At 61.7% G+C, this 45,137-nt stretch carries 45 protein-coding genes and 5 pseudogenes; 27 read left to right on the forward strand and 23 right to left on the reverse strand.

What is annotated here, in order from left to right:
• The 6 genes and pseudogenes from tnpB to CI41S_RS10075 all read right to left on the reverse strand — a co-directional run.
• On the reverse strand, positions 1-241 hold a 241-nt coding region (tnpB, locus tag CI41S_RS10050), incomplete at its 3' end, for an IS66 family insertion sequence element accessory protein TnpB (protein WP_139858810.1).
• Positions 242-270: 29 nt separating this feature from the next.
• A complete protein-coding gene (gene tnpA / locus CI41S_RS10055) occupies positions 271-693 on the reverse strand; it encodes an IS66-like element accessory protein TnpA (protein ID WP_139481344.1) in 423 nt (140 codons plus the stop codon).
• Between the two features lie 542 nt (positions 694-1,235).
• Positions 1,236-1,697, reverse strand: coding sequence for a hypothetical protein (locus CI41S_RS10060; protein WP_139858811.1), 462 nt, complete (start codon positions 1,695-1,697; stop codon positions 1,236-1,238).
• 77 nt (positions 1,698-1,774) lie between these two features.
• On the reverse strand, positions 1,775-2,215 hold the full coding sequence (locus CI41S_RS44180; RefSeq protein WP_139858812.1) for a DUF5658 family protein: 441 nt from the start codon (positions 2,213-2,215) through the stop codon (positions 1,775-1,777).
• A 488-nt stretch (positions 2,216-2,703) separates the two neighbouring features.
• Positions 2,704-2,978, reverse strand: a pseudogene (locus CI41S_RS44185) (hypothetical protein); the annotation flags it as partial.
• Between the two features lie 434 nt (positions 2,979-3,412).
• On the reverse strand, positions 3,413-3,883 hold the full coding sequence (locus CI41S_RS10075; protein ID WP_139858813.1) for a hypothetical protein: 471 nt from the start codon (positions 3,881-3,883) through the stop codon (positions 3,413-3,415).
• A gap of 403 nt (positions 3,884-4,286) precedes the next feature.
• Here CI41S_RS10075 and CI41S_RS45135 point away from each other — a divergent pair, with 403 nt between their 5' ends.
• A complete protein-coding gene (locus tag CI41S_RS45135) occupies positions 4,287-4,583 on the forward strand; it encodes a hypothetical protein (RefSeq protein WP_172627978.1) in 297 nt (98 codons plus the stop codon).
• Positions 4,584-4,743: 160 nt separating this feature from the next.
• Here the strand turns inward: CI41S_RS45135 and CI41S_RS10085 are convergent, their stop codons facing one another.
• From CI41S_RS10085 to CI41S_RS10100, 4 genes and pseudogenes are all read right to left on the reverse strand, one after another.
• The gene (locus tag CI41S_RS10085) at positions 4,744-4,965 is read right to left on the reverse strand and encodes a LuxR C-terminal-related transcriptional regulator (RefSeq protein ID WP_139858815.1); all 222 of its coding nucleotides are present in this window, start codon (positions 4,963-4,965) and stop codon (positions 4,744-4,746) included.
• Positions 4,959-5,384: a hypothetical protein gene (locus CI41S_RS10090; RefSeq protein ID WP_139858852.1), complete on the reverse strand. Its 426-nt coding sequence runs from the start codon at positions 5,382-5,384 to the stop codon at positions 4,959-4,961. The genes CI41S_RS10085 and CI41S_RS10090 overlap by 7 nt, the downstream gene beginning before the upstream one ends.
• 161 nt (positions 5,385-5,545) lie before the next feature.
• Complete coding sequence (locus CI41S_RS10095; RefSeq protein ID WP_139858816.1) at positions 5,546-5,809, reverse strand: alpha/beta hydrolase family protein; 264 nt, start codon at positions 5,807-5,809, stop codon at positions 5,546-5,548.
• A 323-nt stretch (positions 5,810-6,132) separates the two neighbouring features.
• Positions 6,133-6,318 (reverse strand): annotated as a pseudogene (locus CI41S_RS10100) (SDR family oxidoreductase); the annotation flags it as partial.
• 122 nt (positions 6,319-6,440) lie between these two features.
• Between CI41S_RS10100 and istA the strand changes: the two are divergent.
• Positions 6,441-7,931 (forward strand): annotated as a pseudogene (gene istA / locus CI41S_RS10105) (IS21 family transposase); the annotation flags it as partial.
• Between the two features lie 8 nt (positions 7,932-7,939).
• Positions 7,940-8,803: an IS21-like element helper ATPase IstB gene (istB, locus tag CI41S_RS10110; protein ID WP_139858818.1), complete on the forward strand. Its 864-nt coding sequence runs from the start codon at positions 7,940-7,942 to the stop codon at positions 8,801-8,803.
• 244 nt (positions 8,804-9,047) lie between these two features.
• Here istB and CI41S_RS10115 read toward each other — a convergent pair whose 3' ends face one another.
• Positions 9,048-9,644 carry a MarR family winged helix-turn-helix transcriptional regulator gene (locus CI41S_RS10115; RefSeq protein WP_139858819.1) on the reverse strand — a complete coding sequence of 199 codons (597 nt, stop codon included), beginning with the start codon at positions 9,642-9,644 and terminating at the stop codon, positions 9,048-9,050.
• A 142-nt stretch (positions 9,645-9,786) separates the two neighbouring features.
• Between CI41S_RS10115 and CI41S_RS10120 the strand changes: the two genes are divergently transcribed.
• The 12 genes from CI41S_RS10120 (at position 9,787) to CI41S_RS10175 (ending at position 21,302) form a co-directional block, all read left to right on the forward strand.
• Positions 9,787-10,305, forward strand: coding sequence for a flavin reductase family protein (locus CI41S_RS10120; RefSeq protein ID WP_139858820.1), 519 nt, complete (start codon positions 9,787-9,789; stop codon positions 10,303-10,305).
• Positions 10,306-10,326: 21 nt separating this feature from the next.
• Positions 10,327-11,796 carry a 4-hydroxyphenylacetate 3-hydroxylase family protein gene (locus CI41S_RS10125; RefSeq protein ID WP_139858821.1) on the forward strand — a complete coding sequence of 490 codons (1,470 nt, stop codon included), beginning with the start codon at positions 10,327-10,329 and terminating at the stop codon, positions 11,794-11,796.
• 15 nt (positions 11,797-11,811) lie between these two features.
• Positions 11,812-12,192, forward strand: coding sequence for a cupin domain-containing protein (locus tag CI41S_RS10130; RefSeq protein WP_139858822.1), 381 nt, complete (start codon positions 11,812-11,814; stop codon positions 12,190-12,192).
• Between the two features lie 155 nt (positions 12,193-12,347).
• Positions 12,348-13,634 carry an ABC transporter substrate-binding protein gene (locus CI41S_RS10135; protein ID WP_139858823.1) on the forward strand — a complete coding sequence of 429 codons (1,287 nt, stop codon included), beginning with the start codon at positions 12,348-12,350 and terminating at the stop codon, positions 13,632-13,634.
• Positions 13,635-13,678: 44 nt separating this feature from the next.
• Positions 13,679-14,578, forward strand: a complete 900-nt coding sequence (locus tag CI41S_RS10140) for a branched-chain amino acid ABC transporter permease (protein WP_139858824.1) — start codon at positions 13,679-13,681, stop codon at positions 14,576-14,578.
• Positions 14,578-15,501 (forward strand): branched-chain amino acid ABC transporter permease, encoded by a 924-nt coding sequence (locus tag CI41S_RS10145; protein ID WP_139858825.1) that lies wholly within the window; start codon positions 14,578-14,580, stop codon positions 15,499-15,501. The genes CI41S_RS10140 and CI41S_RS10145 overlap by 1 nt, the downstream gene beginning before the upstream one ends.
• Positions 15,498-16,244: an ABC transporter ATP-binding protein gene (locus CI41S_RS10150; RefSeq protein WP_139858826.1), complete on the forward strand. Its 747-nt coding sequence runs from the start codon at positions 15,498-15,500 to the stop codon at positions 16,242-16,244. The genes CI41S_RS10145 and CI41S_RS10150 overlap by 4 nt, the downstream gene beginning before the upstream one ends.
• On the forward strand, positions 16,244-16,936 hold the full coding sequence (locus CI41S_RS10155; RefSeq protein ID WP_139858827.1) for an ABC transporter ATP-binding protein: 693 nt from the start codon (positions 16,244-16,246) through the stop codon (positions 16,934-16,936). The genes CI41S_RS10150 and CI41S_RS10155 overlap by 1 nt, the downstream gene beginning before the upstream one ends.
• Complete coding sequence (locus CI41S_RS10160) at positions 16,920-17,603, forward strand: DUF2848 domain-containing protein (protein WP_139858828.1); 684 nt, start codon at positions 16,920-16,922, stop codon at positions 17,601-17,603. The genes CI41S_RS10155 and CI41S_RS10160 overlap by 17 nt, the downstream gene beginning before the upstream one ends.
• Positions 17,604-17,609: 6 nt before the next feature.
• Positions 17,610-18,938 carry an amidase family protein gene (locus CI41S_RS10165; protein WP_139858829.1) on the forward strand — a complete coding sequence of 443 codons (1,329 nt, stop codon included), beginning with the start codon at positions 17,610-17,612 and terminating at the stop codon, positions 18,936-18,938.
• 1,156 nt (positions 18,939-20,094) lie between these two features.
• A complete protein-coding gene (locus CI41S_RS10170) occupies positions 20,095-20,847 on the forward strand; it encodes an SDR family oxidoreductase (protein WP_139858830.1) in 753 nt (250 codons plus the stop codon).
• Positions 20,848-20,912: 65 nt separating this feature from the next.
• Positions 20,913-21,302 carry a cupin domain-containing protein gene (locus tag CI41S_RS10175; RefSeq protein ID WP_139858831.1) on the forward strand — a complete coding sequence of 130 codons (390 nt, stop codon included), beginning with the start codon at positions 20,913-20,915 and terminating at the stop codon, positions 21,300-21,302.
• 151 nt (positions 21,303-21,453) lie between these two features.
• Here the strand turns inward: CI41S_RS10175 and CI41S_RS10180 are convergent, their stop codons facing one another.
• From CI41S_RS10180 to CI41S_RS10190, 3 genes are all read right to left on the reverse strand, one after another.
• Entirely contained in the window at positions 21,454-21,930 is a 477-nt protein-coding gene (locus CI41S_RS10180; protein WP_139858832.1) for a tautomerase family protein, read from the reverse strand.
• 80 nt (positions 21,931-22,010) lie between these two features.
• Positions 22,011-22,976: a DMT family transporter gene (locus CI41S_RS10185; RefSeq protein ID WP_139858833.1), complete on the reverse strand. Its 966-nt coding sequence runs from the start codon at positions 22,974-22,976 to the stop codon at positions 22,011-22,013.
• A gap of 86 nt (positions 22,977-23,062) precedes the next feature.
• Positions 23,063-23,914: a helix-turn-helix domain-containing protein gene (locus tag CI41S_RS10190; protein ID WP_139858834.1), complete on the reverse strand. Its 852-nt coding sequence runs from the start codon at positions 23,912-23,914 to the stop codon at positions 23,063-23,065.
• A gap of 186 nt (positions 23,915-24,100) precedes the next feature.
• On the opposite strand from CI41S_RS10190, the gene CI41S_RS10195 reads away from it, so the two are divergent.
• From CI41S_RS10195 to CI41S_RS10205, 3 genes are all read left to right on the forward strand, one after another.
• Positions 24,101-24,865, forward strand: coding sequence for a DUF6875 domain-containing protein (locus tag CI41S_RS10195; RefSeq protein ID WP_139858835.1), 765 nt, complete (start codon positions 24,101-24,103; stop codon positions 24,863-24,865).
• 65 nt (positions 24,866-24,930) lie between these two features.
• A complete protein-coding gene (locus CI41S_RS10200) occupies positions 24,931-25,407 on the forward strand; it encodes a DUF6130 family protein (RefSeq protein ID WP_139858836.1) in 477 nt (158 codons plus the stop codon).
• 66 nt (positions 25,408-25,473) lie between these two features.
• Positions 25,474-26,235 (forward strand): SDR family oxidoreductase, encoded by a 762-nt coding sequence (locus CI41S_RS10205; protein WP_139858837.1) that lies wholly within the window; start codon positions 25,474-25,476, stop codon positions 26,233-26,235.
• Between the two features lie 147 nt (positions 26,236-26,382).
• Here CI41S_RS10205 and CI41S_RS10210 read toward each other — a convergent pair whose 3' ends face one another.
• Positions 26,383-27,270, reverse strand: a complete 888-nt coding sequence (locus CI41S_RS10210; protein ID WP_139858838.1) for a LysR family transcriptional regulator — start codon at positions 27,268-27,270, stop codon at positions 26,383-26,385.
• 136 nt (positions 27,271-27,406) lie between these two features.
• Between CI41S_RS10210 and CI41S_RS10215 the strand changes: the two genes are divergently transcribed.
• The 3 genes from CI41S_RS10215 to CI41S_RS10225 are packed head-to-tail and all read left to right on the forward strand — an operon-like array spanning position 27,407 to position 30,291.
• Positions 27,407-28,738 carry an epoxide hydrolase family protein gene (locus CI41S_RS10215; protein ID WP_139858839.1) on the forward strand — a complete coding sequence of 444 codons (1,332 nt, stop codon included), beginning with the start codon at positions 27,407-27,409 and terminating at the stop codon, positions 28,736-28,738.
• Between the two features lie 36 nt (positions 28,739-28,774).
• The gene (locus CI41S_RS10220; RefSeq protein ID WP_139858840.1) at positions 28,775-29,503 is read left to right on the forward strand and encodes a DUF6875 domain-containing protein; all 729 of its coding nucleotides are present in this window, start codon (positions 28,775-28,777) and stop codon (positions 29,501-29,503) included.
• 26 nt (positions 29,504-29,529) lie between these two features.
• The gene (locus CI41S_RS10225) at positions 29,530-30,291 is read left to right on the forward strand and encodes an SDR family oxidoreductase (RefSeq protein ID WP_139858841.1); all 762 of its coding nucleotides are present in this window, start codon (positions 29,530-29,532) and stop codon (positions 30,289-30,291) included.
• 335 nt (positions 30,292-30,626) lie between these two features.
• On the opposite strand, the pseudogene CI41S_RS10230 reads toward CI41S_RS10225, so the two are convergent.
• The 5 genes and pseudogenes from CI41S_RS10230 to CI41S_RS10250 all read right to left on the reverse strand — a co-directional run bounded on the left by CI41S_RS10230 (position 30,627) and on the right by CI41S_RS10250 (position 34,420).
• Positions 30,627-31,045, reverse strand: a pseudogene (locus CI41S_RS10230) (cysteine hydrolase family protein).
• A 31-nt stretch (positions 31,046-31,076) separates the two neighbouring features.
• The gene (locus tag CI41S_RS10235) at positions 31,077-31,619 is read right to left on the reverse strand and encodes a cytochrome P460 family protein (protein ID WP_139858842.1); all 543 of its coding nucleotides are present in this window, start codon (positions 31,617-31,619) and stop codon (positions 31,077-31,079) included.
• Between the two features lie 102 nt (positions 31,620-31,721).
• The gene (locus CI41S_RS10240; RefSeq protein ID WP_210242637.1) at positions 31,722-32,525 is read right to left on the reverse strand and encodes an alpha/beta hydrolase; all 804 of its coding nucleotides are present in this window, start codon (positions 32,523-32,525) and stop codon (positions 31,722-31,724) included.
• Between the two features lie 90 nt (positions 32,526-32,615).
• Positions 32,616-33,272 (reverse strand): enoyl-CoA hydratase/isomerase family protein, encoded by a 657-nt coding sequence (locus CI41S_RS10245; RefSeq protein ID WP_172627979.1) that lies wholly within the window; start codon positions 33,270-33,272, stop codon positions 32,616-32,618.
• A 110-nt stretch (positions 33,273-33,382) separates the two neighbouring features.
• The gene (locus CI41S_RS10250; RefSeq protein ID WP_244626463.1) at positions 33,383-34,420 is read right to left on the reverse strand and encodes an alpha/beta fold hydrolase; all 1,038 of its coding nucleotides are present in this window, start codon (positions 34,418-34,420) and stop codon (positions 33,383-33,385) included.
• 121 nt (positions 34,421-34,541) lie between these two features.
• On the opposite strand from CI41S_RS10250, the pseudogene CI41S_RS10255 reads away from it, so the two are divergent.
• A pseudogene (locus CI41S_RS10255) lies at positions 34,542-35,057 on the forward strand (aminotransferase class I/II-fold pyridoxal phosphate-dependent enzyme); the annotation flags it as partial.
• A 702-nt stretch (positions 35,058-35,759) separates the two neighbouring features.
• Here CI41S_RS10255 and CI41S_RS10260 read toward each other — a convergent pair.
• Complete coding sequence (locus tag CI41S_RS10260) at positions 35,760-36,788, reverse strand: helix-turn-helix domain-containing protein (RefSeq protein ID WP_172627980.1); 1,029 nt, start codon at positions 36,786-36,788, stop codon at positions 35,760-35,762.
• A 259-nt stretch (positions 36,789-37,047) separates the two neighbouring features.
• Between CI41S_RS10260 and CI41S_RS10265 the strand changes: the two genes are divergently transcribed.
• From CI41S_RS10265 to CI41S_RS10285, 5 genes are all read left to right on the forward strand, one after another.
• Complete coding sequence (locus CI41S_RS10265) at positions 37,048-37,986, forward strand: alpha/beta fold hydrolase (protein WP_244626464.1); 939 nt, start codon at positions 37,048-37,050, stop codon at positions 37,984-37,986.
• Positions 37,987-38,101: 115 nt separating this feature from the next.
• On the forward strand, positions 38,102-39,331 hold the full coding sequence (locus CI41S_RS10270; protein ID WP_139858846.1) for an ABC transporter substrate-binding protein: 1,230 nt from the start codon (positions 38,102-38,104) through the stop codon (positions 39,329-39,331).
• A 30-nt stretch (positions 39,332-39,361) separates the two neighbouring features.
• A complete protein-coding gene (locus tag CI41S_RS10275) occupies positions 39,362-40,156 on the forward strand; it encodes an SDR family NAD(P)-dependent oxidoreductase (RefSeq protein WP_139858847.1) in 795 nt (264 codons plus the stop codon).
• A gap of 29 nt (positions 40,157-40,185) precedes the next feature.
• On the forward strand, positions 40,186-41,415 hold the full coding sequence (locus CI41S_RS10280) for a thiolase family protein (RefSeq protein ID WP_139858848.1): 1,230 nt from the start codon (positions 40,186-40,188) through the stop codon (positions 41,413-41,415).
• Positions 41,416-41,436: 21 nt separating this feature from the next.
• The gene (locus tag CI41S_RS10285) at positions 41,437-43,017 is read left to right on the forward strand and encodes a class I adenylate-forming enzyme family protein (RefSeq protein WP_139858849.1); all 1,581 of its coding nucleotides are present in this window, start codon (positions 41,437-41,439) and stop codon (positions 43,015-43,017) included.
• 196 nt (positions 43,018-43,213) lie between these two features.
• Here the strand turns inward: CI41S_RS10285 and CI41S_RS10290 are convergent, their stop codons facing one another.
• Together CI41S_RS10290 and CI41S_RS10295 are read right to left on the reverse strand one after the other, a co-directional pair.
• Positions 43,214-43,471 (reverse strand): hypothetical protein, encoded by a 258-nt coding sequence (locus tag CI41S_RS10290; protein ID WP_139858850.1) that lies wholly within the window; start codon positions 43,469-43,471, stop codon positions 43,214-43,216.
• Positions 43,472-43,591: 120 nt separating this feature from the next.
• Entirely contained in the window at positions 43,592-45,112 is a 1,521-nt protein-coding gene (locus CI41S_RS10295; protein WP_430650013.1) for an AMP-binding protein, read from the reverse strand.
• Positions 45,113-45,137 lie beyond the last annotated feature (25 nt).

The raw sequence follows: 45,137 nt of genomic DNA on the forward strand, positions 1-45,137 counted from the left end.
TCGCCGGCGACATGCGCATCACGCCGTCCGCGATCGTTGGCCAAACGAACTTGCAACCTTCGAGGCGTTTGTGCACCAACACCAGGCCCGTTCGGTCCCAGACCAAAATCTTGATCCGGTCCGCTCGTTTTGATCGGAACACGAAGGCCGCGCCGCTGAACGGATCGAGACCAAGCATCTCCTGCACCTTCGCCGCAAGCCCGTCGTGTCCACAGCGGAAGTCGATCGGCCGCGTGGCCACGTAAATCTTCAGATCAGCACCGGCCGCGATTATCGTGACGCTCGCACCGCACGGATCACCCGGGATAGCTGGTCAGCATCAATGGCCGTATCCGTCCGCAGCACGACATCGCCGATCGCGATCTCAAGCTTGATCGCCGGAACCTGACGCTCCTCCGACGCATCTTCCACAACCAGCGGCGCAAACGTCGGTGGAGACGCCTCGCACGGCGGCAACATACCTCGTTGTCGAAGCCGCCGTCGCCAATCGTAGACCTGCCAGCGCGTCGCTCCGTGCTTGCGCGCCACCTCGGATACCTGGGCGCCGGGTAACAGACTCTCGGCGGCGATCCGAGCTCTCTCAGCTTCCGACCGCACACGACGTCCTGACGGCCCTTCAAGGATCTCCAGCCGGCTCACCGACCCCGCCGATGAGCCGTCCAAATGGACGTCCTTTTTGCTGTCCAATCCCATCCCAAACCTCCGTACAAGCCGGAGGCTTCTTCGCATAGCTACCCAGATCCCGAAGCAAGGGTTCCGGCTAAGCGCTTACGACGCCCCTTCGGATAATGAAGCTAAGAAGCGCCTATAAGGCAGGAATCACGCCAAAGCAAAGCACCTTTAGCTTGGTTCGACCTCGGCCGGACGGCGGCATGAGGCCGCATCAGGGATGGGACTTGGCCGCTGCAATAGGAACGGAGGTATATGCAATCAACGAGCCGTGGGATCGCCACGGGGGCCACGATCCAGCTACGAACTCAGGTGGCATTGACGTCTCAGAACTGTTTCCCGGCCAGCAGGCGTTTCCATTTTTCGCCAGCGGCATCGCGACAGTCGCTCAGGTAGCGGCCAACTTCGGCGCATCGGCATTCGCTCACGATGTGCCGTTCGGGTTTGTCGCTTGGGACGTTGTCGAATGAACGCGTAGCGCGCTGCGTGAGCAAGATCGAGGTTCATGCCTGATGCCGACGCCGCGCGACAAACATTGGGCGGCGTTCTCAATCACCGGGGCCAGATTACCAAGGCGGCCGAGCGCCATGAGGAGGGCGCTCGGGTACGGGCCCTGCAACCTTGGAAAGTAAGTCTTGGCGGAGCGATGATGGCATCCCGAGCACCCCTGACATTTGTCTCAAGAAATCTGCCGGGAACAAGGTCGTGCTTTCGAGCTTCTCCCAGCGTTTGTTACGATACGCAAAGGTGGTCACGACAATCGTGCTGCTCGCGAGATTTGGCTGCAGGTAACTGACGAAAATTCCAGGATAGGTTATCCCTCCGATAGTTCCTTTCGGCCAAATTAGAAAAGTCGAGGGATTGGGTTTGGTGATCCAACGTTGTGTCGCCCTGAGCTCGTCAAGCGCGCTAACGATGCTTTCGAGAAGCACCTTTGGGGCTCGGCGCGCATCAAGCCCGGATTTGATGACCGAACTGGCGAAATACCCAACGGCACCGAGTAGAACGAAGGCCAATAACGGGTTCATTTCTACCTCCCTGTTGGTATAGCGAAATCAACGATCCCGATCGGACAGGTGGCGAGCTTTTAGAGGACCAAAAAGAATCAACTCGTGCCAGCGATGATGAGAAGGTTGTTCAGTACTGGCGTACAGCAGAACGCCGCCACGATAGCGATGTTGTAAGGGTTGTTGCTGCGCCAAAGCAGAAACATCATAAAATAGGTCAAACCGAGCTTGGGGATCAGCCACCAAGGGCCGAGCCATGTCTGAGCGACGTGCATGAACGGGTTCAGCTCGCCGAGGCCGAGATTGAGGATCGTGTTCGTGGTGTAGAGGTCGGCGACTCCGAGGAGCAGGACGGCCAGCACCAGGAATGTCTTAGCGACGTAACGCGGCCCGAGAATGATCTCGTAAGCGAATGCGACGCCCTCGGGGTCGTTTTTCTTAAACCAAACTTGCGCGGTATGGTTGGTTGCAAAGACCCTCAAGTGTTCTGGGTCGCCAACGATTTTGCTTGTGTCGGTATAGATCCAAATTTTAGCCATGCGGCTTTCCGCCCCTCTCGTCGAGTGCGTTGTCGGCTATGCTGCCCTCCGCCATGGCCTCTACAGCGTCAATAAGGCGCTGCCGCGTTGCCCGAGCTTTGATCGAGCGAAATGCTCGCAGCAGTCGGAAAAGATCTGCGGCGTCTTGAGCGAGCTGCTCCTTCGTCAAAACAAGCCCCGAAACAAAATGAAACAATAGGGCAAATCTACCGATGGCCAGCTGCGTTGCAATTGGGAGATGGGCCACCCGTGGTTCTACGGGGCTCGAAACCCGCGTTGGATGTCAGCGCGGCCCGCTTATCGAAGCTGTTGGGAGTGGCGGGCAGCGAGGCCCCGTGGGGTTTTGTGGGCTTCGGAGCCTCGCCTTACGCCGGATCTCGAACCCTTGGAGGGTGCCGAGAGGAGGAATTGAAGAGACTTCCTGCGTGGCCGTCTTTAACCTGCGTTAGCTCTGAAGCGAAGTGTGCTCCATCAAGCCTGCGCGGCGCTTATCGCTCTCCCGGCCACCAGGTCGACGGCGGGTTCATGGTGGAAATCTTGGTTGTCCGCAGTGCCACCAGATGGCTGCGCTTGAACGGATGGCCGTGCTGGCGCGAGCAGTCCTTGCAGCGCATGTAGCGCTCCAGTTCATGGATCGGCGTCCACTTCGGCCGTCTGACGATGTCGAGGGCGACCGTCTGGTGAGTCTCGCACCCTGGCACTTCACTTCGAGATAGCGGTAACCGGCGTTCAGGGCGTCGCCCAGAGCGGGGGACGCCGCTGCGGACGTCATCGAGCAACTCGATCAGCCCCTCTCGGCGTTCGATGCGAAGGCCACTGCGGCCTTCGTCCGCGTAGGTGCGAACGATCACGAGATCGCGTTGCGCGGCATAGACCGCGATGGCGGCAGCCTGGTTCTGCGTCGAGTAGCGCTAATGGTCGGTCGACATCCGGACGTATTGAGCGGCGCGGCCGACGCGCGTCGGCGACAGCAGATCGGACCGCGGGCGTGCGATCAATGCGTTGGCCATGGGATTGCCCCAAAAGACCGCGGCTGCTTTGAGCCGGAATGCGAGAGTTTTAGCAGGACACTCAGTTCGGGCCAGCAATCAAGGTCCACATTCCTTTGAGATGGCTGTCTCGAGTGCCGGCACCCAGGCCTTGTAACCTTTGGCGTTGAAATGCTTGCCGTCGGTCATCTTGGATCCCGATGGCAGTTCAGGATCGACAAATTGAACGCCGCGGGCGGTTGCGGCTGCCCCCGATCGCAGCGTTGGTACGCGCGTCGGCGACGGCGGCGACCACTGGTGGCCGCGTCGACAGCGGTTTGACCATGTCGATAAGCTCAGCGAAATCGCGTTGCACCGTGGCCGATCCTACATCATTCGCCCCGACGGTCAGGGCGACCAGGAATGCGCCTTTTGGGCCAAGCAGGCGCGTGGCCAATCGTCGCCACAGCTCTCTCGGCAGTGGGGCCATCTCGGTTATGCTATCGCCGAGGACGACGATGGGAGCCGCGGCATCCGCGAGCGCGGCGCGTATCATGAATTCGCGCACGTCGGCGTGATCGTGAAAGGTGCGCTGAGACACCTCGCCAAAGCGTTTGCGCATCCTCTGTAATTCAGTGAAGGAGGCGACAAAACCGACCAGAAAAACGACAGTCAGTATCCAGGGGAGCGCGCGGTGCATGGCGCTCAGCTACCATTGGCTGGAGAGCCTTAGCAAGATTCAGCGACGTGATGCGGCTGCGCTAATTAGTCTTAGTTACCCCTGCGGTATGCGCAGAAAGCCGCCTCCGCCGTTTGGCTACTGGCCGCTGGGTGCAGGTGAGCGGATTATGCGCGAGCTTCGGGGACAAAAGCTTAACGCAAGTTATAGTTCCGCTCGCGAAACTCAGATCGCGATTGTCAACGTCTTGATCCAAATCAAAACTGCTCGGTGTGAGAGGCAAAAGCTCTGAGTGGGGCGCCCTTTCTCAGTGGGCACGCCTCACGGAATGGGCACCCCAAACTTTAGGGAGGAAATGCCATGCTCCGATGCCTTCTCGCTGTCTTAGCAGCGCTCGTTCTTATCACTGTGAGTCTCATCCCCGATGAAGCCTTCGCTCGCCGTGGCGGAGGTGGAGGGTTCCGTGGCGGCGGTGGATTTCACGGCGGTGGTATGCGTGCCGGTGGCTTCCACGGCGGCGGGATGCGAGCTGCCCACGTTCGCGGTGGCGGATACCGAGTGGCGGGCGGCCGCTATGGTGTTGCCGGCCGCGGCTATGGATATCGACCGATACCGGGTCGCCCCGTCGCGCGAACGGCAGTTCGACGAGGGGCCTACCGGAATGCCGCTTATCGCGGGGCTTACAGAGGAGCGGCGTATGGTGTGGGTGCCGCAGCTGTAGGCGCCGCCGCAGCCGGAGCCTACGGCTATTACAACAGCGGCTGCTATTACGACGCCTATGGCAGTTATGTCTGCCCAGGCCAGTATCCCTACTCAGGATATAGGTACTGATCGAAACTGAGTGAGACGGCGGTCGCCACTGAAGCTGCTGCCGTCATCACTCAAAATTTGCTCCGCCCGCGTAGATCCGGCCAAGCCGCTTGTTCTTCGGCGATGGTCCTGAGCTGATGCTGCGACCGAATTTGCAAGCTGTCCATCAGCCTTTGTCGCTGCAAAGCAATTTGATCTTCTCTGCCACCGATCTCAACAGCGATTTGCCCGTCCGTTTTTCCTTGCGCCAAGCGCCTAAGCAATTTCTTTTCACGTGGGGATAGGATCAGCATGGGCGATACATCGCCTTCAAAACCTTTCCCGGAAGAATTATCGTTCGGGATGTCAGACCACCGCGATCGGCGATCCACTGCTGCACAGGCTTTGGATACAAAGAGTAGAGCTTCTGGGTCGCCTGAAGGTTGGTGACAGGACGTCCACGTGGGCCGAAATCCCAGGCCGCGTGGAAGGCGAGTTTCGCCTGCGGCGTCACGCAGATCTGGTTCCAAGGGATGGTCAGCACAATCGTGCAAGCCGATGCACACAATCCATCGATGATGACAGATTGGCCTGACTCTCGCACCACGTCGTACTTGTGCAAATATTTCTCAATCAGCCCGCCGCGATCATTCTTAATCCATACCGCGGCATCGCTCGCGTTTGATCCGATCAGCAAGAATGCAGCGATAGTCAGCTCTAAAGAGCATCTCATGCTGCACCTCAACTCAATAGCCTCCGAGCCCGCCAGCATCAAACCTCTGGGTGTGTTTCCACCGCTTGATCTGGATCAAATTGCGAGTCCACGGCAGCGACCTTCCGTCCAAACAGGAGGGGGGGCCCGTGCACGCCCAGTGTTTTGGACTCCCCGGTGGCTCAGGCGAACAAGTCGGCGCCGGCCTGCTTGATCCGCACGTAGGTTCCGCTTTCGTGAAGCTCGAGCCAGCCGCGCTCGATCGCGAGCTTCAGACCGGCGCTGTACTCCGCCGGCGTGCCCTTGTCCTCGAACAGGAAGGGGCCGTTGATCTTCTCGATGTAGATGCGGGCGTCCTGGATGGGCTCAAAGGCGCGGGCGTGCTCCATCAGGCGACGGGCGGCTTTTTCGGGATCGGCATAGGGGCGGTCGGTCACAGATTTCATCGGGTGTTGCCTGGCGCGCTGTTTGCGCAGGACGGAGCTAACCGAAAAGCCAAGCCAAAGCTTCCCAGAAAAGCCATCCCAAAAAATAAATCCACAGGCCGTTCGCCAACATCAGACATGCTAGGAAGCTCGTCGCCAGCAGTCTTTCTCCAGCAACTCTAAGCCGCCCCCGCGAGCCCCAAAACCTGAACTGCGCTGCGGACGGAGCTGAAAGGTTCTTTTGAGGCTGAAAGCCTTCTCGATCCTCGTCATCGGCACAAGTCGCTGAAACCGCAGCAAATGCGAACGCCCTCCTCCGAGCGCACTATAAACCCACGCTGCGCTCAAAACGTGCCGGGGTAGGCGCCGCCGTCTATGAGGATGTTCTGGCCCGTGACGTAGCCGGCTCGCGCCGAGCAAAGGAAGGCGCACGTCGCCCCGAACTCGTCGAGATGGCCAAATCTTTTGGTCGGATTGGCGGTCCTAACCTCCTCAGTGACCTCTGCGACGCCGCGCGACGAGCTTTTCGCGAGTGAGGTGTCATTCGGCCTGCAATATTGACCCCCTAAGCCGGGGGATCGGCGTCCAAAATTGACCCCCTACAGATTGGTCTGTTGCGCTGCCTGCTTTGGAACGAAGCAGGTGGTGGGGGATGCTGATCGTGGAGACGATTGCCCGGATCCGGCGCGAGCACTTCATCAAGGGCAAGACGATCAAGGAGATCGCCCGTGACCTGAAGGTGTCGCGGAACACGGTTCGGAAGGTGCTGAGGTCGGGAGAGACCTCCTTCGAGTACGAGCGGCAGGTGCAGCCGCGGCCAAAGCTGGGACGATGGGCAGTAGAGCTTGACGGACTGCTGGCGGCGAACGCGGCTAAATCGGCTCGTGAACAGCTGACGTTGATCCGCATCTTCGAAGAGCTGCGCGGTCGCGGCTATGACGGCGGTTACGATGCGGTGCGGCGTTACGCCAGGCGGTGGAGCAAAGAACGCGGGCAATCGACCGCGGCCGCTTATGTTCCGCTGAGCTTTGCGCCCGGCGAAGCCTACCAGTTCGACTGGAGCCACGAGGTGGTCTTGCTGAGCGGCACCACGGTGATGGTGAAGGCCGCCCATGTCCGGCTCTGTCACAGCCGCATGCTGTTCGTGCGGGCCTATCCGCGGGAGACGCAGGAGATGGTGTTCGACGCCCACGACCGGGCGTTCGCCCTGTTCAAAGGCACCTGCACCCGCGGCATCTACGACAACATGAAGACCGCCGTAGAGACGATCTTCGTCGGTAAAGGGCGTCTCTACAATCGCCGCTTCCTGCAGATGTGCAGCCACTATCTGGTCGATCCGGTCGCCTGCACGCCGGCGTCGGGCTGGGAGAAGGGGCAGGTCGAGAACCAGGTCGGGCTGGTCCGAGAGCGCTTCTTCACGCCGCGGCTACGGTTCAAAAACCTCGACGAGTTAAACGCCTGGCTGCTCGACAAATGCATCGCCTACGCCAAGGCTCATCGCCATCCGGAGCTGGTCGATCAGACGATCTGGGAAGTGTTCGAAGCCGAACGCCCCAAACTCGTTCCCTATGCCGGCCGCTTCGACGGCTTCCATGCGGTGACGGCATCGGTCTCGAAGACCTGTCTGGTGCGCTTCGACAACAACAAGTACTCGGTCGCAGCCAGCGCAGTCGGACGACCGGTCGAGGTTCAAGCCTATGCCGATCGCATCGTGATCCGTCAGGATGGACGCATCGTTGCCGAGCACCCGCGATCCTTCGGCCGCGGCGATACCGTCTACGACCCCTGGCATTATGTGCCGGTGCTCGCCCGCAAACCCGGCGCCTTGCGCAACGGCGCTCCCTTCAAAGACTGGGTGCTGCCGGCCGCGATCGAGCGGATCCGGCGCAAGCTTGCCAGCACCGACGATGGCAATCGGCAGATGGTCGACATCCTCAACGCGGTGCTGACGGACGGTCTGCCCGCGGTAGAAGCCGCCTGTGCCGAAGCGCTCGGTCATGGCGTCCATTCCGCCGATGTCGTGCTCAATATCCTGGCCCGTCAACGCGAACCCGCCCCACCGGCCAACATCATGACGCCGGCCGCACTGACGCTCCGTCATGCGCCGATCGCCGACTGTGCCCGCTACGACAACCTCCGGAGGACCATCTGATGGAACGAACCCAAATCTTCGACCTCATGGGCGAACTCAAGCTCTACGGCATGAAGGCTGCCTTCGACGAGATCATGGCAACTGCCGTCAAACGCCAGCACGAACCTCAGCGCATTGTCGGCGACCTGCTCAACGCCGAGATCAACGAGAAGCAAGCCAGGTCGATCAAATACCAGCTCACCATTGCCAAGCTGCCGCTTGCCAAGGACATCGCCGACTTCCAGTTCGACGGCACGCCGATCAATCAGACTCTCGTCAATGATCTCGCCGGCGGCGGCTTCATTGCCCAACAACGCAACGTCGTGCTGGTTGGCGGCACCGGCACAGGCAAAACCCACCTGGCCATTGCCATCGCCAGAAGCTGCATCCGATCCGGGGCCCGCGGCCGCTTCTTCAACGTAGTCGACCTCGTCAATCGCCTCGAGACCGAGACCCGCAACGGACGGCAAGGACGGCTCGCCGAGCATCTGACCCGGATGGACTTCATCGTGCTAGATGAACTCGGCTATTTGCCCTTCGCCCAGTCCGGTGGCCAGCTTCTCTTCCACCTCGTCAGCCGGCTCTATGAGCGCGCCTCTGTCATCGTGACCACCAATCTCGCCTTCGGCGAATGGCCGAGCGTGTTCGGCGACGCCAAAATGACAACCGCGCTGCTCGACCGGTTGACCCATCACTGCGACATTGTCGAGACCGGCAACGATAGCTGGCGGTTCAAGAGCCGAGACGACGATCACGCCACCCGCGCTCGTCTCGCCTCCGCTATCCCGGCCAGCTCCGACGAGACGAGCGCTACCAGCAAAGCCCGCCGCGCAAAGGGGTCAAAATTGGACGCCGATGAGGGGTCAAATTTGCAAGCCGATTGACAGAGCAAGTAAGCTACTGACATTCTTGGTGGGCCCGGCAGGACTCGAACCTGCAACCAGACCGTTATGAGCGACGGGACAACGATCTGGTCGGTTGATTTCCCTTGGCTTTTGTTTGTCTTCGTTCGCGTTTGTGGTCGTTTGATCAATTCGTTTCTGGTGCGAAACTGGTGCGGCTAGTCTGATCTTCCAGCTTCTGCTTTCTGTATCTTCCGTCTTCGAATTTGAGCTGCGGGACGAGGTGTTATCGACGGCGCCCTTTCTTGCGGGAGTCCGGCCGACTCGCTGCGGAGGCTCGCTGATCCTCCTGCGACTTGAGCGTAGCCTGCACATGTACGGCCAGCTTCAACGCGCTATCAGCGTTTGACGCAAGCCGTGACAGCAGCTGAGCCAGCATCTTGAACTCCTCGCGCGTCAGCATGCCAAACAGCGCGTCGTTGACCGGTCGCTGCAAGGCGGCAAGGCGGATCAATAGGCTCATTCCGTGCTGGGTGAGGGCAAGTTGCACCCGCCGTCCGTCTTCGGGATGAGGGCTTTTCTCGAGCAGGCCGTCCGACACCAGTTTGTTGATCTCATTGGTGACGAAGGCGCCGCTTAAGTACAGCCGCTCGGCGACCTGATTCACGCCCATCGGTTCTTCCGCAGTCGAATTCTTGATCGCGATCAGGATCAGATACTGGGTAGGCGACAGGTCGACGAAGCCTGCGAATATTTCACGGCAGGCCTCCAGGCTGCGTCCGAACGCGAAATAGTCGTAGAGCAGGCCGCGGAGTGTGCGGTCTCCCTCCTTGTCGAGCAACTCAGGCTTCGAGGCCGTCAGCAGCGCATCGGACACGGGCATTCTCTCCGCAAAATCATAGCGTTGGACTCTGCCTAAAGAGCACGCACGCGCTCGGTCAGCAAGGGTATTGACATTTCCAAGTAGCTTTGCCAGAAAGCTATCTGAGAATTATAAATCAGGGCCGGGCGACGAGGCAGTGTCCATGGAGGATCGTGCATTCAGGCGTGCTCTCGGCGAATTCGCCACCGGGGTTGCGGTGGTGACCGCGCGCGGGAAGGGCAAAGAGCTTATCGGCATGACCATGAGTTCGTTCAATTCCGTCTCGCTCGATCCGCCGCTCGTTCTTTTCAGCGTCGACCGCAAGGCGCGCAGCCTGCCTGCGATGCTCGAAGCCAAGGGTTTCGCCGTGAACATCCTGGCGCGTGACCAGGAAAACATCTCCAACCAGTTCGCGCGCGCTCTCTCCAACAAATGGGACCAGGTGAGGACGTCGGTCGGCCATGCCGAGGCGCCGCTGATCTCGGGCGCGATGGCTCATTTCGAATGCGCGCCCTACGCGGTCTACGAGGGCGGCGACCACGTAATCTTCGTCGTCCGTGTCATTAGGCACGCGAGCCGCGCCGAGGACGCTGCTCCCCTGATCTTCTTTCGCGGTCGATACCGCGATCTCGTCGATGAAACCGAGCGCGAGCCGACCTGGCCGCTTCCCATTCACTACTAGTTTCGAACCGGAGAAACTGCGATGCGCAGCGCAAAGGAATATCTGTCAGGCCTGAAGGACGGTCGGACCATCTACATAAACGGCGCCTCGGTCGGCGATGTCACGACGCACCATGCCTTTCGCAATCTCGCGAGCTCCATGGCGGGCCTGTTCGACTTCGCGAGCGCGCCGGAGAACGCGGAACTGATGTCGTTCGACACGGGCGCGGGTCGCGCCAACCGCATCTGGCAGCTTCCGACCTCCTATGCCGAGCTCGTGACGCGGCGCAAGGCGCTGGAGGCGTGGGCCTCGCTGCATGCCGGTTTCATGGGCCGGGCTCCGGACCACGTGGCGTCCTGCATTTCCGGGCTCTACATGGGGCTCGACGTCTTCAAAGCCTATGATCCCGCCCGCGCCGGCGCGCTCGAGAGCTATTACCGCTACGTCCGCGATAGGGATCTCTATCTCACCTACGTCATCATCAATCCGCAGGCCGATCGTTCGAAGGGCGCGGCCGAACAGGCCGATCCATTCCTCACCGCCGGCGTCGTCGACCGTGACGCGGAGGGGATCACGATCCGCGGCGCCAAGATGCTCGCCACCGGCGGCGTGGTCGCCGACGAGGTCTTCGTCACCACCATCCAACCGATGCGTCCGGGCGAAGAGCGTTATGCGATGTCCTTCGCGATTTCGATGAACACGAAGGGCCTCAAGATGCTGTCGCGCAAGTCCTACGAGGATGCGGCGGGTGCAGTGTTCGACAATCCCTTGTCCAGCCGTTTCGACGAGAACGACTCGGTTCTCTATTTCGACGATGTGAAGGTGCCGTGGGACCGGGTCTTCATCGAAGGCAACGTCGAAATGTGCCAGAAGCAGTTTCACGCAACGCCGTGCCACGTCTACCAGAACTATCAGGCCATGGTCCGATTGAGCGTGAAGCTCAAGTTCCTGACCGGCCTTGCGCATCGGACCGCCGACATGAATGGCGTCACCCAGTTTCCGCAGGTGCGCGAAATGCTCGGTCAGCTCGCGGCCGAGACCGGAATGGTCGATGCGCTGGTGGCGGCGATGGAAGCCAAGGGCACGCAGGTCGGCCCCTATTTCGTCCCGGACCGGCACACGCTCTACTCCGCGCAGGTGCTGACGCAGCAGCTTTACGCCCACGTCATCAATACGCTTCGCGAGCTCGCCGGTGGCGGCATGATCATGCTGCCTTCGTCGGTTGCGGACTTCGACAATCCCGAGATCGCGGCCTTGATCGCCAAGACCCAGCAGTCGCCGAAGGCCAATTCGCATGATCGCGTGAAATTCTACAAGCTCGCCTGGGATGCGGTCGGCTCCGAGTTCGGTTCGCGCCACCAGCAGTACGAGATGTTCTACGCCGGTGCGACCTTCGTCACCAAGGGTCACTCCTATCGCACCTACGATTGGGCCGGCGCCGACCGCTTGGTGCAGACCATGCTCGATTCCTACGACCTCAACGGCGTCTCGACCGCCAGTAAAGCCGCCTGAACCAGGAGACCGCTCATGCCCGTCAATAAGAAGCACGACGAATTTTACACGCTCGACATGGCAACCGGTTGGGAAGTGCCGGCCGGCTATCCGGCCGGTATCCAGCAGAAAATCATCTCGGGCGGATTGGACGAAGAGAGGCGAAGCGGGACGCGGACCCGACTGCTTCGCTTCGCGCCCGGCGTCTACACCACAGCGCCATTCTCCCACGAATATTGGGAAGAGGTCTATCTCGTCTCGGGCGACTTGATCGTCGGTAACGATGCGAAGGGCGAGGGTGGCAAGAGCTTTCCGCCGAACACCTATGCATGCCGCCCACCGCACGCGCCGCATGGCCCGTTCAAGTCGGTGAACGGCTGCCTGCTGCTGGAAATGCACTATTTCGATCCGGTGTGATCCGGATCGCTGCCGCACAACATCATTCGACCAGCACAGGGGGAAGAGAAGTCATGACGTCTAGAGGTATCTCTGTCGGAGTTGCGCGTTGCCTATCGTCACTTGAACGGCTCTTCAGGCTGGATTGCGGCCTGCCGCAGCGGAATGTCCGATGGATGGTGGATGGACTTGCCGGGGCACTCGCGCTCGGTGTCGTCGCCTCCACGCCGGCTGCGGCGCAGGACAAGCCGAGCGCGGTGGGACTGGGCATCTTCACGTTCACCTCGGGGCCTGCCGCAGCCTATGGCATGCCAGGGAAGAACGCGGCCGACCTCATGATCGACGAGATCAATGCAAAGGGCGGCATCGGTGGCGTGCCGGTCAGCGCGACCTATGTCGACGAGGCGCAGGGCGCACAGGGTGTGATCGCGGAGTATCGACGGCTCGCCGGGGACGCGAAGAACCAGGTGATGGTCGCTGCCCTGTCGAGCGCGAATTGCCTGGCGCTGGCACCGCTCGCCGAGCAGCTCGAGGTGCCCACCGTAGGCTGGAACTGCGATACCCACCAGCTGCTGATGGACGGCAAGAGCAAATATGTGTTTCGCCCGAACGGCAACACCGTGCCCGAATTCATCGCCTACGCGATGTACCTGCTGGACCGCAAACCCGACGTGAAGACGGTGGCGATCATCAACCCGGACTATGCGTTCGGCCATGACGCGGCAAAGATATTCACAGCGGCGCTGAAAGCCCTGAAGCCGGACGTCGAGATCGTCGCCGAGCTCTATCCGAAGCCCGGCTCGCCGAACTACCAGACCGAAATCTCGCGCCTTGCCACCGCGCGCCCGGACGTCGTCTTCTCAAACCTCTGGGGCGCCGACCTCGAGAACTTCGTGCGCCAGGCGGCGCCGCGCGGGATCTTCACCTCTAGTCAAGTCATCCTCGCGCTCGGCGAGACAGTGCTGCAGCGAGTGCCCTTGCCTGACGGGGTGATCGTCGGTGTTCTCGGCGACGGCTGGTGGATGTCCCCGGACGCCAAGGCGAAGCCGGAGACGGTGAAGTTTGCCGAAGCCTACAAGGCACGCTTCGGCGAGTATCCGGTGTTCCCATCGATCAAGATGGCCAACGCGCTGATCTATGTGAAAGTGGCGTTTGATGCCGCGATGCAGAGGAACGGCGGCAAATGGCCGACGCGTGCCGAGCTCGCCGATGCCATGAAGGGCAGCAAGGTCGAGACCCTGACCGGCACTGCGCAGACGCGGGCCGACAATGATGGCCTCGTCGATCAGATCGTGGGCGTGACCGTGAAGACACCGGCGCAGCAGTTTCCCGTGATCGGTGACATGGTCCGCTACAAGGGCGACGGCCTGATGCCGCAGGTCGGCCAGGATCCGCTCGCGTGGATTGCGACGCTCAAGCCCGAGTTCGCAAAAAATCTGCCGAAGCCGGGCAGCTACAAATAGGTCGGTGACGTTCACCTGATTCCAGTCACGGAAGGCGGAAGCCGATGTCGAATGCAATCATCCCCCTGCTGCTGGACAGTCTGGCCAGCGCCGCGTTGATCTTCTTCGCGGCGGTCGGCCTGACGCTGGTCTTCAGCGTGCTGCGCGTCCTGAACGTCGCCCATGGCAGCCTGTATTCGATTGGCGGCTATGTCGCGGCCTCGATCTGCCTGTTCATCGCGAGCCGCCAGCTCAATCCGTACTTGTCGTTCCTCGCGCTGCTGTTCAGCGCGATCTTCGTCGCGGCGATCTTCGGCCCGCTGATCGAGCGCGGCTTGGTCCGCTGGACTTACGGCAAATCGGAGGCGGTGCAGATCCTGATCACGTTCGGACTCTTCCTCATCCTGGAGGACCTCCAGCGTGTGATCTTCGGCGTCCAGTCCTTCTACGAGGACGCGCCGATGCGATTGCTCGGCGCCACGAGCATCGGCGGCGTCGTCTATCTCAACTATCAGATCCTGCTGATCGCCATGGCACTCCTCGTCGTCGTCGGCCTGCGGCTCCTGATCAATCACACCCGGCTGGGTCGCCTGATCACGGCCGTCGTCACCGACCGCGAGATGGCGCAGTCGATCGGCATCGACACCAACCGGATCTTCATCCTGGCGTTTTCGCTCGGCGTGTTCCTGGCAGCATTGGGCGGGGCGCTGGCGACGCCGACGTCGGGCATCGCGCCGGGGCTCGGGGCCGACACCATGGTGCTCGCCTTTGCGGTTGCAGCGATAGGCGGTCTCGGACAGATCGAAGGAGCCGCATTGGCCTCGCTGATCGTGGGCCTGGCACGCGTGCTGGCGATCTATCTGGCCCCATCGCTGGATGCCGTCGCGCCCTATGCGGCGATGCTCCTCGTTCTCCTGATCCGCCCTTACGGCCTGTTCGGATCGGTCACGGCGCGGAGGATATGATGCCAACGATCATTGCCGCTGCGGCGGTCATCGTTCTCGCGTTGCTGCCTCTGGCGGCGCCTTGGCTTCAGTTCGTTCTGACTCTTGCGATTGCCAAGGGATTTGCCGCACTCGGCGTCGCTGTGTTGCTCCGCGCCGGACTGATCTCGATCGGCCATGCGATGTTCTTTGCCGCGAGCGCCTATGCGGTCGCGTTCCTGGCGCGCGCCGGCGTCAATGATCTTGGGCTGCTGCTGATCCTGTCGGTGCTGGGCGGGGCACTCATGGGCGCCATCGCCGGATCGTTTCTCGTCCGCTATCGCGCGATCTTCTTCGCGATGTTGAATCTTGCGGTCTCTATGGTGTTCTACGCGCTCTGCGCCAAGCTCTACGGTGTCACCGGCGGGACCGACGGCATGGCGGTGCCGGTCCCGGCGGTTTTCGGGATCGTGCTTGGCGAGCCGGCCTTCAAGAGCGTGCTGTTCTATCTCAGCCTGGGGCTGATGGTGCTCGTCGGTCTGGGCGTGCAGCGCTACCTGAACAGCCCGCTTGGTCACGCGCTCTCGGCGGTCCATACCAACGAGATCCGGCTCGAATATCTGGGCATCCCGGTCTGGGCGGTTCTACTGATCGCCTATGTCGTCTCGGCGGCGCTCGCCGGCCTCGGCGGCGCGATCGCCGGCTTTGCGATCGGTCGCGTGGTTCCCGATTTCGCGTTCTGGACCGCATCCGGCCACCTCGTGCTGATCGCCGTGCTCGGCGGCATCGGTGGCGTGCCAGGCGCGTTCATCGGTGCCTTGTTCCTGGAATTGCTGCACAGCGCCGCGGTCACCGTCACCGATTCCTGGAATTTGATCGTAGGCATGACGCTGATCATCGTGATCATGTTCATGCCGCAAGGGGTCCATGGATTGTTCGCGCGCAAGGAGGCGACGAGCCTATGACGCCTCCTATCCTGGAAGCCAGAGGCCTTCACGTCGCATTCAACGGCGTCAAGGCTGCCGACGATGTCAGCATCGCGATCCATGACGGCGAGTTCCTCGCGATTATCGGTCCGAACGGATCCGGCAAGACGACACTGCTCAACATCTGCACGGGCTATATCCGCCCGAGGTCCGGCAGCGTGCTGCTCGACGGCCACGACATCACCCATCTGTCGCCGCGCGCCATCGCGCGCCGCGGCGTCGCCCGCGCATTCCAGATCCCGCAGCTCTTCTCCGCCCAGCGTGTGATCGACAACATGATGCTGGCTCTAGCGGCAACGGGTGGTCTGTGGAGCGCGGTGCAGCCGCTCGAAACGGCGAGACGGCGCGAAGAGGCCTGCGAGTTGCTCGATCTGGTCGGCCTCGCCGGCGACGCTGACCGGATCAGCAGTACGCTTCCGGAAGGCCATCGTAAGCTGCTGGATATCGCGGTTGCGCTGGCCCTGAAGCCCCGGCTGCTGCTGCTCGACGAGCCGACCAGCGGAGTGAGCGCCCTCGAACGCTTCCCGCTGATGGAGGCGCTCATGAGTGCGCTGCGCCAGCGCCGCATCACAGCGCTGTTCGTCGAGCACGACATGGACGTGGTCGCGCGCTACGCGAGCCGCGTCCTGGTGTGGAACGCCGGCAATATCATGGCCGAGGGCCGGCCCGACGAGGTGTTCAGCAATGCGCAAGTGCGCCAACGTGTCGTGGGGGTTGCTTGATGCTCAGGCTCGACAAGGTCAGCGTCTCGATCGAGGGCGTCCGCGTGCTGCGCGGCGTCAGCTGCGAGATCATCGCGCGCAAGACCACGGTGTTGATTGGACGCAACGGCGCCGGCAAGACCACGACCCTTCGAGCAATCATGGGCCTCATCGCACTTGACGAGGGCTCGGTCCGCCTCGATGCCGACGATCTGGCCAGCAGGCCTGCCCACACGCGCGCCCGCGCCGGGATCGGCTATGCGCCGGAGGACCGTCGCTTGATTCCGGAGCTGAGCGTGGAGGAGAACATTCGCCTCCCGGCGCTGGCGCTGAAGCTCGACCGTGCCGAGATCGCGCGCAGGCTCGACGAGATCTACCAGCTGTTGCCCGAATTGCACGTGATGCGCGCCAGGCCGGCCGGCGGCGTTTCCGGAGGGCAGGGGAAGATGGTCGCGCTGGGGCGTGCGCTGACGGTCGCGCGTAAGGTTCTGCTGCTCGACGAGCCGTTCCAGGGTCTGGCACCGGCCCTCGCGCTCGACTACGCGCGAACGCTCGGGGAACTGCGCAAGCACCGACCGGAACTGGCCATGCTGATCACCGAATCCTCGCCCGCGCTGCTCGATCGCATCGCCGACCGGACGCTGCAGATCGAGCGCGGCGAAGTCCTGCCCACACCGACCAAGGATAGGGAATTCCATGTTGCTGCAATTTGAACGCCTCGCGAATGACCGGACCGACCGCATTGCAGTGGAGATAGAGTCCCTCGTCATCGCGGGCTGGGCGGGCAGGGACGCGGCAGCGATCGAGCACCATATCCAGGAGCTGGCTGCGCTGGGCATTCCGCGTCCGTCTACGACGCCGCTCTATTACCGGCTCATGGCGCAAACATTGACCCAGCAAAGCCGCCTAACCGTGCTTGGCCCGGACAGTTCCGGCGAGGTCGAGCCTGTCATTGTCGCTATGGCTGATGGGCTCTGGGTCGGCGTCGGATCCGATCATACCGACCGCAAGGCTGAAGCGTCAGGCATTGCTCTTTCGAAGCAGCTCTGCGGCAAGCCGGTCGGCCCGCGGCTCTGGTCATATGCAGATGTCGAGGGCCATTGGGATGAGCTGGTCCTTCGTTCGTGGGCAACGATCGACGGGGAACGGGTGCTCTACCAGGAGAGCCCGGTCTCCTCGCTCAGGACGCCGCGCGATCTCATCCGTCGCTACACCAGCACGGACATGCTGCCGGCCGGCACGCTGATGTTCTGCGGTACTCCGGGCGCGATCGGCGGCATTCGGCCGGGGACGCGCTTCGAGATGGAGCTGAAGGATCCGGTCCTGAGCCGGTCCCTGATCCATGGCTACGACATCGACGTTCTTCCGGTCGTCTCCTGATCGGCCATGTCAGCAATGCAGGATCGATCGCAACCTTCCGCCGTCGCACGGCTCGAGGCGGCACTTGCGCACATCCATGCGCCGCAAGCAAAGAACGTCTTCACGACGGTCTTCGCAGACGCCGCCCGGTGGGAAGCTGAGGCGGCGGATCGGCGCGCTGCTGCCGGAGCGTCTCGCGGCCCGCTGGATGGTCGTATCGTTTCGGTGAAGGCGTTGTTCAACGTTGCCGGCACGGTTACGAGCTCCGGGTCCGCCGTCCTGCGTCGTCTGCCGCCGGCCAGCGAAGATGCTGAAGTCGTGAAGCGGTTGCGGGCTGCGGGCGCCATCATTATCGGCAAGACGCAGATGACCGAGTTCGCCTTTTCAGCGCTGGGCACGAATCCGCATGATGGGATGCCGCCCAATCCGCGAGATCGTGCCCGCGTTCCTGGAGGGTCGTCATCGGGCGCGGCTGTGTCCGTCATCGACGGTATGGCAGAGCTCGCCATCGGCAGCGACACCGGCGGTTCTCTGCGAATCCCGGCCGCCCTGTCGGGCGCGGTCGGCTTCAAGCCGACCAGTGGATTCGTGCCGACCACCGGCGCATTCTCGCTGTCATCCACGCTGGACACGATCGGTCCAATCGCCGCCAGCGTCGAAGACTGCTTCATGGCTGATCAGGTGCTTTCGGGTGAAGGGGCGCTGTCGCGGTTGCGGCCGGCATCTCCCGGCACGTTCCGCCTTGTGGTTGCCCGCGGACGACTGTTCGATCGATGCGAACCCGAGGTGCTCGCTGCGTTTGAGAAGGGTCTGGAATGCATTCGATCAGGCGGCTTGCAGATCAAGGATGGATCTATCGAGGTTGCGCTCGATGATGTTGCACAGATCGACAAGATTGGCACGTTCCCGTCGATTGAACTCGGCGCGACGGTGCGCAGCTTGGGCGTCTCGGCGCTGGACGGAGTCGATCCTCGAACGCGCGTCCGCATCGAGGCAGGCGCCGGCATTCTCGGCACGGACTATGTGCGCATGGCGCGGCTCCGGCAGGCGGCGATCCGGTCGTTCGAACAGTCTTTCGGCAACAATGAGTTGTTCGTTCTGCCGACGACACCCATCCGAGCGCCGCTTCTCTGCGCGGTTGCGGAGGATGCGGCATTCCATGATCTCAATGGCCTCGTGCTGCGCAATCCGCGCGTCGCCAACTTGCTCGACTGCCCGTCGATCTCGCTGCCGTTGCCGGTCGACGGTCTTCCCGTCGGTCTGATGCTGATTGGCCGCAGAAATGCCGACCGGCGCTTGCTGGAGATCGCGTCCAGCGTGGAAACGCTTCTGCGAGAACGTTTCCATGCTGCCTAACCTTTTCGTGCGAAATGGCCGCCGAATCTACGACAGCTTGGAGAGGCTGTGGCGAGGCCGCCTCTGAAGCCGTATCTTCCGAATTGCCAATGGGATGATGGCGGAACGTTTCTGGTGCGGCACTCCCACCGAGGGCAAAAGGAGATCCGACAACCCGCTGATTTTCGCTGGTGGGCCCGGTAGGACTCGAACCTGCAATCAGACCGTTATGAGCGGTTAGGTACGTTGCGACACTGATTCCAGGACACGGGGTCAGAGGACGCAACCTGACGAGATCGGTTATTGCCTTCGCTGCAGCATCATCGCATGGCTTGCCGACCGTTTCGACATCGACGGTTCCGTCGAAGAACTGACGCAGCAGGTCGTAGATATTGAACGGCTGTGCGAACACCTTGGGAAAGTGTTTCAAGCAGACGTCAATCAGAAACTTCTCTCCGAATGCGCCCACTTCAACGAACTTCTCCCACGCACCGCCCATAAGCTTTGTGGTGGCGTCGTGAACCTCTTTGTCGACGCGCTGTGTTGCTTCTGGAACATCGACCAGTCGCTCGGAGTCATCAAGGTCGTTCGGCTTGCATCGCGCAGCTTCCAGGTCGACAATACGAGCGCCGATGCTCTCGTAGGCTGCGGCCGCGAGCTGAGAGCAGAAATACCCGCGGTCGGATTCCTGACGCAGTCTTTGCCATATTGTGGCGATGGTTCCACGCGTCGAATAAGGCCGGTAAAGTAACTCCCAGACCAAATCGACAAGCTGCGATTGCTGATCAGGCGTCAACCCTTGAGCCCGCCGCACATGGATCTTCGTGTTCGCTTCATAGCTGACGGCGGGCAGGAATAGCCGACCGACGAGCACTGCCACCCTCTTCTGCCAATCGCCGAGTTTTTCGCTGACATCCGCGGGCTTTGGAACGGGCCGTTCGAATTCGTCCCGGCATCGTGGGGCACGCGCTCCCTCTCGACACGCAAATGAGTCGTTCGGGTGGCCGCAAGATCCCTCAGCCCTGTTGACCGATCGCGGACCGCCGGCAAAGCCTCGCGTATGGTATCGTCGAATGCGGCCGGGTGAGTTTTACCTCGCCTCTCGCCCGGCCCGGCGCTTGATGCGCTCGTCATCCCTTGAAGCTAGGAGCACGTCCAACGAAAACGGAGGATCACCATGAAGATCGTTGTGATCGGCGGCACCGGCCTGATCGGTTCGAAGACCGCCGCCATTCTGCGCCAGAGCGGCCACGAGGTCGTGGCCGCCTCGCCCCGCGGCGGTGTCAACACCATCACCGGCGAAGGACTGAAGGAAGCCATGGCGGGCACGCAGGTGGTGATCGACCTCGCCAACTCGCCCTCATTCGAAGACAAGGCGGTGCTGGAATTCTTCGAAACCTCCGGCCGCAACCTTCTCGCGGCGGAGGCCGCAGCGAACGTCCGGCACCATGTCGCGCTGTCGATCGTCGCGACCGACCGGACCGACAACGGCTATTTCCGGGCCAAGGTCGCCCAGGAGAAACTGATCGAGACCTCCAGCATCCCATACACCATCGTCCGCGCGACCCAGTTCATGGAATTCCTCGGAGGCATCGCCGATTCAAGCGTGGATGGTAACAAAGTCAGGCTCCCGCCCATCCTGTTCCAGCCGATCGCGTCGGACGATGTTGCTGCCATGGTTGCCGATGTGGCGCTCGCGCCGCCACGAGGCGGCATCGTGGAGATCGCCGGACCGGAACGAGCTCCGTTTAACGAAATCATCGCCCGCTATCTCAAGGCCGTTGGCGACCCGCGCGAGGTCGTGAGCGATCCCGAGGCCGGATACTGGGGCGGCCGGGTCAGCGAGCACTCGCTCGTGCCGCTCGGCGAGGCCCGCCTCGGCCGCATCGGTTTGGACGAGTGGCTCCGCCGCTCGAAGACAGCGGCCTGATCTCCATGGGAGAAACGCCCGGTCTCTCACGAGCGGATCCCGGCCGACGAACGAAGGAGGTAACCATGACGTTCAAACTTGCGGCATTGGCTCTTCTGTGCCTCGCGGCCGGCACGGCGGTGGCTCAGGAGCCGAAGGTCACCCCGCTGATGTCAAAGGATCTTGCGGAGGCTCCGGGCCGGGAAGCTCTGATGATCACGGTCGAGCATGCACCGGGCGGCTCGAGCACCATCCACCGGCACAATGCACATGCGTTTGTCTACGTGCTGGAGGGCTCGGTGGTGATGCAGCTGAAGGGCGGACAGGAGGTGATGCTGACGCCGGGTCAGTCCTTCTATGAAGGGCCTGCCGACGTTCATGTCGTCGATCGGAACGCGAGCGCCACCCAGCCGGCGAAATTCCTGGTGCTCCTGATCAAGAACAAGGGCGCCCCGGCGCTCATGCCCGCACAGTGACCGGGACGCGTCGAGCAGACATGCCGTGCCGAATTAGGCGGCGTCCCGAGCAAGCCGGAAATCAACTCTATTTCCAGTGCTTGCCGGCCTCGAGAGGTGGTACACGGTGGTGATCGCAAACGTTCGCCGGCCTATTCGCAAATGCCTTGTTTCAAGGGCTTTTCGGAGCGTCCGCGGCCGCCGGGCGGGCCGCGATCGATTGCATGAAGGCTTGATCTTCCGGCGGAAGCGCGGCCGCCCAAGGCGCTTCGTCACCTGGCTCTGGCAGCACATGGCCGAACTCGATCATCTGCCGCGGAGGTAGTTCATTGAGGTACACCCAGACACCCCGATGACTTTCAGCACGCGCCGCCAAAGCCACAGCTTCGGCCATCAGCTTTATCATCCGCGTTTTGTCGACGGCCGCACGTCCGGTTCGGATGTGGCCATACACAAAGATCTGCTCGTGTGTCAGCGGCGTCCCACCCATGAACCAATCGCCGGCGTTTACTTCTTGGAAGATCACTTGCGCGAAAAAGCCAGGTGCGCCTGTAATCTCGCTGTGAATTCTCGTGATCTCGCCCGCGATCCTTGCCTTTTGCCCGGCGGCGAGACGACCGCTGGCACTCGTGCAGAAATAAGTCGGCATCTGATCCTCCTCGAGCTGAATGTCGAGATTCGTTCTGATCCTTCAATAACTGGTCAGTTCTTGCAACGCCCTCACGATAACTACAAATGCTCCGTTCGCTTGCCGAGTTGCAACACAGCTACGCCGGAGAGAACGAGCAGCACGGCGACGCATTCGAGAGCGTCGATGCACTCACCCGCTAGGAGGATGCCGATAACGAGTGAGACGATCGGCGGAATGTAGGTTACGCTTGACGCGGCGAGTGCGCCCAGATTGGCTACTATGAAATAGTAGAAGATATAGGCCAGACCTGTCCCGCAAATTCCAAGACCAAAAACGAGCCCGATCCAGGCGCGGGTATCGCTGAAGACCGCTTCGATCCCGTCAAGGCGGGTCCCCATGACCAAGAAGACCACCGCGAACCCGATCTGGTACGTCGTCAGCGCCGAGGCGGGCAGCTGCAACGGGCTGATGAACTTGCGAGCATAAACGAAGGAGCATCCAATGCTAAGAGAACCCGCCATCATATACGCGATCCCTTCCAGACTAACGTGACCCACGGTTGACCACGGTCGTGCGATGAGAACTACGCCCAAGATGCCGAGAGCGACGCCTGCCGCCTTGGTCACCGTGATGATCTCGTCACGCAGGAACAAGTATGCGCAAATAAACGCAAACAAGGGAATCGCACCGCTCAGCAATCCGGCGATGCTGGACGGAAGAAGTGACGCCCCCTTGGCAAAGGCAAAGTAGTAAATTGCCGTCGCCAAAAGCGACATGACGATGAAGTGATGCGCGTACCGCAGATGCCGCCAACGCAAGGCCCCCTGCCATAACGCGTAGAGCAATACGGTTGGAAACGCGAAGACAGCACGGAGCAGCACGATTTGTGCAGGTGCGATTTCCGCGCTGGCCCATTTCATGAAGATGAAGTTGCTACCCCAGATCACACCGAGGAAGACGAAGGCGAACAGAGCGATCCCCTTCGTCGGTTTCGGGTCGGCGGCATCAGTCCATCGACGCAGAGCAGGTGCTTCCTGCGTCAACGACACCTTCTTTATCGTCATTGGAGTTCTAGCCTCGCCACGCGCTGGCTTCATCCAGCCAAGGCGCGCAACGTGGTACCTGCGGCCAACCCGGTCTTGTCGATTCCTTACCTGGCCGATGACATTTCCGCCGCGAACCGGCCGGGAGTCACCCCCGTAAGTCTTTTGAAATGGCGCGTAAACTGGCTTTGGTCCGAAAATCCTGCGTCGAGCGCCGCCTCGGCCAAACCTATTCCCGATCTCAGCAGCGCCTTTGCCCGTTCAACCCGTAAGCTGACGAGGTAGGAATGTGGCGGCATGCCAGTTCCTGCCGAAAAGGCTCGAATGACCTGTGTACCGGAGACACCTGCAGCCTGCGCAAGGTCGGCGATACTGACCTGACTTTCGGCATTGGCGTGAAGGTAGTCGCGAACGAGGGCCACCGTGCGCGGAGCCGCTCTCGCCCGCCTCGCTACAGGCACGAAATTGCCGTGACGTGCAAACAGTCGTCGAAGAAAGACAGCGATGCGTGTTTGCCGTTCCAACAAGGTTTCTTTGCGTTGCGACGAAACGTGCAGAGCAACGAACTCGCGATAGAGCTCGTGATCGCCGATGACGTGTTGTCCAATACCCCACTCTCCACTTGAGGCAAGGCGGCGTGGCTCTTCCAGTGCGCCCGCAACGAGTGCAGGAGAGGGATAGAACATTCGGTACCGCCAACCTCGTTCGGTTGCCGGCCTTCCTTCATGCACGACGCCGGGATCAATCGTGCACAGCGTTCCCTCAGGCATGATCAGGGATGGTGACCGCCCCGGCTGAAAGTGCTGTCCACCGGCTTCGATGACGCCAATCGCGAATGTCTCATGCACATGGAGAGGAAACACGAAGTCGCGATAATCGGCAAACAGAAATTCTGTGGCCGCGAACGAGTCGTCGGACCACGCAATCGATTGGTTACCGTTCGGTAGCCGGTCGGCCATCCGTGCAATCCAATTCCTCAAACAAAATGGGCAATGGCGCGAACGTATGACCGCATCAGCTCCTTGTCGAGGTGACAGGGATAGCGATCCGTCTTCACACTTCTGTGCAGCAGGTAAGGAATCGACAAGATCGGGGCGCGCGACGCCGCTATCTCCAGCTCATAGCTCATCAAGAGGAGATACGAAGTGACCCTCAAAACCCCTGCCCCGGTCGCGGCTTGCATGACGTTCGCTGCGAGCGCCCTCGCGGAAACCGCGAGGACGGTTCGAGGCTCGACAGGACGGTCCCTCCCGGCACGGACTGCCAATCTCTTCCTGCCCGAGGATCTCAACGACGTCGGCAGGACGAGCGAGCTAACTGAACGGGATCGAAACGCGCTTCGCGCGGTCGCAGACTGGATAAATGGCTTCGTGGCCAAACCCGACAAGCAACTCGGCCGCTCGGGGCCCGTGTGCCCCTTCGTTCCTCGGGCCATCGAGCGTATGACCCTCTGGCTCGCTCCCGAGCGGATCGCCGACCGGGGCGTGCAAGATATTGTCCAGCTCATAGGCGACTACAAGAAGCTCTTCCTTGACTCTCAGCCCTTTGACAGCGACGCAGTCCACAAATCAGTCGTCGTTGTCTTCACCGATCCGTCGGCAGAACGTGCGAAGTCCGTGTTCAACCACGTGCTGCAGCATCTCGCCGTGCCATCCTACGCGGAAGACGGATTGGTGCTTGGAGCGTTTTACGAACGCAATGAAGGGACTGCAATTTACAATCCCAGTTTTCGACCGTTCACCGCGCCGGTGCCGTTCCTGCTGATAAGGCAAGCAGTCGTTAGCGACTGGAAGTTCTTTCTGGACAGCGAACAGTGGCTGGATCTCTGGGCGCGCCGCTTTCAGGGTTCTGCGGTCCATGCGCTTGCCGACGAACTGCGCCGCCAGCCGTGGCGCGCAAAGCGCGATTAGCTCACCAACTTTCGTCCATCGATCCGAAGAACTCCGAAGCTGCACCTTTAGAGGAAGGTAGTGCCATGACTCACGTCAAGATCCTTGCTGCAGCCATCGCGTCCTGCGCAGTGCTCGCAGCCGACGCCTCAGCCCAAAACGCGAGGGAAATCCGCGGGGCTTCACCATACGTCGCCGTCGAAAACGAACCCGCTCCCAGGCTGATCGTCGATCCCCCGCTTCCCGAGGGGTTGGCGATTGGCGTCTTCTGGGCGCAGTATCGAGTGGAGAACGTCCGGATTGTCCAGGTGTTCGGGGCCGGCGCGCGCCAAGTGTCGCCCCGTATCGGCCATCTTCACATCACCGTCGATGACCTGCCGTGGTGGTGGGCGGACGCGAGCGACAACAACACTGTCGACATCGCCGGTTTGCCTGCTGGTCCGCACCAGGTGACGATCGCGTTGGTCGATGCCGACCACAACGTCTTCCCTGGCCAGACGACGACACTGAAATTCATCGTGCCCGAACACGAAAAAACGAGCCACGCCGGCCACCACAAGTAGGCCGCCGGGTCGACGACAGGAATCTCGCTTCCGGAAATCAAACAGCCCAAACGATCGGAGAATTCAATGCTAGACGGGAAGACCGCGCTGGTTACTGGTGGCACATCGGGCATCGGCCTCGCTACCGCAAAGCTCTTGCGCGCCAACGGTGCGCGTGTTGCCATTACGGGCCGCGGAACGGACGCTCTTGAGCGGGCGCGTGAAATCATCGGCGGAGACCTGCTGATGCTGCAAACCGACGTGCTATCTCGCGACGCCCTCCGAAAGATGGCTTCCGATGTGCAGCAGAACTTCGGCGCGCTCGACATTTTCTTCGCGAATGCCGGTGTGGCCTATGTGACGCCGCTGGCGACCACGAGCGAGGCGCAATATGACGCGCTCATGGACACGAATGTCAGATCCGTGTTCTTTTCGGTCCAGGCGGTCGAGCCCATCATGCGCGTGGGGGGCTCCATCATCTTGAATACGGCCTGGTTGAACCAGGTCGGGGTGGCCGGTCGTGCGATCCTGTCGGCGTCGAAGGCGGCGGTACGATCCTTCGCCCGCACGCTATCCGCCGAGCTGCTCGCCCGGCGCATCCGCGTAAACGCGGTCAGTCCAGGGCTGATCGAGACGCCCATTCTTCGGGGCGTGGGCCAATCCGAACATCCCGGTCAGACCGATGCCCAGTTTTGCGAGTATCTCGCAGGCGCCAGCAAGCTGATTCCGCTCGGGCGACTTGGAAAGCCCGACGAAATCGCGGCTGCGGTCCTGTTCCTCGCGAGCGATGCATCGAGCTACATGCTTGGATCGGAAATGGTCGTCGATGGCGGGTTCGCCGAGCTTTGAGGCGTCAACACAGCACGAACGTACGAATGGAAGCGAACCCATAGCAATCTCAAGACCGACGAAAAGACTCTACTGGAGACTCGCAACTCCCAACGGCTCGCCATGAAGCTCGAGGTCGCAGTCCTTCCGGTTGCCGACGTCGATCGCTCACTTTCCGGGTTGAACCTGTTCCAAGGCGGTTTGGATAAAGCTCTCCACTTTCGGCAGTGCGTACTGGCGACCGGCATAGACAAAGTACAGGGTCGCCTGCCGCTGCTGCTTCGTACGCCATTCCGACAGGACCCTCACTAGCTTGCCGGCTTTCGCCGCGTCTGCGGTCAGATAATCCGGCAACCATGCCATACCTTCTCCCGACACGACGAGGGACTTGCACAGTTCTACGTCATCGACCTGAACCCGTCCCTTCATTACAACCTCGAAGTCCGACTTCCCGTTCGTGAGAGTCACGGATGTCTTTTGGAAGAGGTACTTTATGAATTCTGCATCAGCCAGGTCGCGCGGATGGCTGAGCTTGCCTAAACGCTTCACATATTGGGGCGAGGCCCACAGGTCCGAACTTATTTCGGTGAAACGCCGAGCAATGAGTGACGAGTCCTTCAGCGCCCCAGCAAAGCGAATAGCAAGGTCGACACCTTCCTCAACTATATCGACGATCCGGTTCGTGAGGATGAAACGGAGTGAAACGTCCGGACACTTCGCCGCATAGGCACGCGCGATACGAGGCAGAATAGCGTGCCCTACGTCCACTGGCGCCGTAACCTTGAGGATACCGGACGGTTTGGATTTCGAGACCTGAAGCGCCGCTTCACCTTGTTCGACCTCGCGGACTGCGATCGCACAGTGTTGGAAATAAGCGTCGCCCGCTTCGGTCATCCGGAGCTTGCGGGTGTTGCGCTGGATCAAACGGACGCCGAGGCGCTTTTCCAATCCCGCCACTTTGGCGCTGACCGTTGTCTTGGGCATGCCCAAGCGTCTCGCCGCGGCGGAGAAATTGCCTGCTTCCACGACCTTCACGAATACCGTGATTGCATCCATGGTCGCTGTCCAAATACTTGCACGGTAAATCCCGACTTTACCAGCTAGTGGATGGTCTGGCGAGGCTCCTACCTTCAAGGACGAGCGGAGATTGACGTTGCTCCGCACATTGATCCTTCAAGCAGGAGAGCCAGTCGTGACTAAGGTTGATAAGCCCGAAACAATCGATATCGGTCGTCGTAGTATTCTAACCGGCATCGCGGCGGGAGTTGCCGTGGCTGGCGTCGCCAGCTTGCTTCCAGAACATTCGGCATCTGGCGCGGAGGGGGATGGCATTCGTCCCTTCAAGGTTCAGGTCCCGCAGGATGAACTCGACGATCTTCGCCGGCGCCTGGCAGCGACCCGCTGGCCCGACAAGGAGACGGTCGTCGATCAGACGCAAGGTGCGCAACTCGCAAAGCTCCAGCAATTGGTCCGCCATTGGGCGACCGACTATGACTGGCGCAAGGGTGAGGCAAAGTTGAACGCCTTGCCGCAGTTCAAGACTATGATCGACGGCGTCGATATCCACTTCATACACGTGCGCTCCCGCCATGCTAACGCACTGCCGCTGATCATCACGCATGGATGGCCCGGGTCGGTCTTCGAGCAGATCAAGCCCATCGGTCAGCTCACAGATCCGACTTCGTACGGCGGTCAGGCAGAGGACGCTTTCGACGTCGTGATCCCGTCGCTACCAGGGTTCGGCTTCTCGTCGCGACCGACCGAGACCGGCTGGGGCGTGGAGCGCATCGGCCGCGCATGGGACATGCTCATGAAGCGGCTCGGTTACACAACCTACGTCGCGCAGGGCGGAGACTGGGGCGCCGGCGTTGTCGAGGCGATGGGGCGGCAGGCCCCAACGGGATTGCTCGGCATTCACACCAATCTGCCGGCGGTCTTCCCGCCCGATGCGGCTGACGCGATCGTCAGCGGCGGGCCCGCGCCTGCGGGACTGTCCCCAAAGGAGCGCGCCGAGTTCGACGCCATGCAGTCGTTCATCAAGGGCGGCGGCTGGGGATACCTGACAATGATGAGCGCGCGACCACAGGCAGTCGGTTACGGCCTGACCGACTCTCCGGCCGGCCTTGCGGGGTGGATGCTCGTCCATGGAGGGTTCGGGAAGTGGACGTACGGCAAGGATCCCAAGCAGGCGCCCACCCCGGATGAGGTGCTCGACAACTTCTCACTTCACTGGCTGACCAACACGGTAACCTCAGGAGCGAGGCTCTACTGGGAGAACCGCGATCAGAACCTGATCAGTGCGGCCGCGCAGAAGACCGACACGATTACTCTGCCGGTGGCCATCACGACGTTCCCGAACGACGATCTGTTCCGAGCCCCGGAGACTTGGGCGCGCCGCGCCTTTCCCAATCTGATCTACTTCCGCGACGCTGAGCGGGGCGGCCACTTCCCGGCTTGGGAGGAGCCTGAGCTCTTCTCCTCCGAACTTCGCGCCGCGTTCAGGCCGCTTCGCCAATCGATCTGAAAACCGCGATCCCACATTCAACAAATGGAGAATGTCATGACTCACGTCGACACGTTTGACGCAGCCGCGGCTGGCTCCGCGCCAGTCAACTTCTTGCCAACACAGAACACCAATCTCTTCGCCCTCGACGATCTCGACTACTTGTCCATGACGAGGACGCTCGCGGAAAGCGATCTGACCGCGCTTCAAGCCGTCGCAGACTGGATCAGGACTTTCGTGGCAAGGCCTCACAAAGATCTCGGCCACGACGGTGCGGTGTGTCCCTTCGTGCCCGCGGCCCGCGAGCGCAAGACGATCTGGCTCGCGCCCGAGCGGATCGCCAAGCTGAGCGTGCCAGAAGTCGTCCAGCTCGTGAAGAACTACAAGAAGCTATTCATGGAAGCTCAGTCTGCGAACAGCCATGACGCACACTACAGATCGATCGTCCTGGTCTTCACCGATTTGGCGTCGGATCGTGCAAGGGATCTGTTTGACGACGTCCTGCAGCATCTTGCAGTTCCATCGTACGTGGAGGATGGACTTGTGCTGGGAGCCTTCTACGAGCGCAATGAAGCGACAGCGATACACAGCTCCAGCTTCAGGCCGTTCACACCACCCGTACCGTTTCTGCTGATGAGGCCCGCAGTCATCAGCGACTGGGAGTTCTTCCTGGAAAGCGAGGACTGGCTCGACCGTTGGGTGCGTCGCTTTGGAGCGTCCGCTGTCCGGGCTCTTGCCGACGAACTACGGCAGTTGCCGTGGCGCAAGAGCCGCAGCTCGTTCTGACCGCCGAGAACAACTGGGAGAGTTCCATGCTTAACGGAAAGACTGCGCTCGTCACTGGTGGGACCTCGGGCATCGGTTTCGCCACGGCCAAGCTGCTCCAAGCCAATGGTGCGCGGATCGCCATTTCAGGCCGCGAGTCCGCCGCTCTTGAGCGGGCGCGCAAGCTCATCGGCGGCGATGTGCTGACACTGAAGACCGATGTGCTCTCCCGAGACGCCCTTCAAAAGATGGCGTTGGACGTGCGGCAAGCCTTCGGCGCGCTCGATGTCTTCTTCGCAAATGCCGGTGTAGCTTATGTCACGCCGTTGGCGGCCACCAGCGAGGCGCAGTACGACGGCCTCATGAACACGAATGTCAGGTCCGTTTTCTTCTCGATTCAGGCGGTCGAACCGGTCATGCGCGAGGGCGGCTCGATCATCCTGAACACAGCCTGGTTGAATCAGGTCGGTGTTCCCGGTCGTGCCATCCTTTCGGCTTCGAAGGCAGCTGTTCGCTCGTTCGCGCGCACCTTGTCGGCCGAACTCCTTGGCCGGCGCATTCGCGTCAACGCGGTCAGTCCGGGCCTGATAGAGACACCCATCCTTCGGGGCGTGGGCCGATCCGAGCATCCCGGACAGACTGAAGATGAATTCCGCGAGTATCTCGCAGGCGCGAGCAAGCTGATACCGCTCGGACGGCTCGGCAAGCCGGAAGAAATCGCCTCTGCCGTCCTGTTCCTCGCCAGCGATGCGTCGAGCTACATGCTTGGATCGGAAATGGTTGTCGATGGAGGGTTCGCCGAACTTTGATCGGCTGCCCTGCCATGGATACGCTCAGTTGCGTTGAGCAGTCCAATACCCCCGAGCATAAGGAGCGGCCGGCGCGACCGCTCCACGTGCCGTGGCCGATGGTGCCGGCGAGCTTGCGGGAGCCTGAGGCGTATTTGTCGTGAACGGAGACGGACGCGCGAACCGCGCCCGATTTGGCCACCGATCCCCTGAACTTCAGCAGATTGGGATGTGATACGATCCGGCTGGCATCGGCAAGACGTCGGTCGTCATCGCTTTGGCACGTCGCCTGCCCACATGGTGTAAGGCTCCTGTAGTGGGTCCATCGACAGGCCGGAGTTGAGTGAATGTCCAGCTCAGAGTGATGAGATGGCTACAACAACCTCTCTCGTGGTCACAATCGCACTGGCGTAGTTCGGCATGGTGACCTCCAGCGCGGCGTGCATCTCTCGATCCGAGTAGCTCGCGATGCCGTCGCTGACAACCGTGACCTCGTAGCCGAGTTCTGCCGCGAAACCACCGTCGCTTCCACACAAGTATGGGCTATGAGTCCGATCACGATGAGCTGATGAATACCGTGCTTCTCGAGCTGTAGGTCCAGATCTGTATTGGCAAAGCGGCTGGAGCACCAATGTTCGAGCGCCACGATCTCCCCGGCCAGGGGTGTGAATTCGCTGATACGATCCCAGACCTTCGCGCCCTCAGAAATAAGGTCGTTATACGGATCGATCACCAGCAGTGCCGTGATCTGTTTGTCGTATGTCAAATGAGCCATAGCTTTGTGTTCCACGCTGGAAGTATGGGTATCAACGTGCGTAATGAGTGAAGACAAAGTCGCGGTCCTTGGCTGGCTCGTGGCAGGAGAAGCATGTCTTGTGCACCGCTTCGCTTGCAGGTTTACCGTCCTTGAAATCGGCGAATCCCCATCCACCGGTCGCGGCGTATTTCCCCGAGTCCTTCACCATGAACTGAATATTCTCGGCGGGGCCGGCAACGAAAGACTGGAAGCCTGCGCCAGGAAAGCCTGTAGCCAGAACCTCGTTGTTTTCGTCAGACGACGTCTCGTTCCAATGCAACGCAGCAATGATAGCGCCGTCCGGGAACGGAAGCTTACCTTCGCGGAATGCCTTGACGGCAATTTCGTTGCCAAGCTGCGCGCGCACTTGCTTCAACTTGTTCCCCGCCAGATGATTGACCGAGATCAATTGCCAATCGCGGTATCCTGGCGGGATTTTGACTCCGTAAATTGGTGAAGCCTTACTGTCGGCATGCCCATAGGCGGAAGCCATGCACGCAATCGCGTCGGCAAGAACCCCAGTTGCAATGCCTGCGAGAACAATCCGTTTCATGAGGTGCGTCCTATTAAAGATGAGCCTTGAACCACTGAACGGCGGCGTGCGACGAGGTCTCGAATTCAGTGAGATATGGGTCGAAGTGGCCGCCCTTGATCATCACAAGGCGTTTGGGTTCCAGCGCGCGCTCGTATGCTTGTAGCTCGAGATCGGTGACAGCAATTTGGTCGTGATCGGCAACCCAGCATCAGGAGGGGGGTGGGCGACACCCGCTCGACGAAATCGCCTGGAGCGTACATCCGCGCCCACCGCGTCGAGCGCACGGTCACGTTGTTCTCCCAAACTCCATCCGGGAGGGGACGAAGGTAGAAGTCGACAGTCAGCGGCCTTGTAGGAAGAGATCTTGCCAACTTCATCGCTAACGATGACCTGGGTCGCCGGCGGCTCGCCCCGCATTTGCGCGCGCTCGTCTACTGCAAACTGCGCCTCAAGGGCCGCGACTGCTTCCGGAGCAACGCGGCGCAGCCCGGCGGCATGACCATCGATTGTGGGGATTTGGGACACCACCGCCTTGAGCTGCCTGTCGGTCGCGCCGAGGACGATGGCATGACCGCCCGCGAAACTCGTTTCCCACCCGCCCACATGGCTTTCGTCGACCTCGGGGCGGTCCTGCAGATAGGAAACGGCGCGCCGCCAGTCGCCGATCTGTTGCCACGGGTTGATGTCGTGTCTTGGCTCGCCGCCGCTATCGCCAAAGCCGTGATGGTCATGTAGCAGCACCGCGAACCCTGCCTCGGCAAAGGCTTCGGCCATGGGCTCGATGCCGTGATATTTGGTGCCCCCATAGCCATGGGCCATTGAGACCGCTGGAAGGCGGGTAGCGTTTTGCGTCGGCAAGAACAACCACGAGGAAAGCGTGATCCCGCCCTCGGCAGGAAAGCGCACGTCCTGTTTCGCGAACATGATGACGTCTCCGTTCACGGATTGATTAGCTAAGGCCGCCAAGCATGCCGGCAAGATCGAGTTCGGCCTGTCTGGTCTGGAAGCCGCGCTTCAGCGCAACTTGAATACGATGTTGTGCCCCCGGGTTCTGGACGCCTTCGCCAAAGAGGTTCGAGTCGCGGCGAAACTCGTCGACCGAGGCGAGCCGATCGCATTGACCCGCTCCTTGACCACGGCAAGGTTTGCGACGGGGAAGTCCGCGATGCGACGCGCGAGTGAAGCGACAAACCCGCCAAGGTCAGACGCAGGTAGCGCTCGGTTGATCCAGCCATACCGTTCGGCGAGGTTAGCGTCGTAGTCGGTTGCGCTGAGGATGGCCTCGAGCGTTCGCGCGCGTCCCATCAGGCGGGTGAGGTGCTGGATGCCGCGCGCACCTGGAATGACCCCAAACCCGCCCTCCGGCTGGCCAAAAATCGCGGTCTCTCGTGCCGCAAAGCTCATGTCGCATGCCCGCACGAACTCACTGCCGGCGCCGCGAACGCGACCATCGACCTGTGCAATGGTGACGAGGCGGCTTTCGCTCAGGCGTCGGAACAGGAGCCCAATGGATGCTTCGCCAGCCAGCCTCGCGGCTTCCTCGCGGTACTCCTTGACCCGGGTTACCTCGACATGGGCAATGAAGTAGTCTGGGTCGGCGCTTGCGAACACCAGCACACGGATGGCCTTATCAGCCTCTGCTTGCTGGATGAGGGATACGAGATCGCGCACAACTCCGGTCCCAGGAGGTTCATCGGAGGGGCGGCAATATCGGCGAACAGAGCCGCGCCTTCGTTGCGCACTTTCAATGTCTCGAAAAACATTTCTTTCTCCTGCATGGCTCAATGAGCCGCATCGCGATATGGGGTCAGGAATGGTATCAGCGCGGCCAGCAGTTTCTCGGGAGCTTCCTCGGCGACCCAGTGGCCGCTTCCCTGAATGACGACGCCTTGCACGTTATCCGCGACGAGTTTCATCGTGCTTACCGTGCTCTCGTTAAGGCCTTTTTCCCCGCCGATGGCGAGAACAGGAAGAGTGAGCCGCCGCGTCCTGCGCTCCGCGTTCTGTGCAGTCGTGGCATCGATCGCGCGATACGATCCAAAGCTGCCGCGCAGAGCATCGGGGCTTGAGGCAAGGCCATCGACATAGTGCTTAATGACGCCGGCGGGCAGTGCCGTTCCTGCGGACTGGGCATACTCCGCACCGAAGTAGATGTCTTCGCGCCCGCGTACGAGCGCTTCGTTCACGCTGGCGTCGAGCCGGTTGAAGGCGATGTGCCAGAGCCGCTTGTTGAGCGGCCCGGGAACGAGTAAGGGTGGCGAGTGGGTGACTCCCGTGATGATGGCCTCGCCGACGACGAGTCGCTCTACGCGATCGGGATGATCCGCAGCGAGCGCGTACGCGATCCCCATGCCGGTATCGAAGCCCACAATCGCAAAGCGCCTGTGGCCCAACGCATCCATCAGGGCAACGAGGTCGTTGGCTTGCGTGCCCGAGTCGTACCCGCCCTCAGGTTTGTCGGAGAGTCCGATGCCTCGTTGGTCGACCGCGATGACGGTGAAGTCCCGGGCCAGTGCCGGCATGACTAGACGCCATTGGTACCAAGTTTGCGGCCAGCCATGGACCAGCAAAAGCGGCGGGCCGTTGCCGCCGATTACCGCGTGGAGCCGCACGCCATTGGCGTTGATGTAGCGGCTGCCGAATCTGTCGGTAAAGCCTTCGGGAAGATAAGGGGAACTGCGAACGGAGCCGACACTTTCGGATTTCACCGCGCGTGCAGCCGCTAGGCGCAATTGGTCGCCAAGCAAGCCGATGGCAGTGGCTGCAGTTGCAGTGATAAGAACGCTTCGTCGGGTCCGCATTGATGGATTTGTGGTCATGGCCAATCTCCTGCCTCAGTCGGGGCCAAGTGCTGGTGGCAATCCATCAGCCGGCCCTCGTCCTGAGGCATATCGGAGTTGGCGCACCTCCCGTCTTGTCGATTCCTTACCCCCGCCGCAAATCGCCTGGCGGGAAGGTGCGTTGCACCGATCGACGTCGTCGAGGGCCACGCTGACAAAGGCATTCGGCTGCCTGGGCGGCTACATCGCGGCAAGCGCCGATGTTATCGATGCGGTGCGCACCTACGCACCGGGATTCATCGTCACAACCGCATTGCCGCCAGCGGTCTGCGCCGCCGCCACCGCGGCGATCCCGCACCTCAAGTCCTCGCAATGGGAGCGTGATCTCCACCAGGAGCGCGGACGAGTGAAATCCGTGCTCAATGCAGCAGCCCTGCCGGTCATGCCCAGTGAGACGCACATTGTGCCGTTGATGGGTGATCCGGAGAAGTGCAAGGAAGAGAGTGATCTCCTGCTCAACGAGTACGGCATCTATGTGCAGCCGATCAACTATCCGACCGTCCCGCGCGGCACCGAGCGGTGCGCATCACGCCGACGCCCTATCACGACGACAATTGTGCTCGCTGAGGCGATGGTCGATGTTTGGGCGCGTCTCGCATTGCCGCGACCACATTAGTGGCTTTCCACTTGGTAAGCTCATGAGATCTCAGTGGGAATGTCTTCTCGCCTCTTAGGCAAAAGCCATGCGCAACACATTTGCAACACAGTGATCTTAAACCATTGATATTGTTTAGCAGGAAACGGTTTCCTAAGCCGTAGGTCGTTGAGTTGCGCCGGGGCATAGGCGCGCCAAGGTTCGATCCCGGCCTTGCTGGGGCGCTGCCCCGTCCCTTCCCATGAGACATCGAACGTGATGGCGAGCACGCATCTCACTCCATTTCGAAGGGCGATATGGCGCGCTTAATGGCGGTTGAAGTCGCCGAAAAAGTGGTACACAAAGGTGGCCACACAACCGAAACCGGGTTGTCGAAAAGCCTTATTTCATTGGATTTTCTGTTCTCGTTAGATCGCTGGGTGAGAGTCCCACTCTCTCCGCCATGTCTTAATGATTCTACGGACGTTTTCTTGATTTTCGGGCTCCGAATTCGCCCCTAATGTTCGCTATTTCCTTTTGTCTGAACCTGACGCCATGACATGAAGGGAGCCGACTGATTAGTACAGGTCAGTCAATGCGCATCGCAAATTAGGATATCACCGCGAGCAACGGAGTACCTGAGAGCTGAGTGGCGCACCACCTGCGTAAAACCACGAACATGAGTGTTTTCGATATTGCCGGCACAGCGCCTGCGGGCGCGCGCGTTAATCGGCCCGACGCGCCTTACATTGCACCTCGGCCCCGGAAGCGCAGCGGCGACATTCCCTTCCAGCGCTTGAACGCGCGCGAGAAACTCGCGGTCTCGGCAAAGCCCAAGGCCTCTGCCACCGCCTCGACCGACATGCGGGTGTTGTCGAGCAGGTAGGTCGCACGCTGTTCGCGGACTTGGTCCACCATCTGGCCGAAGGTCAGTCGTTGAGCCGCCAACTTTCGATAGAGCGTCCGTTCGGAGAGGCCGAGCATTCGGCAAGCCTCCGGTGCGCTCGGGAACCGACGCGCTGAGCGCACCAGCAGCGCGTAAAGTTGGCTCACGACCTCGTCGCTGACGCGTGCTTCCTCGATGAGGCGCGCGCACAGCTTGCCGTAGGTCTCTTCCAGCAACGGGCTGGCCATCGGAAGTGGCGCCCGCGTGACGCCCGGCATGAGGATCCATCGGGTGACCGGCGCGTCAAAGACGATGGGGATGCCGAGCACAGCTTCGCATTCGTGCCGTCCGTGGCCCGAGTCGAGCACGGTCTCGATCCGCAGGATCGGCGAGAGTCCGGGATCCATGTCGTTGAGGAATTGGGTGGCGGACCCGAGCGCCCGCTCCTGGGAGAATTCCCGGTAGTCCGCCGGCACCTGCGTGTCATCGGCCGCGACCGCGATCACTTCGCCGGCCTCCTCAACAAGCGTGTACTGCATCAGGGAATAGGTGAGCGCCAGGAAGGATGTCATGACCCGCAGCCCGGCGCCGAAGGTGTCCGCTGCCAAGACGGCAAGACCAAGTGGTCCATATCCCATCAGCCGGTACTGCAGGCCCGTCCGAAACCAGGCGCCGGGCATATGGCGGGTGGCCTGCACGAAGACTTCCTGGAGGCGCAGTTCCTGCGCGCCCGACACAACGCCATTGGGGTCATCCGTGATGTCGGCGGGGATGCCGGCTTCCGACAGCAGCGGTCTCCATGCCAGGCCGGCCGCCTCGATGACTGACCGCATGATCCGCGCGCTCTGGTTCGGCAGGCGGATTGCGGCAAATGACTCGAGCCTCATGCGCATCTCCCTGCGCCGTAGTGAACCCAAATGGCTTTGCAAGTCAAAGCCTTGGTTGCGGGTCCGCGCGGCATGGATTGGACGCAGTCGCCGCGCGATTGGCAGAAACGATCAAGAATTCGGCAGCCTTCGACATTAACCGAACCGATCGTCCGTGGGAGGAGTGGACAGCGCCGATCGACCCGGAAGTTGGCGGCGCGAGGAGGAAGCTGCCTTGGATAGAACGTGCATTGCGCCTCAGCAGCTTGCAGAGGATCAATTGCCTGCGCAGGCACTGCAGCCGGACGATGTTGGGCCGAGCTGGCAGAGCCGCTGCATCGTTGCTCTGCTTCGGCTTCTGCCGATCAAGAAGCGGACCGCGTCTGCGGCTGCCGTGCAGGAATATGTGCGCGCTGCAGCATCCCGGCCGGCTTCCCATGAACCGACGGGTCTCGGCCGTGGCGTCAAGGTGACCCTCAAGAATGTCGCAGGAAGGCCGATCTACTTCACCGTGCCTGCGGCAAATCCCGATGCCGGCAACTACGTGGTGTTCCTGCATGGTGGCGGCTACATCAAGGAGATCGTTCGCGCCCATTGGCGCTTCATTGGCCACCTGACCCGCGTTGCGGGCGTGCGTTGCGTCGTCCCGATCTATCCGCTGGTCCCCCACGCCACGGCGAAGGATGTCGTGCCGGTCATGGGTGAGCTGTTGCGGCAGCTTCTGGACGACGTCGCTCCCGCGAAGGTTACGGTGGTCGGCAATTCGGCGGGGGCCGGATTGGGGCTCGCCGCAGCGCAATGGCTGCGAGATGCCGGACATCGCCAGCCGAACGGGCTGGTGCTGATCTCGCCCGGGCTCGATGGGTCGATCAGCCGGCCCGAGCAGGTGGCGATCGCCGCGCGCGATCCGGTGCAGGATATTCCAGGCATCCGCGAAGCCGGTCGTCTCTATGCCGGCGATCTCGGTGTCGCACATCCCTATGTCAGTCCGTTGAACGGCGACTTCCACGGCCTGCCGCCGATGATCGTGTTCTCCGGCACACTCGACCTGCTCTACCCCGACAGCATCGCGCTGGCCGCAAAGGCGCGCGCGGCCGACGTGCCGGTCGAGCTTCATCTGCGAAAGGGCCAGCCACACAATTATGCGGGGATGCCGACGCCGGAGGGCAGGCAGGCGCGCGCTATCATCCTGCGCGCGGTTGCGCAGGAACTGATGTGATCGTCGTCAGCAAGGCACCGTCTTCGCCAATAAACAGAGACCCGGCCTGTGCAATCGAGGCTCCATGGACGAGAGCAAGGTCTGAGGCCGCTGGCCGCGAATAGGGGAGGGAGCAATGAAGGACAGGATAGCAAGGCGTGCAGTCTTGAAGGCCGGTATCGGCCTTGGCGCCGCGGGAATTTTCGGTGCCCGAGCGCCCGCGCGCGCGCAAGCACGGACCAAGCCGCTGCGGTTGGGCGTGCTGACCGATATGTCGGGACCGTATTCAAACATCGGCGGGCCGGGCTCGGTTGAGGCCGTCCGCATGGCCGTCGAGGATTTTGGCGGACGGGTACGCGACCTGCCGATCGAGGTCGTGACCGGTGATCATCAGAACAAGCCCGATACCGGCGCGGGAATCGCGCGGCGCTGGATCGATCTCGAGGGGGTCGACGCAATTCTCGATGTACCGACCTCGTCGGTCGCGCTCGCGGTCCAGCACGTGACGAGAGAGAAGGGCATCGCGACGATTTTTGGAACCGCCGCGATCGAGAGCTTGACCAGCGAAGAGTGCTCACCGACCGGCATCCAATATGTCTACGACACCTATTCAATCGCCAACGTCACCGCCAAGGCCGCGATCGCCAATGGCGGTGACACGTGGTTCTTCGTGACGGCCGATTACGGTGTCGGACACGCCATGGAGAAAATGGTCGGCGATGTCGTCACCGCGAGCGGTGGCAAGATCCGCGGCGCGGTCAGGGCGCCGCTCGGCACCGCCGATTTCTCGTCCTTTCTGCTGCAGGCGCAAGCGTCGAAAGCCAAGATCGTCGCTTTCGCCAATGCCGGAAACGATACCGTCACCAGCATCAAGCAGGCGCAGGAATTTGGCCTCGTCTCCGGCGGTCAGCGTCTCGTCGGCCTCCTGATGTTCCTGTCCGACATCGATGCGCTCGGGCTCGAAGCGGCGCAAGGCAGCCTCTTCACGACGTCGTTCTATTGGGATGCCGACGAGGAGGGCCGCGCATGGTCGACGCGATACTTCGCGCGAATGAAACGGATGCCAAATGATGTGCAGGCTGGCCTCTACTCCGCCGTCACTCATTACTTGAAGGCCGTGCAGGCCGCGGGCGCGAACGGAATCGATGCCGTTCGCTGGATGAAAGACAATGAAGTGAGTGACTTCTACGCGAGGCCCGGCCGCATCGGCCAGAACGGGCGAATGTACAAGGACATGTACCTCGTCGAGGCGAAGAAGCCGTCCGAATCCAGGAAGCCGTGGGACTACCTCAAGATCGTGGCGACCTCGCCGGCCAGTCAGTCGTTTCGGCCGGAGGCGGACAGCAAATGCAAGCTGCGGGCTTGATGTCGCGACCTCAGGGAAAGGAAGGGGGCAATGACTAAACGACTGGAGGGGCGCGTCGCTTTGGTGTTCGGCGCAGGCTGCGTCAGCGATGATTGGGGCAATGGCAATGCGACCGCGGTGCTCTACGCGAGAGAGGGCGCCCGCGTGATCTGCGTCGATCGCAACCGCCGGGCCGCCGAGCGGACGCAGGACCTGATCCTCGGCGAGGGCGGAGATGCGATCGCGCTCGACGCGGACATTGCCGTGTCCGCCGCGGTGAACGAGGCGGTCGCGCGCGGCATCGAGACCTACGGACGCATCGACATTCTCCACAACAATGTCGGCATCCTCGAGATCGGCGGGCCGGAGCAAACCGACGAGGCGACGTGGGACCGGGTCATGGCCGTGAACATCAAGGGCTTCTACCTGACCTGCCGGCGCGTCCTGCCGATCATGACAGCGCAGCGCGGCGGCGCGATCGTCAACATCTCGTCGATCGCGTCGAATCGCTGGCTCGGGGCGTCGTCGGTCACGTACTACGCGTCGAAGGCCGCTGTGAACCATCTCACCCAGACCATCGCCGTCGAATATGCGGCAAAGGGCATACGATGCAACGCCGTGCTGCCCGGGCTGATGAACACGCCGATGGTGATCGAGCCTTATCGAGCATTGTACGGATCCTTTGATGCGATGGTTGCCGCGCGCGACGCGATGTGTCCGACCGGCAAGATGGGAACGCCTTGGGATGTCGCCTATGCATCGCTGTTCCTGGCGTCGGACGAGGCGAAATACGTCAATGGCGCGCTGCTGCCGGTCGACGGCGGCCTCTCGTGCAAATCCGCGTAAGAGCGCCACGTCTGCTGGAGATCAGGGCCATGACAGTCTATATAGCCGGCGTCGGCATGACCCGTTTCGGACGCCATTCCGGCGAAACCGTCCGCTCATTGGCGTCGGACGCGGCGCTGGAAGCGATGGCAGATGCGGGATGCAATCCCGCGACGGTAGACGCCATTTTCTTCGGCAATGCCGGGCAGGGCGCGATGGAGGGTCAGCATTCCATCAGGGGCGAACTGGCGCTGATGGATATCCCGTTTCGACCGGTTCCGATCGTCAACGCGGAAAATGCCTGCGCGAGCGCAGCCACGGCGTTCTACCTCGCGGTCGCCCACGTCAGGGCCGGGCTTGCCGACGTGGCCTTGGCGGTCGGCGCCGAGAAGATGTCAGGACCGGACAAGGCGCGCAGTGCCGCGATCTTCAACGGCTCATGGGACGTCCACGACGTCGAGCGCTCGACCGCAACGCTGCTTGCCCTCGGAGAGGGGATCGAAACGCCACCGGAATTTCAGGACACCGGCCCGCATAGCGTCTTCATGGACGTCTACCAGGGTTTCACCAAATTTCACATGCGCGAGTTCGGCACGACCGTCAGGCAGCTCGCGATCGTCTCGTCGAAGAACCACGCCCATTCCGTCGCCAATCCGCGTTCTCAGTATCGGCAACCGTACTCGGTCGACGAGGTGCTCGCGGCGCGGATGATCGCCTGGCCGCTGACGCTGCCGATGTGCTCGCCGGTCAGCGACGGCGCGGCGGCGGCGATCGTGTGTTCGCAAGCGGCGTTGGCGAAGCTCAGTCGGAGCCGGGCGGTACAGGTGCGCGCCAGCGTGCTCGCTGCGGGCGGGCGTCGCAGGGCGGAGGACTACATGCTGGACACGGCACATTTGATGGCGCGGAAGGCATACGAGGAAGCCTCGATCGGCCCCGACGAGGTCTCGCTGGCGGAGGTGCATGACGCGACGGCGTTCGGCGAGATCCAGCAGGCTGAAAACCTGATGTTCTGCGGCTTCGGCGAAGGCGGGCCGCTGGCGGAAGCCGGCGCGACAAGGATCGGCGGCCGCATTCCGATCAATCCGTCGGGCGGGCTCGAAAGCAAGGGCCATCCGATCGGCGCAACGGGGCTGGGACAGATCTTCGAGCTGGTGACACAGCTTCGCGGCGAGGCCGGCGCCCGTCAGGTCGAAGGTGCGCGGATCGGAATTGCCGAGAATGGCGGCGGCGTGATGGGCGTGGAGGCCGCGGCGGTGGCGATCACGATCCTCGGCGTCTGAGCGGACTTCAGGAGGCCAGGGATGAACATTGCAAGCTTGCTCGCGAACACCGCCAGAAGCCAGGGCAACGAAACCGCCGTCTTTCATGGCGAGCGCCCGGTATGGACGTATCGTGAGATGGCGCGGCGCGCGGCAACACTCGCACAGGGGTTGCAGCATCGACTGGGCGTCGCGCGCGGGGATCGGATCCTGCTCTGGGCGGGCAACAGCCCCGAATATGTCGAGGTCATCTTCGCTGCGTGGTTCGCGGGCGCCGTGATCGTTCCCGTCAACGTCGCGCTGCATCCGCGAGAGGTCGCCTCGATCGCCAACGACTGCGGCGCCAGGGTCTGCTTCACGGCTATCGAGAAGGTCGGCCCGCTGCAAGAGTGCGCTCCCTCGCAGCACGTGCCACGCATCCTGCCGATCGGGGATACTACGCTGAACGAGTTGCGCGGCGAGGAGCTCGGCCAGGCTGACGTCTCGTCGTCCGACACCGCATGGGTCTTCTACACCAGCGGCACGACGGGGCGCCCGAAGGGGGCGATGCTGAGCCACCAGAACCTTCTGGCGATGACGCTCTCCTATCTCGCCGACGTCGACTTCCTATCGCCGCAGGACAGCTTCTTCCACCTCGCGCCGCAGTCGCACGCGGCGGGGCTGCTGATGCTGGCGCATGTGATGAAGGGCGCGCGAAACGTCATCCCCGATCCGGCGGGTTTCGATCCGGACGACGTCTGCCGCCTGACGCGAACGTTCGGTTCGGTCACGAGCTTCATGTCGCCGACCATGCTCGGGCGCTTCATCACGGCGTCCACCCTCGACGACGATGTGATCGCGCAAACGCGGACCGTCCTCTGCGGCGGGGCGCCGATCTATGTCGAGGACATGAAGCGTGCGCTCGATGTCCTCGGGCCGAAGGTGTGGAACGGCTATGGCCAGGGCGAGGCGCCCTGCACCATATCAGCGCTGTCCAAGGCCTGGTTGGACCCGTCGCATCCGGATTTCGAGCGTCGCCTTGCGTCGGTCGGCGTCGCGAGAAGCGGCGTCGAGATTGCGGTACGAGCCGCGGACGGATCGTTGAGCCGAACGGGCAGCGGCGAGATCGCGGTTCGGGGGCCGGTCGTGATGAGCGGCTATTGGCGAGACGAGCCGGCTACGCGCGCGGCATTACGTGAGGGGTGGTTGATGACCGGCGACCTCGGCGTGATCGATGACGATGGCCTGCTGACGCTGAAGGGCCGGGCCAAGGAACTGATCATCAGCGGCGGCTCGAACATCTATCCTCGCGAGGTCGAGGAGGTGTTGCTGCGGCATCCTGCTGTCGCGGAGGTCGCGGTCGTCGGCGTGCCCGATCCAGTATGGGGCGAGAATGTCGTGGCCTTCGTCGTGGCGCGAGCTGGGGACGAGGTGACCGCTTCCGAGCTGGACGAATTGTGCCTGTCGCAGATTGCGCGCTTCAAGCGCCCGAAGGAATACCGCTTCCTGCCTGGATTGCCGAAGAACAATGCGGGCAAGGTCCTCAAGCGTGAACTGCAGGCCAAATTAAGGTCTAACGCCGATTGCTTGGCACAAGTCCAAGGGCAGGTAGCTAGGACCGTTGGTTCCCATTCTTTGGAATGAAAAACAGCTTACACATAAATACGGATTGACTGACACCTTTGCGCGATGGCGCGCGATAAACTACGGTTTCGTGCGCGTCGTTCATTGATTGTGCCGAATGTAATGCCGACCTGCCGAGGGTCTGTGTGTCGGTTCTTTGGCGGCCAGCAAGGCCGCTCGCGCGAACAAAAGTCTTTCATTCTGCCCAGGAGACGCGTCAGTCCGCGACCTTGTCGAAGTCACACGCCATGAGTGCGGTTTCGGCCAGGCTGATAATGTCCACCCGTAGATCCGTGGTCGTCCCCTGACCGACAATGCCTTGCAGCGTCAGTTCTTCTCTGAGCGCTTCGATCATCCGTTTCATACGTCGCTGGTACTTGATGCTCGAGCATCCGTCGTCGTGACTGAACATGTCGCGGGCTGCAGCTAGCGCTTTATCGATGAATCGCCAGGGGCAAAATGAGATGTCCAGCATGGACATTGATTCCCCGAAAAGGTGCTGTCGGACCAAATTGGGAGCGATTTTCGGACATGGCCGATCGGCATTTCTGGCTGGCTGGCGCCGTCGGCCGATCGGGGCAGATTGGCTGCAGCCTCAGTCTTTGAGCCGCCGCCGCAACAGCTTGCCGGCCGGTGAGCGCGGCAACTCGGTAACGAAGCTGACATCGCGCGGCACCTTGTAGGGCGCCATGTTCTGGCGCGCCCATGCCACGAGCTTGGCGGTGTCCAGTTCGGCACGCGGGGCCAGGACGACGAAGGCTTTGACCACCTCGCCCTTGGTTGCGTCGGGCACGCCGATTACGGCCGACGCCGCCACGTCGGGGTGCTTGTTCAGAATCGACTCGACCTCTTCCGGGAACACGCTGTAGCCGGAGACCTTGATCATCTCCTTGAAGCGTCCCATGAAGGTCAGATAGCCGTCGGCATCGAGGCGGCCCATGTCGCCGGTGTGCAGCCAACCGTTGCGCAGCGTTTCTGCGGTCGCGTCGGGACGATTGCGGTAACCCTTGAATACGCCTGGACCGCGGATCATGATTTCGCCGGGGGCGCCGGCCGGCATGACCGTGCCGGAGTCGGGATCGACGATCCGGATCTCGTTGCCGGGCACCGGCCTGCCATGCGTGCCCCAGCGGATTGCGTTGCGCGGCATGAAGGTGTCGACCGTGTGGGTCTCGGTCAGCCCGTACGCCGCCTCGAAGCTCTCGCAGTTCGACGCGACGGTCTGCCATTGCCTGGCAAGCGCTTCAGTCCAGTCGATGCCGAAACTGGTCACGGGATTGACGCGGAGGCTTTTCAGCCTGAAGTCGGAAATGTTCGGGAGCTGCGTGACCGCGACGTTCATCGGCGCGATGCTGTACCACCAGCTCACCTGATAGCGGTCGATCGCCTGGGCTGTTACAAGCGGATCGAACCGGTACAGCAGCACGGACGTGGCGCCGGCATAGACCGGTGTATTGACGCCCATCACCATGCCGGCGATGTGATAAAGCGGCGCGATCGAGAGCAGCACGTCCTCGGCGCCGATCCCGTTGCAGGTCACGGTCGCGGCCGTCTTGAAGATGACGTTGCGATAGGACAGCATCGCCCCCTTGGGCCGACCCGTGCTGCCCGACGTGTAGATCATCAGCGCCGTATCGTTCATGTCGATCGCGACATCGCGGGGCGACGCACCGCTTGCGGTGACGGCGAGGAAGTCCTCGATCTCGCCGGCCATACCGGCCGGCCTGGAGGCGGATGCGAACAGCTCGTCGGGAACGCCGATCGGCGGCCGCTCGGGCAGCAGGTCCGGGTAGCGGACCACGAAGACATGCTCGAGCTTGGTCTTGTCACGGACCTGAGCCACGACCGGCAAGAGCGGTTCGGCCGCGACGATCACGCGCGCGCCGAGATCGTCGAGCTGATAGGCGNGCGAGTGGTGCGTGTTCAGCGGCCCGGAGGGCGAGGCAGTGGCGCCGATCTTCTGGATGCCGTATTGCGCCATCGGGTATATCGGGCAGTTGGTCGTGAACAGTGCGACCGGCTCGCCGTTGGCGACGCCGGGCGGCTGCAGGCGCGCCGCGAATGCATCACTCGCGCGATCGAGCTCCAGGAACGTGATGGCAAGGCCATACCAGATGCAGGCCGCCTTTTCCGGCCGCTCG

This window comes from Bradyrhizobium ivorense, assembly GCF_900696085.1.
Taxonomy (GTDB): Bacteria; Pseudomonadota; Alphaproteobacteria; order Rhizobiales; family Xanthobacteraceae; genus Bradyrhizobium; species Bradyrhizobium ivorense.

What these genes read in the sequence shown, in the direction of transcription:
- CI41S_RS10140 (WP_139858824.1), top strand. Translation starts at nt 13,679, where the DNA reads ATGTCGAATGCAATCATCCCCCTGCTGCTGGACAGTCTGGCCAGCGCC.
- CI41S_RS10125 (WP_139858821.1), top strand. Translation starts at nt 10,327, where the DNA reads ATGCGCAGCGCAAAGGAATATCTGTCAGGCCTGAAGGACGGTCGGACC.
- CI41S_RS10290 (WP_139858850.1), bottom strand. Translation starts at nt 43,471, where the DNA reads ATGCTGGACATCTCATTTTGCCCCTGGCGATTCATCGATAAAGCGCTA.
- CI41S_RS10160 (WP_139858828.1), top strand. Translation starts at nt 16,920, where the DNA reads ATGTTGCTGCAATTTGAACGCCTCGCGAATGACCGGACCGACCGCATT.
- tnpA (WP_139481344.1), bottom strand. Translation starts at nt 693, where the DNA reads ATGGGATTGGACAGCAAAAAGGACGTCCATTTGGACGGCTCATCGGCG.
- CI41S_RS10130 (WP_139858822.1), top strand. Translation starts at nt 11,812, where the DNA reads ATGCCCGTCAATAAGAAGCACGACGAATTTTACACGCTCGACATGGCA.
- CI41S_RS10170 (WP_139858830.1), top strand. Translation starts at nt 20,095, where the DNA reads ATGAAGATCGTTGTGATCGGCGGCACCGGCCTGATCGGTTCGAAGACC.
- istB (WP_139858818.1), top strand. Translation starts at nt 7,940, where the DNA reads ATGGAACGAACCCAAATCTTCGACCTCATGGGCGAACTCAAGCTCTAC.
- CI41S_RS10150 (WP_139858826.1), top strand. Translation starts at nt 15,498, where the DNA reads ATGACGCCTCCTATCCTGGAAGCCAGAGGCCTTCACGTCGCATTCAAC.
- CI41S_RS10275 (WP_139858847.1), top strand. Translation starts at nt 39,362, where the DNA reads ATGACTAAACGACTGGAGGGGCGCGTCGCTTTGGTGTTCGGCGCAGGC.
- CI41S_RS10285 (WP_139858849.1), top strand. Translation starts at nt 41,437, where the DNA reads ATGAACATTGCAAGCTTGCTCGCGAACACCGCCAGAAGCCAGGGCAAC.
- CI41S_RS45135 (WP_172627978.1), top strand. Translation starts at nt 4,287, where the DNA reads ATGAAGCCTTCGCTCGCCGTGGCGGAGGTGGAGGGTTCCGTGGCGGCG.
- CI41S_RS10165 (WP_139858829.1), top strand. Translation starts at nt 17,610, where the DNA reads ATGTCAGCAATGCAGGATCGATCGCAACCTTCCGCCGTCGCACGGCTC.
- CI41S_RS44180 (WP_139858812.1), bottom strand. Translation starts at nt 2,215, where the DNA reads ATGGCTAAAATTTGGATCTATACCGACACAAGCAAAATCGTTGGCGAC.
- CI41S_RS10280 (WP_139858848.1), top strand. Translation starts at nt 40,186, where the DNA reads ATGACAGTCTATATAGCCGGCGTCGGCATGACCCGTTTCGGACGCCAT.
- CI41S_RS10240 (WP_210242637.1), bottom strand. Translation starts at nt 32,525, where the DNA reads ATGTTCGCGAAACAGGACGTGCGCTTTCCTGCCGAGGGCGGGATCACG.
- CI41S_RS10270 (WP_139858846.1), top strand. Translation starts at nt 38,102, where the DNA reads ATGAAGGACAGGATAGCAAGGCGTGCAGTCTTGAAGGCCGGTATCGGC.
- CI41S_RS10120 (WP_139858820.1), top strand. Translation starts at nt 9,787, where the DNA reads ATGGAGGATCGTGCATTCAGGCGTGCTCTCGGCGAATTCGCCACCGGG.
- CI41S_RS10085 (WP_139858815.1), bottom strand. Translation starts at nt 4,965, where the DNA reads ATGCTGATCCTATCCCCACGTGAAAAGAAATTGCTTAGGCGCTTGGCG.
- CI41S_RS10200 (WP_139858836.1), top strand. Translation starts at nt 24,931, where the DNA reads ATGACTCACGTCAAGATCCTTGCTGCAGCCATCGCGTCCTGCGCAGTG.
- CI41S_RS10115 (WP_139858819.1), bottom strand. Translation starts at nt 9,644, where the DNA reads ATGCCCGTGTCCGATGCGCTGCTGACGGCCTCGAAGCCTGAGTTGCTC.
- CI41S_RS10095 (WP_139858816.1), bottom strand. Translation starts at nt 5,809, where the DNA reads ATGAAATCTGTGACCGACCGCCCCTATGCCGATCCCGAAAAAGCCGCC.
- CI41S_RS10250 (WP_244626463.1), bottom strand. Translation starts at nt 34,420, where the DNA reads ATGACCACAAATCCATCAATGCGGACCCGACGAAGCGTTCTTATCACT.
- CI41S_RS10185 (WP_139858833.1), bottom strand. Translation starts at nt 22,976, where the DNA reads ATGACGATAAAGAAGGTGTCGTTGACGCAGGAAGCACCTGCTCTGCGT.
- CI41S_RS10235 (WP_139858842.1), bottom strand. Translation starts at nt 31,619, where the DNA reads ATGAAACGGATTGTTCTCGCAGGCATTGCAACTGGGGTTCTTGCCGAC.
- CI41S_RS10205 (WP_139858837.1), top strand. Translation starts at nt 25,474, where the DNA reads ATGCTAGACGGGAAGACCGCGCTGGTTACTGGTGGCACATCGGGCATC.
- CI41S_RS10225 (WP_139858841.1), top strand. Translation starts at nt 29,530, where the DNA reads ATGCTTAACGGAAAGACTGCGCTCGTCACTGGTGGGACCTCGGGCATC.
- CI41S_RS10210 (WP_139858838.1), bottom strand. Translation starts at nt 27,270, where the DNA reads ATGGATGCAATCACGGTATTCGTGAAGGTCGTGGAAGCAGGCAATTTC.
- CI41S_RS10090 (WP_139858852.1), bottom strand. Translation starts at nt 5,384, where the DNA reads ATGAGATGCTCTTTAGAGCTGACTATCGCTGCATTCTTGCTGATCGGA.
- CI41S_RS10180 (WP_139858832.1), bottom strand. Translation starts at nt 21,930, where the DNA reads ATGCCGACTTATTTCTGCACGAGTGCCAGCGGTCGTCTCGCCGCCGGG.
- CI41S_RS10190 (WP_139858834.1), bottom strand. Translation starts at nt 23,914, where the DNA reads ATGGCCGACCGGCTACCGAACGGTAACCAATCGATTGCGTGGTCCGAC.
- CI41S_RS10135 (WP_139858823.1), top strand. Translation starts at nt 12,348, where the DNA reads ATGGTGGATGGACTTGCCGGGGCACTCGCGCTCGGTGTCGTCGCCTCC.
- CI41S_RS10260 (WP_172627980.1), bottom strand. Translation starts at nt 36,788, where the DNA reads ATGAGGCTCGAGTCATTTGCCGCAATCCGCCTGCCGAACCAGAGCGCG.
- CI41S_RS10155 (WP_139858827.1), top strand. Translation starts at nt 16,244, where the DNA reads ATGCTCAGGCTCGACAAGGTCAGCGTCTCGATCGAGGGCGTCCGCGTG.
- CI41S_RS10145 (WP_139858825.1), top strand. Translation starts at nt 14,578, where the DNA reads ATGCCAACGATCATTGCCGCTGCGGCGGTCATCGTTCTCGCGTTGCTG.
- CI41S_RS10220 (WP_139858840.1), top strand. Translation starts at nt 28,775, where the DNA reads ATGACTCACGTCGACACGTTTGACGCAGCCGCGGCTGGCTCCGCGCCA.
- CI41S_RS10075 (WP_139858813.1), bottom strand. Translation starts at nt 3,883, where the DNA reads ATGCACCGCGCGCTCCCCTGGATACTGACTGTCGTTTTTCTGGTCGGT.
- CI41S_RS10175 (WP_139858831.1), top strand. Translation starts at nt 20,913, where the DNA reads ATGACGTTCAAACTTGCGGCATTGGCTCTTCTGTGCCTCGCGGCCGGC.
- CI41S_RS10060 (WP_139858811.1), bottom strand. Translation starts at nt 1,697, where the DNA reads ATGAACCCGTTATTGGCCTTCGTTCTACTCGGTGCCGTTGGGTATTTC.